General features: G+C 43.9%; 64 protein-coding genes. 21 read left to right on the top strand and 43 right to left on the bottom strand.

Annotation, left to right across the window (positions count from 1 at the left end):
* Window positions 1-16: 16 nt before the first annotated feature.
* A complete protein-coding gene (locus tag A9237_RS15680; RefSeq protein ID WP_005442105.1) occupies window positions 17-514 on the top strand; it encodes a hypothetical protein in 498 nt (165 codons plus the stop codon).
* Between the two features lie 77 nt (window positions 515-591).
* On the top strand, window positions 592-1,950 hold the full coding sequence (locus A9237_RS15675; protein ID WP_227739879.1) for a GGDEF domain-containing protein: 1,359 nt from the start codon (window positions 592-594) through the stop codon (window positions 1,948-1,950).
* A 38-nt stretch (window positions 1,951-1,988) separates the two neighbouring features.
* Here the strand turns inward: A9237_RS15675 and A9237_RS15670 are convergent, their stop codons facing one another.
* On the bottom strand, window positions 1,989-2,621 hold the full coding sequence (locus A9237_RS15670; protein ID WP_078608586.1) for an SDR family oxidoreductase: 633 nt from the start codon (window positions 2,619-2,621) through the stop codon (window positions 1,989-1,991).
* Between the two features lie 293 nt (window positions 2,622-2,914).
* On the opposite strand from A9237_RS15670, the gene A9237_RS15665 reads away from it, so the two are divergent.
* Window positions 2,915-4,180, top strand: a complete 1,266-nt coding sequence (locus A9237_RS15665; RefSeq protein ID WP_078608585.1) for an HD-GYP domain-containing protein — start codon at window positions 2,915-2,917, stop codon at window positions 4,178-4,180.
* Between the two features lie 106 nt (window positions 4,181-4,286).
* Here A9237_RS15665 and A9237_RS15660 read toward each other — a convergent pair whose 3' ends face one another.
* Together A9237_RS15660 and A9237_RS15655 are read right to left on the bottom strand one after the other, a co-directional pair.
* The gene (locus A9237_RS15660; protein WP_005442095.1) at window positions 4,287-4,889 is read right to left on the bottom strand and encodes a 2OG-Fe(II) oxygenase; all 603 of its coding nucleotides are present in this window, start codon (window positions 4,887-4,889) and stop codon (window positions 4,287-4,289) included.
* A gap of 167 nt (window positions 4,890-5,056) precedes the next feature.
* Window positions 5,057-5,824 (bottom strand): TerC family protein, encoded by a 768-nt coding sequence (locus tag A9237_RS15655; protein WP_078608584.1) that lies wholly within the window; start codon window positions 5,822-5,824, stop codon window positions 5,057-5,059.
* A gap of 603 nt (window positions 5,825-6,427) precedes the next feature.
* Between A9237_RS15655 and A9237_RS15650 the strand changes: the two genes are divergently transcribed.
* Window positions 6,428-7,384: a LysR family transcriptional regulator gene (locus A9237_RS15650; RefSeq protein ID WP_078608583.1), complete on the top strand. Its 957-nt coding sequence runs from the start codon at window positions 6,428-6,430 to the stop codon at window positions 7,382-7,384.
* A gap of 20 nt (window positions 7,385-7,404) precedes the next feature.
* On the opposite strand, the gene A9237_RS15645 is transcribed toward A9237_RS15650, so the two are convergent.
* The 4 genes from A9237_RS15645 to A9237_RS15630 all read right to left on the bottom strand — a co-directional run bounded on the left by A9237_RS15645 (window position 7,405) and on the right by A9237_RS15630 (window position 12,243).
* Window positions 7,405-8,286: a YjjW family glycine radical enzyme activase gene (locus A9237_RS15645; protein ID WP_078608582.1), complete on the bottom strand. Its 882-nt coding sequence runs from the start codon at window positions 8,284-8,286 to the stop codon at window positions 7,405-7,407.
* Between the two features lie 21 nt (window positions 8,287-8,307).
* On the bottom strand, window positions 8,308-9,852 hold the full coding sequence (locus A9237_RS15640; RefSeq protein ID WP_078608581.1) for a YjjI family glycine radical enzyme: 1,545 nt from the start codon (window positions 9,850-9,852) through the stop codon (window positions 8,308-8,310).
* Window positions 9,853-10,058: 206 nt separating this feature from the next.
* Window positions 10,059-10,685 carry a LysE family translocator gene (locus A9237_RS15635; RefSeq protein ID WP_078608580.1) on the bottom strand — a complete coding sequence of 209 codons (627 nt, stop codon included), beginning with the start codon at window positions 10,683-10,685 and terminating at the stop codon, window positions 10,059-10,061.
* A 346-nt stretch (window positions 10,686-11,031) separates the two neighbouring features.
* Complete coding sequence (locus A9237_RS15630) at window positions 11,032-12,243, bottom strand: HD-GYP domain-containing protein (RefSeq protein WP_005442074.1); 1,212 nt, start codon at window positions 12,241-12,243, stop codon at window positions 11,032-11,034.
* 460 nt (window positions 12,244-12,703) lie between these two features.
* On the opposite strand from A9237_RS15630, the gene A9237_RS15625 reads away from it, so the two are divergent.
* Window positions 12,704-14,410 carry a putative bifunctional diguanylate cyclase/phosphodiesterase gene (locus A9237_RS15625; protein ID WP_078608579.1) on the top strand — a complete coding sequence of 569 codons (1,707 nt, stop codon included), beginning with the start codon at window positions 12,704-12,706 and terminating at the stop codon, window positions 14,408-14,410.
* Window positions 14,411-14,511: 101 nt separating this feature from the next.
* Here A9237_RS15625 and A9237_RS15620 read toward each other — a convergent pair whose 3' ends face one another.
* The 5 genes from A9237_RS15620 to A9237_RS15600 all read right to left on the bottom strand — a co-directional run bounded on the left by A9237_RS15620 (window position 14,512) and on the right by A9237_RS15600 (window position 18,893).
* Window positions 14,512-14,985 carry a response regulator gene (locus A9237_RS15620; protein ID WP_005442071.1) on the bottom strand — a complete coding sequence of 158 codons (474 nt, stop codon included), beginning with the start codon at window positions 14,983-14,985 and terminating at the stop codon, window positions 14,512-14,514.
* Window positions 14,972-16,309 carry an ATP-binding protein gene (locus tag A9237_RS15615; RefSeq protein WP_078608578.1) on the bottom strand — a complete coding sequence of 446 codons (1,338 nt, stop codon included), beginning with the start codon at window positions 16,307-16,309 and terminating at the stop codon, window positions 14,972-14,974. Before A9237_RS15615 ends, A9237_RS15620 begins: the two co-directional genes overlap by 14 nt.
* Window positions 16,310-16,312: 3 nt before the next feature.
* A complete protein-coding gene (locus tag A9237_RS15610; protein ID WP_005433728.1) occupies window positions 16,313-17,731 on the bottom strand; it encodes an SLC13 family permease in 1,419 nt (472 codons plus the stop codon).
* A gap of 209 nt (window positions 17,732-17,940) precedes the next feature.
* On the bottom strand, window positions 17,941-18,420 hold the full coding sequence (locus A9237_RS15605) for a GNAT family N-acetyltransferase (RefSeq protein ID WP_174574997.1): 480 nt from the start codon (window positions 18,418-18,420) through the stop codon (window positions 17,941-17,943).
* A complete protein-coding gene (locus A9237_RS15600) occupies window positions 18,417-18,893 on the bottom strand; it encodes a GNAT family N-acetyltransferase (RefSeq protein WP_078608576.1) in 477 nt (158 codons plus the stop codon). The genes A9237_RS15605 and A9237_RS15600 overlap by 4 nt, the downstream gene beginning before the upstream one ends.
* Window positions 18,894-19,024: 131 nt before the next feature.
* Here A9237_RS15600 and A9237_RS15595 point away from each other — a divergent pair, with 131 nt between their 5' ends.
* Complete coding sequence (locus A9237_RS15595; protein ID WP_078608575.1) at window positions 19,025-19,486, top strand: DUF417 family protein; 462 nt, start codon at window positions 19,025-19,027, stop codon at window positions 19,484-19,486.
* A 100-nt stretch (window positions 19,487-19,586) separates the two neighbouring features.
* On the opposite strand, the gene A9237_RS15590 is transcribed toward A9237_RS15595, so the two are convergent.
* The 4 genes from A9237_RS15590 to hisD form a co-directional block, all read right to left on the bottom strand.
* Window positions 19,587-20,306 (bottom strand): alpha/beta fold hydrolase, encoded by a 720-nt coding sequence (locus A9237_RS15590; protein ID WP_078608574.1) that lies wholly within the window; start codon window positions 20,304-20,306, stop codon window positions 19,587-19,589.
* 1 nt (window position 20,307) lies between these two features.
* On the bottom strand, window positions 20,308-21,312 hold the full coding sequence (locus A9237_RS15585; RefSeq protein ID WP_054823476.1) for a cupin domain-containing protein: 1,005 nt from the start codon (window positions 21,310-21,312) through the stop codon (window positions 20,308-20,310).
* A gap of 118 nt (window positions 21,313-21,430) precedes the next feature.
* Window positions 21,431-22,165: an SDR family NAD(P)-dependent oxidoreductase gene (locus A9237_RS15580; RefSeq protein WP_078608573.1), complete on the bottom strand. Its 735-nt coding sequence runs from the start codon at window positions 22,163-22,165 to the stop codon at window positions 21,431-21,433.
* A 1-nt stretch (window position 22,166) separates the two neighbouring features.
* A complete protein-coding gene (gene hisD / locus A9237_RS15575; protein ID WP_005374756.1) occupies window positions 22,167-23,459 on the bottom strand; it encodes a histidinol dehydrogenase in 1,293 nt (430 codons plus the stop codon).
* 289 nt (window positions 23,460-23,748) lie between these two features.
* Between hisD and A9237_RS15570 the strand changes: the two genes are divergently transcribed.
* The 8 genes from A9237_RS15570 to A9237_RS15535 all read left to right on the top strand — a co-directional run bounded on the left by A9237_RS15570 (window position 23,749) and on the right by A9237_RS15535 (window position 33,058).
* Window positions 23,749-24,498, top strand: coding sequence for an HpcH/HpaI aldolase family protein (locus A9237_RS15570; protein ID WP_078608572.1), 750 nt, complete (start codon window positions 23,749-23,751; stop codon window positions 24,496-24,498).
* 150 nt (window positions 24,499-24,648) lie between these two features.
* A complete protein-coding gene (locus tag A9237_RS15565; RefSeq protein ID WP_032801961.1) occupies window positions 24,649-25,605 on the top strand; it encodes a LacI family DNA-binding transcriptional regulator in 957 nt (318 codons plus the stop codon).
* A gap of 268 nt (window positions 25,606-25,873) precedes the next feature.
* Complete coding sequence (locus tag A9237_RS15560; protein ID WP_005442051.1) at window positions 25,874-26,869, top strand: TRAP transporter substrate-binding protein; 996 nt, start codon at window positions 25,874-25,876, stop codon at window positions 26,867-26,869.
* A gap of 56 nt (window positions 26,870-26,925) precedes the next feature.
* A complete protein-coding gene (locus A9237_RS15555; protein WP_078608571.1) occupies window positions 26,926-27,489 on the top strand; it encodes a TRAP transporter small permease in 564 nt (187 codons plus the stop codon).
* Window positions 27,486-28,766: a TRAP transporter large permease gene (locus A9237_RS15550; RefSeq protein WP_039842960.1), complete on the top strand. Its 1,281-nt coding sequence runs from the start codon at window positions 27,486-27,488 to the stop codon at window positions 28,764-28,766. Before A9237_RS15555 ends, A9237_RS15550 begins: the two co-directional genes overlap by 4 nt.
* A 534-nt stretch (window positions 28,767-29,300) precedes the next feature.
* Window positions 29,301-30,275, top strand: coding sequence for a nuclear transport factor 2 family protein (locus A9237_RS15545; RefSeq protein WP_078608570.1), 975 nt, complete (start codon window positions 29,301-29,303; stop codon window positions 30,273-30,275).
* A gap of 49 nt (window positions 30,276-30,324) precedes the next feature.
* A complete protein-coding gene (locus A9237_RS15540) occupies window positions 30,325-31,320 on the top strand; it encodes a nuclear transport factor 2 family protein (RefSeq protein ID WP_078608569.1) in 996 nt (331 codons plus the stop codon).
* Window positions 31,313-33,058: a sodium:solute symporter family transporter gene (locus A9237_RS15535; protein WP_078608568.1), complete on the top strand. Its 1,746-nt coding sequence runs from the start codon at window positions 31,313-31,315 to the stop codon at window positions 33,056-33,058. Before A9237_RS15540 ends, A9237_RS15535 begins: the two co-directional genes overlap by 8 nt.
* A gap of 72 nt (window positions 33,059-33,130) precedes the next feature.
* Here A9237_RS15535 and A9237_RS15530 read toward each other — a convergent pair whose 3' ends face one another.
* The 4 genes from A9237_RS15530 to A9237_RS15510 all read right to left on the bottom strand — a co-directional run bounded on the left by A9237_RS15530 (window position 33,131) and on the right by A9237_RS15510 (window position 35,740).
* Window positions 33,131-33,499 (bottom strand): hypothetical protein, encoded by a 369-nt coding sequence (locus A9237_RS15530; RefSeq protein ID WP_078608567.1) that lies wholly within the window; start codon window positions 33,497-33,499, stop codon window positions 33,131-33,133.
* A gap of 485 nt (window positions 33,500-33,984) precedes the next feature.
* Window positions 33,985-34,380 carry a tetratricopeptide repeat protein gene (locus A9237_RS15520; RefSeq protein WP_237358409.1) on the bottom strand — a complete coding sequence of 132 codons (396 nt, stop codon included), beginning with the start codon at window positions 34,378-34,380 and terminating at the stop codon, window positions 33,985-33,987.
* 103 nt (window positions 34,381-34,483) lie between these two features.
* On the bottom strand, window positions 34,484-35,146 hold the full coding sequence (locus A9237_RS15515; protein WP_078608564.1) for a Type 1 glutamine amidotransferase-like domain-containing protein: 663 nt from the start codon (window positions 35,144-35,146) through the stop codon (window positions 34,484-34,486).
* A 114-nt stretch (window positions 35,147-35,260) separates the two neighbouring features.
* Window positions 35,261-35,740 (bottom strand): nuclear transport factor 2 family protein, encoded by a 480-nt coding sequence (locus A9237_RS15510; RefSeq protein WP_078608563.1) that lies wholly within the window; start codon window positions 35,738-35,740, stop codon window positions 35,261-35,263.
* Window positions 35,741-35,949: 209 nt separating this feature from the next.
* On the opposite strand from A9237_RS15510, the gene A9237_RS15505 reads away from it, so the two are divergent.
* Window positions 35,950-36,279, top strand: a complete 330-nt coding sequence (locus A9237_RS15505) for a winged helix-turn-helix transcriptional regulator (RefSeq protein ID WP_237358407.1) — start codon at window positions 35,950-35,952, stop codon at window positions 36,277-36,279.
* Between the two features lie 421 nt (window positions 36,280-36,700).
* A complete protein-coding gene (locus tag A9237_RS15495) occupies window positions 36,701-36,931 on the top strand; it encodes a PAS factor family protein (protein WP_005442035.1) in 231 nt (76 codons plus the stop codon).
* A gap of 77 nt (window positions 36,932-37,008) precedes the next feature.
* On the opposite strand, the gene A9237_RS15490 is transcribed toward A9237_RS15495, so the two are convergent.
* The 8 genes from A9237_RS15490 to A9237_RS15435 all read right to left on the bottom strand — a co-directional run bounded on the left by A9237_RS15490 (window position 37,009) and on the right by A9237_RS15435 (window position 42,472).
* Complete coding sequence (locus A9237_RS15490; protein WP_078608560.1) at window positions 37,009-37,398, bottom strand: MAPEG family protein; 390 nt, start codon at window positions 37,396-37,398, stop codon at window positions 37,009-37,011.
* A 221-nt stretch (window positions 37,399-37,619) separates the two neighbouring features.
* Window positions 37,620-38,093, bottom strand: coding sequence for a GNAT family N-acetyltransferase (locus A9237_RS15485; protein WP_078608559.1), 474 nt, complete (start codon window positions 38,091-38,093; stop codon window positions 37,620-37,622).
* A 487-nt stretch (window positions 38,094-38,580) separates the two neighbouring features.
* The gene (locus A9237_RS27550; RefSeq protein WP_237358405.1) at window positions 38,581-38,727 is read right to left on the bottom strand and encodes a hypothetical protein; all 147 of its coding nucleotides are present in this window, start codon (window positions 38,725-38,727) and stop codon (window positions 38,581-38,583) included.
* Window positions 38,728-38,860: 133 nt separating this feature from the next.
* Window positions 38,861-39,355: a hypothetical protein gene (locus A9237_RS15475; protein ID WP_078608558.1), complete on the bottom strand. Its 495-nt coding sequence runs from the start codon at window positions 39,353-39,355 to the stop codon at window positions 38,861-38,863.
* Window positions 39,355-39,792, bottom strand: a complete 438-nt coding sequence (locus A9237_RS15470; RefSeq protein WP_237358403.1) for a DUF5675 family protein — start codon at window positions 39,790-39,792, stop codon at window positions 39,355-39,357. The genes A9237_RS15475 and A9237_RS15470 overlap by 1 nt, the downstream gene beginning before the upstream one ends.
* Window positions 39,793-40,047: 255 nt before the next feature.
* Window positions 40,048-40,536, bottom strand: a complete 489-nt coding sequence (locus tag A9237_RS15465; RefSeq protein WP_078608557.1) for a hypothetical protein — start codon at window positions 40,534-40,536, stop codon at window positions 40,048-40,050.
* Window positions 40,533-40,985, bottom strand: a complete 453-nt coding sequence (locus tag A9237_RS15460) for a hypothetical protein (protein WP_033006609.1) — start codon at window positions 40,983-40,985, stop codon at window positions 40,533-40,535. The genes A9237_RS15465 and A9237_RS15460 overlap by 4 nt, the downstream gene beginning before the upstream one ends.
* Before the next feature lie 935 nt (window positions 40,986-41,920).
* Complete coding sequence (locus A9237_RS15435; RefSeq protein WP_078608556.1) at window positions 41,921-42,472, bottom strand: GrpB family protein; 552 nt, start codon at window positions 42,470-42,472, stop codon at window positions 41,921-41,923.
* Window positions 42,473-42,678: 206 nt separating this feature from the next.
* Here A9237_RS15435 and A9237_RS15425 point away from each other — a divergent pair, with 206 nt between their 5' ends.
* Together A9237_RS15425 and A9237_RS15420 are read left to right on the top strand one after the other, a co-directional pair.
* On the top strand, window positions 42,679-42,963 hold the full coding sequence (locus tag A9237_RS15425; RefSeq protein ID WP_005398409.1) for a type II toxin-antitoxin system TacA family antitoxin: 285 nt from the start codon (window positions 42,679-42,681) through the stop codon (window positions 42,961-42,963).
* A complete protein-coding gene (locus A9237_RS15420) occupies window positions 42,960-43,238 on the top strand; it encodes a type II toxin-antitoxin system RelE/ParE family toxin (RefSeq protein WP_017035198.1) in 279 nt (92 codons plus the stop codon). Before A9237_RS15425 ends, A9237_RS15420 begins: the two co-directional genes overlap by 4 nt.
* A gap of 156 nt (window positions 43,239-43,394) precedes the next feature.
* On the opposite strand, the gene A9237_RS15410 is transcribed toward A9237_RS15420, so the two are convergent.
* The 7 genes from A9237_RS15410 to A9237_RS15355 all read right to left on the bottom strand — a co-directional run bounded on the left by A9237_RS15410 (window position 43,395) and on the right by A9237_RS15355 (window position 49,759).
* The gene (locus tag A9237_RS15410; protein ID WP_078608553.1) at window positions 43,395-44,354 is read right to left on the bottom strand and encodes a DUF2971 domain-containing protein; all 960 of its coding nucleotides are present in this window, start codon (window positions 44,352-44,354) and stop codon (window positions 43,395-43,397) included.
* Window positions 44,355-45,055: 701 nt separating this feature from the next.
* Window positions 45,056-45,514: a GNAT family N-acetyltransferase gene (locus tag A9237_RS15400; RefSeq protein WP_078608552.1), complete on the bottom strand. Its 459-nt coding sequence runs from the start codon at window positions 45,512-45,514 to the stop codon at window positions 45,056-45,058.
* A gap of 147 nt (window positions 45,515-45,661) precedes the next feature.
* Window positions 45,662-46,021 (bottom strand): hypothetical protein, encoded by a 360-nt coding sequence (locus A9237_RS15390; protein WP_078608551.1) that lies wholly within the window; start codon window positions 46,019-46,021, stop codon window positions 45,662-45,664.
* 148 nt (window positions 46,022-46,169) lie between these two features.
* Complete coding sequence (locus A9237_RS15380; RefSeq protein ID WP_078608550.1) at window positions 46,170-46,631, bottom strand: GNAT family N-acetyltransferase; 462 nt, start codon at window positions 46,629-46,631, stop codon at window positions 46,170-46,172.
* A gap of 162 nt (window positions 46,632-46,793) precedes the next feature.
* Window positions 46,794-48,572 carry a HEPN domain-containing protein gene (locus tag A9237_RS15375; RefSeq protein ID WP_078608549.1) on the bottom strand — a complete coding sequence of 593 codons (1,779 nt, stop codon included), beginning with the start codon at window positions 48,570-48,572 and terminating at the stop codon, window positions 46,794-46,796.
* Between the two features lie 155 nt (window positions 48,573-48,727).
* Window positions 48,728-49,132: a hydrolase gene (locus A9237_RS15365; RefSeq protein WP_237358402.1), complete on the bottom strand. Its 405-nt coding sequence runs from the start codon at window positions 49,130-49,132 to the stop codon at window positions 48,728-48,730.
* A gap of 138 nt (window positions 49,133-49,270) precedes the next feature.
* Window positions 49,271-49,759 carry an HAD-IIIA family hydrolase gene (locus A9237_RS15355; RefSeq protein WP_021448794.1) on the bottom strand — a complete coding sequence of 163 codons (489 nt, stop codon included), beginning with the start codon at window positions 49,757-49,759 and terminating at the stop codon, window positions 49,271-49,273.
* 219 nt (window positions 49,760-49,978) lie between these two features.
* On the opposite strand from A9237_RS15355, the gene A9237_RS15345 reads away from it, so the two are divergent.
* The gene (locus A9237_RS15345; RefSeq protein ID WP_078608545.1) at window positions 49,979-50,326 is read left to right on the top strand and encodes a hypothetical protein; all 348 of its coding nucleotides are present in this window, start codon (window positions 49,979-49,981) and stop codon (window positions 50,324-50,326) included.
* A 171-nt stretch (window positions 50,327-50,497) separates the two neighbouring features.
* Here A9237_RS15345 and A9237_RS15335 read toward each other — a convergent pair whose 3' ends face one another.
* From A9237_RS15335 to A9237_RS15320, 3 genes are all read right to left on the bottom strand, one after another.
* Window positions 50,498-50,782 (bottom strand): MazG nucleotide pyrophosphohydrolase domain-containing protein, encoded by a 285-nt coding sequence (locus A9237_RS15335; RefSeq protein WP_038863851.1) that lies wholly within the window; start codon window positions 50,780-50,782, stop codon window positions 50,498-50,500.
* Between the two features lie 151 nt (window positions 50,783-50,933).
* A complete protein-coding gene (locus A9237_RS15330; RefSeq protein ID WP_153303235.1) occupies window positions 50,934-51,464 on the bottom strand; it encodes a hypothetical protein in 531 nt (176 codons plus the stop codon).
* 226 nt (window positions 51,465-51,690) lie between these two features.
* Window positions 51,691-52,095 carry a P-loop NTPase family protein gene (locus A9237_RS15320; RefSeq protein ID WP_237358399.1) on the bottom strand — a complete coding sequence of 135 codons (405 nt, stop codon included), beginning with the start codon at window positions 52,093-52,095 and terminating at the stop codon, window positions 51,691-51,693.
* Window positions 52,096-52,388: 293 nt separating this feature from the next.
* On the opposite strand from A9237_RS15320, the gene A9237_RS27525 reads away from it, so the two are divergent.
* Entirely contained in the window at window positions 52,389-52,652 is a 264-nt protein-coding gene (locus tag A9237_RS27525; RefSeq protein WP_237358433.1) for a hypothetical protein, read from the top strand.
* Window positions 52,653-52,869: 217 nt separating this feature from the next.
* Here the strand turns inward: A9237_RS27525 and A9237_RS15300 are convergent, their stop codons facing one another.
* From A9237_RS15300 to A9237_RS15280, 4 genes are all read right to left on the bottom strand, one after another.
* On the bottom strand, window positions 52,870-53,214 hold the full coding sequence (locus A9237_RS15300; protein ID WP_009705215.1) for an antibiotic biosynthesis monooxygenase family protein: 345 nt from the start codon (window positions 53,212-53,214) through the stop codon (window positions 52,870-52,872).
* A gap of 231 nt (window positions 53,215-53,445) precedes the next feature.
* Window positions 53,446-54,300 (bottom strand): DUF4365 domain-containing protein, encoded by an 855-nt coding sequence (locus A9237_RS15290; protein WP_078608540.1) that lies wholly within the window; start codon window positions 54,298-54,300, stop codon window positions 53,446-53,448.
* A gap of 154 nt (window positions 54,301-54,454) precedes the next feature.
* A complete protein-coding gene (locus A9237_RS27365) occupies window positions 54,455-54,817 on the bottom strand; it encodes a hypothetical protein (protein ID WP_045465504.1) in 363 nt (120 codons plus the stop codon).
* Window positions 54,818-54,961: 144 nt separating this feature from the next.
* On the bottom strand, window positions 54,962-55,204 hold the full coding sequence (locus A9237_RS15280) for a zinc ribbon domain-containing protein (RefSeq protein ID WP_237358432.1): 243 nt from the start codon (window positions 55,202-55,204) through the stop codon (window positions 54,962-54,964).
* Between the two features lie 352 nt (window positions 55,205-55,556).
* On the opposite strand from A9237_RS15280, the gene A9237_RS15270 reads away from it, so the two are divergent.
* Window positions 55,557-55,787: a DUF2188 domain-containing protein gene (locus A9237_RS15270; RefSeq protein ID WP_078608538.1), complete on the top strand. Its 231-nt coding sequence runs from the start codon at window positions 55,557-55,559 to the stop codon at window positions 55,785-55,787.
* 168 nt (window positions 55,788-55,955) lie between these two features.
* Here A9237_RS15270 and A9237_RS15265 read toward each other — a convergent pair whose 3' ends face one another.
* Window positions 55,956-56,315, bottom strand: a complete 360-nt coding sequence (locus A9237_RS15265; RefSeq protein ID WP_078608537.1) for a MazG nucleotide pyrophosphohydrolase domain-containing protein — start codon at window positions 56,313-56,315, stop codon at window positions 55,956-55,958.
* Between the last annotated feature and the right edge of the window lie 261 nt (window positions 56,316-56,576).

The raw sequence follows: 56,576 nt of genomic DNA, 5'->3' as shown, positions 1-56,576 counted from the left end.
TGGTTGAGGACGAGCCATGGGATACAAGCCATTTGCTTTGTTGGTCTTTTCGGGATCCGTTTTTGCGGGCTCATTGGCGAGCTTCCCAGAAAACCTCGACAAACTTGTGCTTGTTAAACAAAGTGTTATCCCTGGGCGAGACGTGGTATTGCCGCCAGATACGCCCACGTTTGTTCAAGAGACCGTCAAGATGTACAACTGGACGAATCAAGGTAAAGGCACCAACCTGAGTATTTATGTTCCGAAACACAAAGTAGATGCTTATAAAAAGCACGGCCCCTATTCCGATGGCTTAACGGCAGTTGCAGTTTACGAAGAAGAAAACATTATTTTTGTCACCGAGCATCTTGCTGGTGAAGTGCTTTACGGGAGTTATGATCGGCAGGGAAACGACATATCAGATCGTCATCCGTCATTGAGGATTGAAACGTGCTACCGCTGTCATAACGGATATAAGGACATTTGCATCAATGGGACATGTGCCGTACCCATCATTGATGTGTTTAACGAGTAGTTCATTACGTGGGAACATCAATAAGAATAAAGATCTTCCTCTCGCACTTTGTTCTCGTCATTCTCATGATAGGTGGTTTGGGTTATTACAATTTTCATAACTCAATGGATACCATCATCAAAACGACGATCGTGTCTCGCGAGCAAAGCGCAAGCGCACTGGTTCATCATGTCAGTGATGCGGTGCATGGCGGTAACTACGCCAATCTCATGCTGCCCAGCTTTAAAGATGAGCTAGAGATGCACACCGACTTGCGTTATTTGTACGTTAACGGTTATTCCTCCGTGACGAATTCTCCCGTGTCTGTCACTTACAATCGTGACGCAAAAGAAATCTGGCGTTCAGACTACCCTCCGACCTTCGAACAAGACTTAGACCAGCGCATCGCTAGGCTCACCTCGGTCAAGAAAACCGGTTCCCAAGCCAATGTGAAAGTGAAGTATTTATTGGCTCGTCTCAATGACGCACGTGAGCAGTATTATATGAGCAAGGAACTCGAAGAAGACTTCACTCTCGATCTCTATCCTTGCCGGGTAATCGGCAAAAGTCACCTGAGCTTTGAGAAAGACATTCTCTACATCACTTTGCCATTAACTGGTGACATTCAAGGCAACATAGAACTGCTGTACGACATCGAATTGGTGCGTGAAATTCGTGATGAATTTGTGGTGGATTCGATTCGAGAAATCGTCCTCGGCATGGCGATCTCATACCCATTGTTACTTTTGCTGTCTTACCACATCTCATCGCCAATCAATAACCTGTCGACCTTTATGCGCCAGAACTTTGAAACCATTAGCCTGTTTCAAGTCCCTAACACCAAAAGGAAAGACGAAATCGGAGATTTAGCACGCGCCTTTAGCCACCTTGTCGACAAAGTGGTCCGCAAGAATAGAGAGTTAGACGACATGGTGAAGCACGATCCTTTAACTGGTTTGTATAACCGCCGTTCGCTTGAAGCCTCCTTCCGCTCGTTGTGCTATCAATCTAACAAGATGTTCATCGCCTGCTTCTTTATTGATATCGACCATTTTAAAGAGTTCAACGATCACCGAGGGCATTTACAAGGAGACAAAGCGCTACAAAAAGTCGCCAAAACCTTAGAATCATTCGCGGTGCAAACGCATGGCTACGCTTTGCGATTAGGCGGGGAAGAGTTTGTAGTTCTCGCTCCTGTGCATGATGCGAGAGAAGCGTTAGCGCGAGGCAACCAACTGCGCGGGCGGGTTAAACAACTGGAAATCATTCATCATGATGAACCAACCATCAAGTATCTAACCATCTCGATTGGTATTAGCCTTTCAGAGCGCGCGCAAGCCGACATCATAGACCCAAACCGCCTGTTAGATGAATCAGACGAAGCCTTGTATGCCGCAAAAGATCTGGGCCGCGACCAAGTCGTACTCTATTCAAACGAAAGTAGGGACAGCGCCTAAGCTCTGCCCCTGCGGATTATTCAGTTTATCGTGTGAGCTTAGTAAGTCAGCTCTGGGTCGATACAATGGAAGATCTCACCGCTTCCTTGACCATTTTCCAGCATCTCAAACAATAAACGAGCCACTTCTTGACGGTATACCAAACCATGCACTTCTTTAGGCTCAACCAACACACCATTGCCTGTCACTTCGCCATCTTTCAAGCCACCAGGACGAACGATGGTGTAATCCAAATCGCTGGTTTGTAGCCATGCTTCCGCCAATGACTTCTCACGCACAACACCGCCAAAACCCGCTTTAGAACGGTCAGAAAGGTATTTCCAGCTATCACCGCAACCAAGTGACGTCACCAAAACAAAACGCTTGAGTGATGCTTTACAGGCAGCATCGATAAGGTGACGATGACCAAGGTAATCTACCGGAATGTCTGCACGGAAACTGCCCATCGTGCTGATGATAATGTCTTCTTGATTGAGATGCTCAACAACGCGATCAACCTCTTCAGCAATCGTGGCATCACATGCAAACGTTGCCTGACAAATCGCCTTTAATTCTGGGCTTTTGTCTGGATTTCTCGCCACACCGACAACTTCAGCACCTTTCTCTGCAAAATATTGTGCAATTGCCAAACCAAGACCGCTGCTTGCGCCCCACACTACGACTCTTTTCATAACTTACCTTTTACTACAAACATGATAATGAGAATACTTTACATCACTATTTAAGGGGTTTTCAAAAGATGTCAATCGAAGTGAGAAAATTCTTTCCAAATCAATACGTAGTTCAAATAAATGATCGATAGTTCCGAGCTACGGATGAAATTTACGTGCGACAACCAGTATCATTCTCGGCATAACTATAACTAAGCCTTATGCACGTGTTTTTAGGTTCCAGTTCGCTGCCGCATTCCCCTAAAAACAACATAATAATCAACGCATAGGCAGTAGAAACGTCGGTATTAACAATGAAGCAATCTTCCTACTCCCAATCTGCCTCGGGATTTGAAGTCGATCTAAAACAGGCCCTCATCTGGGTGGCACGCGCGTTAGATTACGTAGGTGTGGATGATACGCACCACAGTCATCGAGTCGCGTACATCGCGTATCAATGTGCACTCACTCTAGGTTGGGACATTAAAAAAGCAGAGTTCTGTTACTTTGCAGGCATGGTTCACGACTGTGGCGTCTCAGAAACTCGCGAGCACATGATGTTGCTCGAACAGCTCGTTCCTCAAGACGCCAAAGCGCACTGTATTCGTGGCTACCACACGCTTAAGCAGTGTCGATTACTCACCCAATTTTCAACCCCGATACTTTATCACCACACTCATTGGATCGAGCTCGAGCACATCGATATTCCAGCATTTGAAAAAGACGTCGCAGCTCTACTCTATCTTTCTGATCGTCTCGATTTTATGCGCGCGCATTACGTTTCCAACTGTCATAGCGACTTGGTTACTTTGCACGAAGAGTTGATTGCCGAGTGTGTGATGGCTAACGCAGGCACACTGTTTAACCCACATATGTGCGAAGCCATGGTTAAGCTGATCATGACAGATGCATTTTGGTTTGCGATGGAATCTGAACACATCGAAACCATTGGACTTCAGTTTGAGAACATTGATTGGCTACAGAAGCAACTCACCATCGAAGACATGAACAGTTTAGGGTTGTTCTTAGCGCGTATTGTGGATGCCAAGAGTCCTTTTACTTATCAGCACTCTCAAAAAGTGGCGGAACTGTCTGGTTACTTAGCGAAGAAAATGGGATTGGATGAACACGAGCAAGAGATGATTTTCATTGCGGGCCTAGTTCATGATATTGGCAAGCTCAAAACCCCTGATGAGATCCTTCACAAAGAAGGCCCACTGGACAAGCAAGAATACACACGCATCAAGCGCCATACGATTGATACTGAACTAGCCCTGCACAAAGTGTTCCCCAATGCCAAGATCGCTGAGTGGGCTTCCAACCATCATGAACGGTTAGATGGCTCTGGTTACCCTTATCATAAAACGGCGGAAGCATTGGATGTGCCTTCTCGTATTATTGCCGTTGTCGATGTCTTTCAAGCGCTTTCTCAAGATCGCCCATATCGAGGCCGCATGACGCAGCAAGAGATTGCCGACATCATGGATGAACAGGTTGAAGCAGGCAAACTGTGCTCCGATGTTTATCAGGTTTTATCTGCCGACATGCAGGCGTGCTATCAGCTCTCCACGGAAGTGTAGCGCCAAACAAAGTCAGTAAACAGAATAAACAAAGGGACACCAGTATCGGCGTCCCTTTGTTGTTTTGAAAGCATGTAAACACTGCAAATAAGCACGTGTAGATGGCTTAATGTGCGATGTCTAACTGATTGTCTTTCACACCGTTGATACGGAACCAGCCTGCGATACTGAATCGTTCCGCGTTTGTCGGCAATACTTCGTGTGGGAATTGCTCAGACAAGAATACGAACAATCGACCTGAACGCGGTGGAATCTTCGCGATCTCATTATCATTCAAATCGTACACCACTAACTCACCAGCGTCTTCTTCACTCCACGATTCGTTCATGTAGAACACCGTAGTTAGACGGCGGTTTTCATTGCCTTTGAAGCAATCGAGGTGTTTTTGGTAGAAGTCACCTTTCTCGTATTTCGCAAAGTGCGCTTCGTACTCAAACAAACCTAGGAAAAAGTAGCGGTTTGCTTCTAAACGAATCTCTTCCATCTTGTCTAGGAAAGACGCCACCGGCGCGCCCATGTCACGCTTTAACCATTGGATCTTATCGCTACGAATGGTTTCAATACGAGTCACGTCGTCGTTACGACCAATACGTGCTTTCTTCCAATCGTCAGGAATACAGTCACGCAGCTCAGCCACTTCCTCTTGAGAAATAAAATCATCCCAGATGTAGTATCCGTGCGTCGATAACGCGTCGATCAATTTGTTCATTCTATTTTGTTCACTCGTGTGGGTTTGGGCGGTCTATATAAGAAATCCGTGCTACAACAACAAATTCCGTTTTTTATCGAGACGACAAATCCACTTAAGTAACAAGATTCAGACGTAAAAAAGCCGCTCGTGTGAGCGGCTATTTAGGTCTACTGTTTGCGTTTCAATTAGCGCGTTTGGAGCGCAACAGAACGAGGTTGGATTGGACGAATTCGTTGAATCACTGGGCGTTGCTTTTTCTTAAGTTGGATATGACACATTTCCAACACTAGACCAAACGCCATTGCGAAATACACGTAACCTTTGTTGATGTGAATAGCAAAACCTTCTGCCATCAACAGACCACCTAGCAATACTAGGAATAGTAGAGCAAGGGTCTTAAAGCCCGGGTAGCGCGTCACTAGGTTGTTGATTTTCTCCGCCGTCAACACCATCACAATCGCTGACGAAATGATCGCAGCCACCATGATTGGTACTTCGCTCGTTAGACCAACCGCAGTAATCACCGAGTCCATCGAGAACACAGCATCAACCGCGACGATCTGAAGCAGAACCACAGCCAAACCAGTACGAACATGAGTCGAGTGACCGTGCTCAGTGTGCGTTAACCAACTCCACAACTCTTTCAAGCTTTTCGCCAGTAGGAATGCACCACCCGCAATCATAATCAAATCACGACCAGTAAACGCGTAGTCACTGAAGCTGATTAATGGCTGAGTAAGCTGCATGATCCAAGAGATCGAGAACACCAAAACAATACGCGCCATCACCGCTAGGCCAATACCTAGATTTCGGGCAAGTTTACGCTGGTGTTGTGGCAATCGTTCACACAGAACGGAGATGAATACGACGTTATCAACGCCTAAGACTACTTCAAGAGCAAACAAGGTAGCGAAGATAGCCCACGCTTCTGGTTGCATGAAAAGTTCTAACATGAGTACGCCTCCGGTGATTGGAAGCCATACAGTGAATTGTTCAGTCGACTAAAGGGGTCGTCCATTAAGTTTTTAAAACCTCTGTTACTTAGGAAACGCGAGTAAATCACCTCCTCCCTTTGTACGCAATCCCTTATTTTGTCAGGCTTGTGTAAAGCATCTTTCGTCCTCTAAGGGTTATAAGCCATACTCACCCCATCAAGTGCCGAGTTGAGCCAAACTATTGCATCGAGTACGAATTGAAACGCCTCTTTTTACGTGCTTCAACAATCGTAAAAAAATGTTTCACAATAATATTTTGATATACTGAGAAAAATCACACGAGTTAGGGTCTGTTGACCTTTCGTGATGATTTTTGCAGCAGTTTGTAGATGTTTTATACAAGACAGAGGCTTTGATATGTAGCTATTCTACCTGATAAGCCAATAACGCAGTAGAAAGCACCTACAAACGCTGCCCAAAGGGTTCGGCTAAAAGCGTTTTATTCTTTGTTGAGTCAATTTTACTTAGAGCCACTAGGCTTCAATCGACTCGCCGCGATTAAAACGCTTTTACCTCGAACAAAATTTAACCACGAAAGATAAACAGACCCTAGTCTTACGAATGGATTACATAACACTCTCACGCATTAGCCTTAAACACCTTACTGTATTGCACATGCTGCTCACGACACACAGCGTGACTCAAGCGGCGGAACAGCTCTGCGTGACCCCTTCCAGCGTGAGCAAAACGCTCAGCCAATTGCGAGACATTCTTAAAGACGACCTTTTCTACCGCGATGGCACTCGTTTAGTCCCGACTCCATTTGCTTTGAACATCGGCCCTTCTGTTCATGGCATTCTTTCCAGCATGAACGGTTTGCTTTACCAAGGCTCGTTTAATCCCGCGTATTACGAAGGTCGCTTTTCTTTGGCAATGCGTGAAAGTACCTTCGAGATCTTCGCACCTATGCTGCAAGACTTATCTCAGCAAATGGGGAGTCGCGCACAACTCAACGTGTATGCCAAAGAACAAATGAGTTTTGATTCTCTGATCCGTGGTCAGGTCGATTTTATGATTCTCCCGCACGACATCAGCCAACCACCGACGCACAACAAAGATTTGGTTTGGCAGACGATTCTAGAAGACGAAATGATCTGTTTGATGGGCAGCAATAACCCGTTAGTGAAAGAAGAACTGTCGGTCGAGAACTACTTGTGTGCGAGACACATTGGTATTCATGATAAAGACCTATCCCAGCCTTACTTTGAGCAGAACTTAACTCAGCGTTACGCTAAACGCAGTGTCGCGATGCACGTGGCAGATTTTGGTTCGGCAGCGGTAATGTGCCACCACTCTGATTATCTGTTCACTTGCTCAAAACTTTGGGCACGAATGGCATTGCAAGCCAAGGAGTTGGTAGAGAGACCTTTGCCGTTTGAGTACGGACAAGTGGCGTATAGCTTGGTGTGGAATAAAGCGAGTCTGAACGATCCCGCTTTAAGATGGCTACAACAACAAGTGCTTAAGGCTTGTGAAACCCTCGGTGGATGTCGCAAACCGAGAGTGAATAAACTCTAAACTGGTTTATCTTTACTGCGCTAAACGTAGACCGATGGCATGGTCATTGGTCTGCTGACAAATTGACTTAATTGAGCGTGAAAGCGTTCCATTTCATCTTGGGAGCATTTCTCCCATTCCAGAGCTTCACCCGTTACACCGTGATGCTGAAAGGCATTCAAACGAATGTTGACCGACTCTGGCAACGCTTGCAGATAATGCCCTACCGTTGCAACTTCCGTATCTAAATCGCTTTTACCCGGAATATGAAGCAACCGTACTTCGTACAACTTGCCTGCTTGCGCTAAATACTGAATAGTTTGGAATACTCGGTGGTTATCTCGACCGACCAACCAGTGGTGCGTTTCGCTTTGCCACGATTTAAGGTCAATCATCGCGCCATCCATGTAAGGCAACACTCTTTCCCAACCTGCGATAGATAAAGAACCATTGCTATCGATGAAGCAAGTGAGATGCTGCAATTCAGGATCGTGTTTGATCCCTTTAAACAGCTCAGTAATGAAAGGAAGCTGTAAGGTAGATTCCCCACCGGATACTGTAACACCGCTAATGAAAAAGCGCTGTTTGCGTATCAAATCGAGCATTGCCTCCACAGAGTAGTCAGTAATTTTTGGATTAGATTGGTGCTGACATATCTCTATACAATGGTCGCAGTGGGTGCACTCCTCTTTAAGCCAAACAACGTTGTTGCTTTCGTCGAACTTCAGTGCGCCAGCCGGACACTCACTCACACAATCACCACAATGATTACAGTGATTGATGGTGTGCGGGTTGTGGCAGTTGATGCACTGATAGTTACAACCCTGTAGAAAGATGACTAGACGGTTTCCCGGTCCATCAACACAAGAGAACGGAAGGATACGAGTTACCTTAGCCAAGAGGTGTTCCGATCGTCTAGCCATCTTATTCTTATCCGTCACCAATTACTTAGCGTAAGTCGGTGACATTTCGTGGCTCACCACACGTGGTGAACGCTCTAAAATACCTGTGTTCTTCGCCGCTTCTGCACCGAGGAATGTGGTATTGGTACGTGAACCTTCTGCATCGTATTTCGCGATATCAGACAATTTCACCATGTAACCCGTTACGCGAACCAAGTCGTTTGACGCGACGTTTGCCGTAAACTCACGGTAGCCCGCGTTAAGCGCACCTTTACACAGGTTGAACATCGCTTCTGGGTTTGATTTCACGGTTTCGTCGATGGTCAGAATGTCGCTGATACCAGAACGGTAGTATTGGTGGTGGACTGCGGTCGCTTGCACATAAGACACGGGATCTGGCTCGTTGCCGTAAGGAATACGAACACCCGGCGTTACATCCAAATCTAGGCTGATACCGCCTTGTGCGTGCAGTAGCGCTTTGCCTTCTAGACCAAACTTCACTGGTGTGCTTTCTACCAATTCAGACAGTTTTGCCGAGATAGCATGACCAAGCTCGTTTGCCGTTGCATCTTGGCCGTAACGGCTTGCATTGCCCTCTTTCTCTAGCAATACGTTTACCGCTTCTGCCATACCGTAGATGCCATACATTGGCGCAAAGCGAGATTCTTCAATCAGGCCTTCTTGTGTTAAGAAGCCTTTGAAGAACTCAGACTTTTCATGCAAATGTGAAGCGCGTGCATCCATCAGCTCAACCATCAAGCCGTGATATTCTGGCAGCACGTTATTGAAGAAATCTTCACGATTATCTGCACGGTTCGCTGCTTCTTTTAGGTTCATACGCACTAACGTGTTTGAACCACCAGCCAGTGGCAGAGAGTTGTAGCAGCTCACGATACCAAAACGACCACCTTCGTACGCGTTCGCATGCATTGGGTAATTCGCGATATGTGGCTTGCTGCACTCACAAATGTTTTGTGTTGCTTGCTTTAGCAGATCCTCTGGAGTCACGGTTTCGTCGTACATGAAGGTTAAGTTTGGCGCGATCTGCTTTAGCTCGGCGTCTACTTTCAAAATCGTACGACAGATGATGTTGTCCGTCGGGCCAATGTTCACGTGCATGAACGCATCTGGCAACGTGCGATCAAGCATGATCCAAAAGTGCTTTAACTTTTTGTAGATTTGCTCGTCAGTGAGGTCACCAACGTAAGGCATTAGCACATCATCAAGTTGACCAAGGTAAACCGGAATGTTGGTTACCGAAGGCACATGATGGTAAATGATGGTCAACATGTTGATCGCATCATCGAAATCTTCTGCTGGAGCTAACTCCAAGTATTCAGAACCTTGAGAAAGAAATTTTGCGTAATCGGGCAAAACATAGCGCGGCTTAAACGGCGCGTGACCTTCAAACATGTCACATATGACGCCTTGCTGCATTGCTTGGCTTACCTCGTCAGAGACGGTCATATATGGAATAGTGGCTTCGGCTTCCAAAGCAAGAAAGTTCGATTTCTGTTTTGGAGACAAGTTGCTATCAGTCGCGATAGCAAGGAAACGCTGCTGAAGATCAGAAAGGCTTTGAGTCATCTAAGATGTTCCTGGAGAAAATACAACGAATACGCCCCTTCCAATCGTTTGTTCATTTCAAATCAATCTTGAAGGGACGCGTTGAATTCTACGCGCCAAGAGTCTTTGCCACTAATGAAAAAAACCAAAACGCCGATTTCCATTTTGGAAATAAGGTTTTTCTAATTTAGCTTAAGATTTAATAACTTAGCTTAACCTGCAGTCATTTAGCTTCGATGCGCCGTCGACAGAGCAACACCAGCACTGATGAATACGCCGCCAGTCAGACGGTTGAACAATTTAGCTCTCCCTTTTGCAAATAACCAGTCCGATGTCTTCACACCCAACAAGCTATAAAAGGTTAACCAACTCAGTTCAAACACCACAAACGTGCTAGCAAAAATGATGTATTGAGTGAATAGCGATGCAGAAGGATCAATAAACTGCGGAAACAATGCCGTGAAGAACACGATCGCTTTCGGGTTGCTCGAACCGACAATGAAGCCGCTAGTAAATGCACTCAAATAACCAGACGATGCTTGTTCTGGTTTTGCTTGTGAGAAATCGGTTTGTTTTGAGCGTAATGCTTGGATACCAAGCCAAATAAGATACGCCGCGCCACACCACTTGATGATGTTAAAGACCAGCTCCGAAGAAGCAATCACAACCCCAAGACCGGTGAAAGACAGGGTAAGAATAATAGTAATCGCAGCTAGGCTGCCGAGTGCAGTCATAAAGGCGTGGCGAAACCCGCTGCTCACACCTTTGCTTAAACAAAGTAGCGAACTCGGGCCAGGAGAAGCAGTCAGGACAAGTATTGCGAGGGTGTAATAGATCCAAGTATCGAGTTGCATTGGCGCTCCTTTCCAATGTGCTGATGAATAAGCGAATCACGTGGAATAGCCGTCTTACTCTCGCTTCGATCCATGAAACGCAATAGAGCAAAACACCACATCATTCTAACCACAAACGAACAAGCTCAAAGTTAATCGAGATCCTCAAAAAGCGTTCTGGTTTTGAAGCCAGGGCAGGAAGTCAGGGTCAGAAATCAGAGTAACAAACCTCTTTTTATCTCTCCCTTAACCTACTTTGAGCTGTTTAGTTATGCATTCAACATACTGGGAATATGCAATCATGTAAAGTGATTACTTATTCGACAAGATCATTCACAGATCGCATCAAATAAGCAGTCACTGTACGTTAGTCATAGAAAGGTTTTGGATCTACTTCTAACGATGAAGGTGCGATGGCTTTTTCTATCGAGTGAGAGCTGTTTTTCAAATCCACCATCGCCACATCGATGTAACGCTTGTATTTGCGCGAGTAGAAGCACTTCACGATCGGTTTTAGCGGCTGCGAGTCGCTGGATGTCCAAACAATGCCGACTCGACCATCGCTTAATTGAACAATCGAACCGACTGGGTATACACCGATGCAGTTGATGAATTTGTACACCAAATCTGGATCGAGGTGGAATGGCGTCAAACTCAACAAGATTTTGAATGCTTCAGCCGAACTCATGCCCTTTTTGTAGACGCGGTCTGCGGTCAGCGCATCGTAGATATCCACGATACAGCTCATGCGCCCGTGCATTGGGATCTGGTCGCCAGACAAACCCAATGGATAACCAGTACCGTCGAGCTTCTCATGGTGCATCAAACACACATCTCGGCTGACATCACTCAGGCCTTTTACGCCAAGAATGATTTCACCTGCGAACACTTGGTGCAGTTTCATGTGCTCAAATTCTTCCGGCGTTAAACGCGCTGGCTTATGTAAGATCTCGTCATCGACTTTGATTTTACCCACATCATGAATGATGCCACCAATCGCCAACTGCTTGAGTGTGTCTTTATCGAGGCCCAAATGCTTACCGAAAGAAACCAGCAAACAAGCGACGTTAACTGAGTGCTCAAGCAAATAACTGTCTTTTTGGCGCAGCGCCGACACACACTGAAGCGCGTCTGAGTCAATAAAGACGCTGTCGATCATGTCATCCGCCCACGATTCAATCTCGTTGACTTCAATGACCTTGCCTTCAAAGGTTTGGTTGAGCAGTTTTTGCGCCAAACACTTCGCTTCCGCAATCAGTTTTTTGGCACGTTTATGCTGCGCTTCGCGAGAACGAAACGCGCGTTGAATTTTTGGCGTAGTCATCACCTCAGAGGCTGCTAAGGTGACATCGTGTTCTTCTTCAACAGGTTTGAACACGCACTCTTGAGCAGAAAGTTTCTGGTCGACCCAAACGAACTTCACCCCACTTGCTTGCAGCTTTTGAATGCCCTGCGCAGTGGAAACACGTCCCGCATTGGCGAGGTTAACGCGTTTATTTTGTTCGATTGCAGTCACGAACATACCGATACTTACATCTGCAATGGCTATCTTTATTGAGTCTTCTGGTTTGTACTGCATATCGCGAAACTTTTAACACCTGTTATTTAGCAGACGCATTATAAGAGATCTGACCATTCACTGTTATAAGAATTCGCTATCATTTAAAATTAATGAGCATTCAGTCAATATATGAGACGTTCACCGTTCAATAAACCACTTTTAATTTATGGGCTTAGCTCAAATAATCATCACAAGTGGTAAGAATTTCGATAATTTGGGTGTTGAATCAATAACTACTTAATACAAATAGTATTTACTGTTGACCAAAGTTTTATAAATACCGATTATTAGTCGCATTATTCTAATAATTACTCTATTACACAGAAACTCTTTAAGCTCATTAACACAACAGACTGCCAATCTGATTCGACTAGCTTCGTTTGCAGTGTAAAAGGACAAACTTCAAAAATATGTCATTTGCGTGTAGCCCGACTTATATACTTATCTCCACAGCAATTTGGATTGCGGGGGCAGTATCTTGACCAACAAGGTTGACCAAACCATTTCCGAGCACGATCGCGAGTTTTTGCAGATCGTTGAACAACGCTTCATCCATATCTTCGATGTGTTCAGTGAAGGACTCTTCTACATGGATGAGTTTGGCACCATGGTTTTCTACAACCAGCGCTTCTATGAGCAGTTTGGCATCAATGCGGGCCGTATTAACCTCGATAGATGGTTAGATTTGGTGCATCCGTTAGACAGAGAACGCCTGTCTAAACGCGTTGACGCCCACATCAATACCGACAACACACGCGTAACGACAACCTACCGCCTGCGCAAACCAAATGGCCAATACGTTTGGATTGAAGGCGTCGCAATGACCAAAGAAACTAAGCAGGGTCATTACATGGTTGGCAGCCACAGAGACATTTCTGAGCGAAAACTGATGGAAAGCTACATCCATCAGGTCGCCTTTCATGACAACGCGTCTGGTATGGCAAACCGAGCGCACCTGCTGCTGAATATTAATGAGTTAGTGAAATCGCAAAGCACTCACGCATCGATCTTTTACATTCAGATTGAAGAGATCAAATCCTACCTCAACCAATACGGCAGTGAGCTTGTCGACGGCTTGGTTGAGAAATTGCTGCAAACCTTAAGCCACCTCCCTTCCCCTAACTGCACCGTTTATCGGGTTCACGATGATGACTTTGCCATCCTCGTGCTTGATGATGTGCCGCTGGAAGCGCTTCAAGCCTACGCTCAGACCATCAAGCAAAACTATCATGAAGCAGTGGTGGAAGAAGGCCAGTATCTCGGCAGCAACATCAGCATCGGCTTATACCCTTGTGTTGATCCAGAACACTCTGCCGAAGAGATCGTACGTAAAGCAGCCCGCACGTGCCAATACGCGAACGAGAAGAACAAAGATCGCATCGCGGTGTACAGCCAGAAAACGCAGTATGCCGTGGACCGTTATTTCTTTATTGAGCAAGGTTTGAAAAACGCCCTGGAAGAAAGAACGCTGAGCGTAAAATTTCAGCCAATCGTCAGTGCATACGATCTACAAGTGGTGAGTTTTGAATCTCTGGTACGGTGGCGCAGCAAAGAGTTTGGCGAAATCTACCCGGATGAGTTTATCCCCGTAGCGGAAAACAAAGGCTTGATTGTCGAGCTTGGCTACCAAGTGTTTGAGAAGGCATGTCAGTTCATTAAGAGCTATCGCGAACGCTATCAAAATCAAGTTCGCGTGAATGTGAACGTGTCCGTTTTACAGCTTCTCAATAGCGAGTTCCCGAGCAAAATCAAAGCAATGACAGATGAAGTCGGCATAGAGCCGCAAGCCATTGTGCTTGAGCTGACCGAGACCTTTATTCTCGACAACAACCAAGCCGCCATCGCGCCATTAAATACGTTGCGAGAGCTTGGTTTTTCTCTCTCCCTAGATGATTTTGGTGCGGGCTACAGCTCGTTAAACTGCTTCTTTGATTTGCCAATGACGCAAATTAAGATCGATAAATCGATGGCGTGGAAAACCCTGACCAACCGCTCATCGCATGAATATTTGAAATTCTTGATCACCATGTGTCGTGAACAGAATATCGAAGTGGTGATTGAAGGCATTGAAGACGCGAAGATGTGTGATTTCTTTGCGGAAATGGGCGTGGATTACCTGCAAGGTTATTGGTTCTCGAAACCCCTATCGGTGGCCAGTGCGAGCCGATACACACTAAGCCAGTAATTTCGTTTTAAGCCACTCGTGTTGAGTAAATAGCCTTAAATAACGACAAAATCTGACTGAGCTAGCGAGTTTTCTAGCTCAGTTTTTATCGTTTTCAGCGGTTATCTCAAACGGTCAAACACAACATTCTGATCCAAGTGCTCGTGGTATTCGGTGTAGTCTAAGCCCATATCGAAGATGTACTTCGTCACCAAGTTTCTCACACACTCCACCAATTGCTCTGCCTGCCACGGTTTTTCGAAGTAACGGTCAATACCCGCGGAATTAATCGCATTGATGGTGTCCGTGTGCGTCGCCTGCCCGGTAAGCAGCACTTTGCGCGTACGAATGAATCGACTGTCTTTGGAAATCTCCGTTAGCAGCTCAACACCGGTTTTACCCGGCATCACGTGGTCAGAAATGATCAACGCAATCATCTCGCCTTCCGCGTCTAACTCATCCATTAATTCGAGTACTTCATCGGCAGACTCGCAATCTTCAATGTTGAGCCACTGGCTTAACGACTGTAAGTCTTGCAGAACCGCGCTTAACACCTCTCGCTGGTCATCAACGCAAATTAAATTAAGCTTGTCCATGTTCGTCCTCTACCGGTAGTTTAATTCTAAATATGGTTTTTTCGCTGTCACTTTTCACTGCAATCGAACCGTTATAGCCCGCCACAATGCGCTTCACAATCGACAGCCCTAGCCCTAGGCCAAACGACAAGCCACCTTTCTTGGTCGTGAAGTTTGGTCGGAAAATCTTTCTGCGTGTCGCTTCATTAATCTCAGGACCGTTGTTTGCAATGGTTACTAAGATCTTATTTTTGCTCACGCGCGTTTGTATCTCTATCGCTGGCGAGTCCGTTTCTCTCATCGCATCGCAAGCGTTCTTTAAAATGTTGACCCAAATCTGCACCAACTCGGTTTGTGAGCCTACAAACAGAGGTAAATCAGCCGGACTAAAACGCACACTGACACGTCTTAAATCGCTTTGTAGCAACGCAAGCGCTTGGTTTATCGAGTCGTTGACTCTGAGCCCTTCTTCTTTGTCTATGTCGGTACGTCCTAACTGTTTCACTGATTTCACGATGCCAACGGTGTGTTTTGAGGCAATGCGCAAATCGTGCAAATCACGCCCCATCTGCCAGTAACGAATCGCTTCTTCTGGGCGCTTTAACCAATGCTCGTTAAGGTAATCAGTCGGGACAGCGCGAGCTAACTCACGGGCTAAACCTTTAGGCAGACCGTAATATTTCTCGAAATGTCGCCCTCGTGTTCTTGCTTCACTTGAAGAGATTTTTTGCCCTTGCATCAATCCAAAATCAAAGAACTGGCTCGCCTCAGGATGCACCTCTTCAAGCAACCCCATGATCACCGATTCCAAGCGCTCTGACTTACTGCTCACCACGCCAATGGCATTGTTAAGCTCATGCGCAATGCCTGCAGCCAGTTGGCCAAGTGTCGTCATTTGCTCTGCGGTGTGCAGTTTTTGCAATGCCTTTTCTTTGCCCAACGCTTCTTGCATCGCTCGGCGTTGACGACGAGAAAGCTCGTTAACCATTACGGGCATAAACTGCGCGGTTAAAGGGCCGTACTTACTTGCTTCTACCGCTGGCGTATTGCGCTCAATCCACGCTAACTCAACGTCCGTTTGGGCAATCACCGTTGAAGAGGCGGTCCACGTTCCAGAGAAAAAACTGTGCACACCAATAAACGCGCCCTTAGATGCCGCAAACACCTGAGTCTGCTTTTTACCATCCTCAGAGAAATAACCAGCAAGCTCGCCAGACAATACGTAATAGAGCCGCTCGTTGTAGCCGTCTTGCTCAATCAATACCGAGCCTGCCGACACCGTAATGCGACGCTCGATATGATTGAAGTAACGCTCTACAAGCGTATCTAATTTGCTCTCGTACATGGCTTAACCAATGTGTCCTACGGTGTGAAGGATCCACACCATCAAGAAACTCAACAACACACCAACCACACCCAGTACAACACCAACACGCGCCATTTGATTGCTTTGCACATGGCCTGTAGCGTGAGCCAACGCGTTTGGTGGCGTACTGATTGGCAGAGACATACCAAGCGATGCCGCAAAGGTCACCACAAGAATCAACGTCACTTCACCGCCGAGTGGTGTTAACGATGCCATTGAAGTGCCGAGCGCCGCCATAATTGGCATCAGCAAGTTCGCTGTCGCGGTATGAGACATAAAGTTCGCCATCAGCAAACATAAGAACGCCGCACCGAACAGCACCACATAAGGCGAGAATTCATCGAATGGAATACTGTGAACCACCAGCCTTGCCAAACCTGTCTTGTCTAGTGCAAGGCCCAACGCAATACCGCCAGATACCAACCAAAGCACATCCCAAGAAATCTTCTTCAGATCTTCTTTGTTGATGATGCCCGTCAGTGAAAATACCGCGACCGGAATCAACGCTACCGTGTATGAGTTCATACCGTGCGCCGAGCCCATCAACCAAAGCAGAATCGTGCCCGCAAACGTGATGTACACAATGATGGCTTTCGGTGTTTTCAAGAATTTACTCTTGATGTTAAGGTCAATTTTGGTCGTCTCAGCTTTGTAGAGAAAATCGATCAGGAACCACGCTAGCGCCATCATCACAATGACAAACGGCACACCAAACACCATCCATTCACCGAAGGTAATAAGGTTGTCACCCACTAGGTATTTCAACGCAATCGCGTTTGGTGGTGTACCAATTGGAGTACCAATACCACCGATGTTTGCTGCGACAGGGATACACAACGCAAACGCAATGCGTCCTGGATCTTTCGGGCCAAACACCGCGATAACTGGCGTCAAGATGGACAACATCATCGCCGTGGTTGCTGTGTTCGACATGAACATTGAGAAGATTGCAGTAATCAACATTAAACCCAACATGACGTATTTCGGGTTTTGTCCGAACGGCTTAAGCAGTACGCGCGCTAAGTTGACGTCCAATCGATACTTGGTTGCCGCCATCGCGAGAAAGAATCCGCCTAAGAACAGCATGATGATTGGGCTGGCGAACGTCGCCATGATGTCACTGTATTGCAGCAACTCACCAAAATGAGGTTCTCCCTCATCAAGCCGAAAGAAAATGATGCCCTTGTTGGAAACGAGCAACAACTCAAGCACGATGATCACCACAGAGGTGGCGTAAATTGGGATCGGTTCAAATACCCAACAGAGTGCAGCGAGCAAAAATATCGCGATAACGCGCTGCTGAATGATGGTCATACCTTCGAATGGAAACGCTGACAGTGGCATCAGCAAAATGAGCAAAGGGATCACCGTTGGGATGATGTATTTGAGATAAGGGCGCATAGTACTACTTCTCTTCCTGAGATGGTTTGCCGTGAGATAACTGACGTAAGGAGCTGTTTTAACTGGCTTCCTTTCGCCACTCCGAAGAGAAATTATGCGCGCGCTTTTGAGGAGGAATTCTGGTGTTAGATCAATGAACTCTTATTCACCGCAGAAAACATGCGGTATCTGTGTTCAAGCTCACTAATTGAGCGAGGATTATTTATTGATCACACATCCTTTTTGTCTAAGTGCCTTTCCATTACATAGTTGGTTAACGTAGCACCACGGGCTTCGATTTGCTGCTCGTTCACAACAGTAAAACCCATGTGCTCATAGAAAGGACGAGCGGTAATACTCACTTCTGAATAGATCCTATCCAGCCCTTTTGCTTCTGCTTGCTTGATTACATGAGTCATCAATGCACGTCCTACACCTTGCCCTTGGTATTCATGATGGCAGAAAAAGTGATCGACTAACCCACTTGGCTGAACATCGCTGTAGCCAACGATGACGCCATCTAGTTCAGCGACAAAAGGCTGGATAGTGGTCATTTTCTTTAGCCACAGTTGTGCATCAAATTCGTCCGGCGCCCAAGCTTTCACTTGTTGCTCGGTGTAATCTCTAAGATTAATGTTGCGGATAGTGTTGTAGAAAAGTGCCCACAGTATCGGGGCATCTTGCTCACGAAATTCACGGATAATCATCAAATGCCTCTCAATAAATCAATCTGCATGAGTTGCCCTCGCCCACTCGGCTCTCCCACTGGATACCAGCCATGTTTTCGATAAAAACGTTCGCCGGCATCATTGCCCGGAATGTAGCGCAATCTGGCGTAGGCACAACCACCATCAACAAAACGCTTCAATAAGAAGTCTTGTAACTGCTTCCCTAGCCCTCGATTGCGGAATTCTGGCTTCAAGTAAAACAGGTTGATGTAACCAAATCGCAGCCCTTCATCGTCCAAAACCGGATGTCGGCACTCCAGTTGCCCGATGATTTGACCATCTTTGATGACATGGAAGAATCCCGCTTCGTTGTCATTGACGATCGATTGAAACCAAGAAGTGATTTCTTGAATATCAAACCCATCCTGATGGCCAAAACTGACCTCATAAGCGTCTTTTCGAAACGCGATACACAAATCCAAATGACGTGATAAATCTACAGGAATAAATTCCATCTAAGCCAATCCTTTTTATTCTTTGTCTTTTTGCTATATAGACATTAGTTATTTTATATAACCATAAATTCAAGAATTTTATAATTCAACTGTCGGTCATTTGAAAACATGCTTTTATAGGAGAAGTTATTATGCATGCATCATCTGTTTCCCAAAAACCGACACAATTTGGTTACTACCTTGGCGTATTTGGCGTTGCCCTTGTTCTTATCTGGTTGGGCATTTATAAATTCACCCCAACTGAAGCCAAATTAATTGAACCTTTGGTGGTTAATCACCCTGCCATGTCTTGGCTATATGGCATCATTTCCGTTCAAACCGTGTCTAATATCATTGGCTTAACCGAAATCACCGTCGCACTCGGCCTATTGGTTGGATTGAAAAAACCAACGGTTGCTTACTACTCTGGTATTGCTGCAAGTGTTATCTTCCTCGCGACACTGAGCTTCCTAGTTACGACACCAAATACGTGGAAAGTTTCCGACGGTGTTTTGATTGCGAACTTTTTCCTTGTGAAAGATATTCTGTTCCTTGCGATTTCAATCAGCGTGGTTGAGCGAAACAAACCAAGTTTGACGCCAACTATCGCCTAGTTTTAGGAAAAGTATCGAGAGATAGAAAAGAGAAAGCGCCATGACGATATGGCGCTTTTTGTTTAGAAGAGCTTTGAAGATTTAAGAACAGAGTAAAACACTAGAATTTGGCTCGATTTAGCTCCAGCCAGTTTGAGATAATCTGAGCCACTTTTTCTGGCGCTTCCATCGAAGAGAGGTGCCCGCAATCAGGTATTACGTGCAACGCAACATCATTAATATGGCGCGCCATTTCAAGGTGATTATCGATCGGACAAAGCAGATCTTGTTTACCCGTTATTACCAAAGTCGGTACCTGAATATCCGCCAATAAAGGTCGAGCATCTGGGCGGGTAGCGAGCGATTTGGCATGCGCTTCAAACGCTTCTAAACCCACATTGATCGCCATGCCTTCTATACGCTCAGTTAATGCTTTGTCTTGCAAACGGCTTGGATGAATCAGCACAGGCATTAGAGTGTCAGGCGTAATGCATTCAAACTCACCACTTAACGCTCGACTAACCAGTGCATCACGCTTTTGTGTCACCTCTGGCTTTTCATCCGCCGCATTGGTGTCCATTAGCACCAAACCTTTGACTCTATCTGGCGCTTGGCGGTACACCTCAAAAGCAAGAATCCCCCCCATCGATAAGCCACCGAGCACAAACTCTTGCGGTGCATCTTGCAACACTTTCTGCGCCAACTCTTCCATTGAAGGCATTGACGCCAGTGTCGGGCATTGCGGATCGACCCAACTAGGCATCATTTGATTGATGTCCTCAAACAATGCGCCATCACAAAGTAGTCCGGGCAGCCAAACGAGTGAGGTGGATTGCGTCATCTTATGCTCCTGCCAACGGCTTTGGTTGATCAGAACCAAGAATGCAATACGTCAAACTATTACCACGCAAGTTCGTCAGCGAGTAAGACGCACCTTCTGGAACATTCAGCACATCACCGCGCGTTAAAACAACATTCGCTTGTTCGCCTTGATGCGTGAGAACCACTTCAGTATCACCATCAAAATTGATCAGCACTTGTTTTTCTTCTCGGCAGTGTTGAGGAATCGAGCCTCCTTCAGAAAGCTCATAAGCCATGATGCTCACTTCATCTTCACTCTTAACTTGGAAATCATAGCCCGCTAAAGGGTGACCAGTTACCGCATATTGCTTGACGTTACTAGCGCTGAAGTCGCCTTTGATTGCACGATAATCTTTTTGCAGAGCGACGAACGGCATCATCTCTTCTGCGGTGTAAGTATCGAACTTGGCTAGCTCCTCTTTAGTAAGAAGTGGCATCAGCTCAGACTCATTTGGCACGGCATCGCCATCAATGGTATCCACCAACGTGCCATCCGCTTTCAAGTACAAGCCGTGGCCTTGGCTGTCTTTGATAACGTTTGGATGCCAAATAACACCGCCACCTGAATCGTCACCGCCAAGTACCGAGAACATAAACCCGTAATCACGGCCAACCACTTCAAAACCACGGAAGAGATTGGTTGGAATCGAGATGACGTCACCATGAGATAACACCGCCTCGTGTTCCCCATCGTTCCCCCAATAAAAACGGAATTGGCCTTTGAAAACCAAGAAAAGTTCAGCGGTACGATGAGAGTGCAACGAATTTTTGATGCCCGGTGGTTGGCCTGCTGCACCAATGTTAAAGCCCGCGGTATCGCGAATGTGAACGTGTTGACGACTGCTCTCTGCTACCCCTGCACCGATAATGCAGAAGTTATCTTTCAGATCACTGCCAGGTGTACGCGCATCGATAAACGCACTGGTGCCCGGAATCAGCTCCATATAACGGACCAGATTGTCATTCATTTTTGTTTGTAGAGTCATAGGAAATCCTTGTTGTCCTTGTTTAAACCTAGCCTTGAATTGTTAATTACAAACCGACTGTTAGTTACAAAACGACTGTTAGTTACAAAACGACTGTTAGTGACAAACCGAGCGTTAGTTACAGTCCTAGAGGTCGCCCACCATCAACCGCGATGGTATTGCCTGTCGAGAAGGTCAGAACCTCTGCCGCGGCGTACACGGCTTGAGCAACCTCTTCATCATTGGCTAAACGCTTGAGCGGCGTGGATTGTTCTTGTTGGTTACGCCAAGTATCGTCCAAGCCTTTGACAAATTCGGTGTCGACAAGCCCAGGCGCTACCGCCAAAACGCGAATCTCAGGAGACAAAGCGCGAGCTAAAGAACGGGTCATGTTTTCTGCGGCAGATTTACTTGCACAATAAGCAATGTTGCTGCCCATCGCAGTCTGTGCCGCGATAGAAGTAATGTTCACCACACAACCATTGGCTTGCTTGAGCAAAGGCTCAAACGCTCGAACCATGGCAAAAGGCGCACGGACGTTCACTTGGAAAATTTGATCAAACAGTTGGTCATCCAAACTTTGCAGATCGGCATGCGCGACAAACTTCGTCATCCCCGCACAATTGACCAACAAATCTAGCTTGTCGCTCATTTCACTGACTTGATGTTTAAGCTGTTCAATCTCACCCGAATCTGCCACGTTCAGTTTGAATGCCAAATGCTCGTTACGTGGTAACGAAGAAAGCACATCGTCGGCGGCTTTCTGATTACTGTTGTAAGTCAGAATTACGCGATATCCAGATTGAGCTAGCTTGCGACAAATGGCGGCACCCAGTCCGCCACTGCCGCCTGTGACTAAGGCAAGTTTCGACATATTACGCCTCTTCCACTTTGCCTTTGTAACGGCGTACACGAATATCCGCTTGCTCTTTGTGACCAGCAAAGCCTTCTAGTGCACACAAGCGAGAGCAGTACTCGCCGACTTTCAAGGATGCCGCTTCCGTCACACGCTGGTAAGTACAGGTCTTGATGAACTTCCCTACCCAAAGACCACCGGTATATCGTGCCGCTTTCTTTGTTGGCAGTGTATGGTTGGTACCAATACATTTGTCGCCGTAAGAAACGTTGGTTTCACGACCTAGGAATAAGGCACCGTAATTGGTCATGTTGTCTAGGAAGTATTTAGGATCTTCCGTCATCACTTGAACGTGTTCAGAAGCGATATCGTCTGCCACTTCCACCATTTCTTCGTAGCTATCGCATACGATCACTTGTCCGTAATCTGCCCACGCTTTACCCGCAACTTCCGCCGTTGGGAGAATGGTTAACTGACGTTCAATCTCTTTGATGGTCTCTTGTGCAAATGTTTCGCTGTTGGTCAACAATACAGCGGGAGAGTTGTAACCATGCTCGGCCTGACCAAGCAAGTCCGCCGCTGCCAATTCTGGGTCACAACCTTTCTCATCAGCAATGACTAAGGTTTCCGTTGGGCCTGCAAACAAATCGATACCAACGCGACCAAACAACTGACGTTTCGCCTCTGCCACAAATGCGTTACCCGGCCCTACAATCATATCGACTGGCGCAATCGTCTCCGTACCCAATGCCATTGCACCTACCGCCTGAACACCACCGAAGCAGTAGATTTCATCCGCACCCGCCATTGCCATCGCAGCGACAATCGCGACATTTGGCTGACCATTAAACGGAGGCGCGCAAGCAATAACACGTTTTACGCCGGCGACTTTCGCCGTCAATACACTCATGTGAGCGGATGCAACCAATGGGTATTTACCGCCAGGGATGTAACACCCCACGCTGTTTACTGGAATATTCTTATGCCCCAGTACCACACCTGGCATGGTTTCTACTTCGACGTCTTTCATTGAGTCACGTTGAATTTGAGCAAAGTTTCGAACTTGTTGTTGAGCGAACTCGATATCGTGTCGAGTCGATTCATCAAGCGCATCCACACAGGCTTGGATCTGCTCTTCTGATAAGCGGAATTGCTCCGGCGACCAGTTATCAAATTTTTCAGACAACTCACGTACAGCGCTATCACCTTTCGATTCAATATCAGCAAGAATGTTTTCGACAATCTGACGCACTTTTGCGTCGTTTGATGCTGATGCTTCTTCAGTGATTCCGTTTTTTAAAATGCGTGCCATTGGGTTTCTCCTTGAACATTGAGGCTGACGAACGGTTATTTTTATGCTTTTGGATACGAATGCAAAATCAGATTAAACACTTAATTAACATTTGACAAGTTAAGTCAACAAACAGCAAAAACCACCTTTAAGCCTTTGTATTAACTAATTTAAACAGGAGATAGAAAGTAATTTCGACTTTGGTGATATTTACTTTTTAATCAGAAATGAGTTTTAGATCACATCATTTTTACTCATCATTTACATTTCACCATGTTAGTTTTTGCATACCTTTGCAAAGGAGAGAATCATGAGCAATTTTAAGCAACGTCTGAATCAAGAAACGCTATTAGGTACATTTGTTAAAACCCCTCACCCTCACATTATCGAAGTATTGGCACTGGCAGAGTTGCCTTTTGTAGTACTGGATGCAGAGCACGCACCTTTCGATCGCTCATCGCTCGATTTGTGCATCATGGCGGCCAAAGCGAATGACCTCGCGTGCGTGGTACGAGTACAAGACAGCGCCCCTTCAACCATTTTGAACGCGCTTGACTGTGGTGCGGCGGGTGTACAAATCCCCCATGTTTGTACTGCTGAACAAGCAACACAATTGGCGAAAATCTGCCATTACGGAGAAGGTGGCCGAGGGTATGCAGGTTCAAGTCGAGCAGCGAAATACGCCACCAAATCCATGGTTGAACACTTGAAAGACAGCCGTGCTAATACGATTGTCATTGCCCAAATTGAAGATCCTCAAGGGGTCGAAAATGTTGAAGCGATTGCCAATGTTGAAGGTATTGATGCACTCTTTATTGGCCAAGTCGATCTCACTGTCGCTTATGGGGCAGATAGCGTTCATGACGAGAAAGTCGCGCAAGCAAGTATGCGAGTAATCGAAGCGGCCAAAGCAGCCAATAAACCTGTTGGCATGTTTGTCGCCACAGCTCAACAAGCTCGGGAATGGCGTGAACTCGGTGTTGGCTTCTTTTGCGTTGGGTCTGAACACAAAATGATCATTGATGGCTTTAAACAAGAGAGAAATGTGATGAATTCTTGAGTTTTCTCCGATATTTACGCCTTATCAATGTAATGCTCTAGACACATAAATCCCCTAGCCCATACACTCATCACGTATGGAAAGGTCCAATGACCTTATATAAGGAGTATCACCATTAAAGCGAAAGTAACTTCGATAGACGTCGCGAAGATGCTCGGCGTCTCTCAATCGACGGTATCTCGGGCATTTAGCCCAACCGCGAGTATTAGCGAGAAGAAACGCAAAATGGTGATGGATGCCGCAGCTAAGCTCGGATACACACCGAACGCAATCGCACGAAGCCTGATTTCGAATCGCTCGGGTCTAGTGGCGATTGCGCTTGATAGCGAATCAAACCCAATGTACGACATGCAATCTCGTGCTTTGGCTGTCGAAATTCAAAAGCGTGGCGGACAAGTCGTGCTTTGTCCTATCGACAAGGACGACCTCGATCTCGCCATTTCTCGTGCTATTGAATATCAAGTAGACGGGCTCGTTATCGCCACCAGCCGTTTGACCTCACGCGCGTTTGCCCAATGCGAGAAGTTTGGCGTTCACTTAAGCCTGATCAACCGTTATGCCGAAGGCATTAATGCCAACAGCTCTGGTATTGATAACCGATTAGCGGGCCAACAAGCAGCCGAGTATTTAACACAGAAAGGCGCAAAACAATGCGCTTACATCAGTGGTGATGCAGGTTCAATGACCAGTGAAGAGCGCTGGCTTGGCTTCTCTTCAAAGCTGCAAGAGCTCAGCGCCCCATCCCCGACCTTTATTCAAGCTAAATACAGTTTTGAAGCTGGCCTAGAAGCGGCGAAAGAAATCTTGTCGCATACCAGTAAACCCGACGCGATTTTCTGTGCAAACGACATCCTCGCCATGGGTGTGATGGATGGTTTACGCCAAGCCGGAGCAAAGGTCCCTCAAGACTTCTCAGTGATGGGCGTGGATAACATTCCGATGTCTGCTTGGCCTAGTTATGATCTGACGACAATCGCTCAACCCGTTGACAAAATTGTTCAGCGCGCGGTTGAAGATCTGATGAACCGCATCAATGGCAATCAGGACGCAACGGGTGAGTATCTTCTCGAACAAGGCACCTTGATCGAACGCAGCAGCACCCTTTAATAAATTCATATTTATTCATTCTTAATAAACAAAATGCCCTGCTTTCGAGCGGGGCATTTTTCTGTGAGCGCGATTAAATTTTAGCCAATCATTATTCAATTCTGCTTCAATTTTCTGACCTTGTTATTGACTTGTTACTTGAATGTTTTATTTTGGATTCGTATGCAAAATGGATATGAATTGCTCAATTAATTTATAAAAACATAACAAGTAGTGTGTCTTGCCGACGAATGCCTATGGCAGGTCATACCATAAACAAGGAAGAACGATGAAGAAAGCAATCATAACTTCGCTTACCGCACTGGGATTCGCACTGAGCAGCATGAATACGTTTGCAAGCAACGTTATTCGTCTTGCTCACGACAGCCAAGAAACGTCTCCGGTACACAAAGCAATGCTCTATTTCGAACAAGAAGTGGAAGCACGCTCAAACGGTGAGATAGAGGTCGAAATCTACCCGGCGAGACAACTGGGCGATGTGCGTGAGACCACTGAACTTGTGCAGCAAGGCAACTTACAAATGACGTTTGGAGCGTCTGTTTTACTCTCTCCCTATGTCCCAGAATTTAACGTGCTCGACGTGTTCTACCTTTTTGATAGCGAAGAGCAAGCACACAAAGCGCTCGACAGCGAGAAGATCGGACAACCATTGTTGAATGCTATGGAATCAAAGGGCTTTCACGGCTTGGGCTTCATGGAGGTCGGCTTTCGTAGTGTGACCAACAACAAACAACCGATAGACAGCGTTGAAGATTTGAAAGGGCTGAAGATTCGTTCTGCGTCGAACCCAACTCAGATCAGTGCGTGGAAATCCGTGGGTACTGCACCAACGCCTCTCTCTTGGGGTGAGATATTTACCTCGCTCCAACAAGGTCTGATAAACGCTCAAGAAAGCGGCATCTATTCGATTTATGCCGAACGCTTTTATGAAGCGCAGAAATACCTCTCTTTGACTAACCACATTTACACCAACTACGTGCTGTTCATGAACAAATCGTTTTGGGATTCACTGCCTGCAGAGCAACAGGCGCTGATCAGTGAAGTAAGCAAAGAAACCATCGCTAAGCAGCGCGAGCTCGCCGCTAAGCAAAATCAAGAAGTGATCAAAGATCTCGAAGCGAAAGGCATGACGGTTAACATCGTCCCAGATGACGTACGCAGCATCATGAAAGAAAAAATGAATGCAGCCGTGTACCAAGATCTACGTAGCAAGACAGGTGAAGACTTGTTTGACAACGTGATTGCCGAGATAGAACGCCTATAACTCCCACTCTTTTGCACGATCTGGAAACAGGTCGTGCTTCCGTTTTGGAGGTGAATATGAAGTGGTTTCGCTTACTAGACAAATACCTAGAACCTACCCTCATCGTTATCGCGATCTCGATGATGACAACTTTACTGTGCTTGCAAATCGCATTACGCCTATTTGACGCAACGATCGCGTGGGCTGAAGAGCTGGCTCGTTATTTATTCGTATGGGCGATGTACCTGAGCATCAGCTACTGTATCCGAGATGATCGACACATCCGTATTCGTGTGTTCATCGATAAACTTCCGGGCAATTGGACGCAATTCAGTTTGATTGTCTCTGATCTTATCTACCTTGCCTTTAGTGCCACTGTCGCCTGGTTTGGATTTAAGGTTACCAACCGCAGCCTACAACTCGGTCAGATCGCACCCGCAATGGAAATACCTATTGCTTGCCTATATGCGTCCGTTTTGGTTTGCGCAATCTTAAGCTGCGTGCGCCTGGTAGCCAGCATCTATCAACGCACTAGCGCTCTATCCAATACAAGCGAACGGATACGCTTTTCACGCCAACGCTATCGCCATCTTAAAGCCAAGTATCGTACTTCTAACCGACTATTGGAGCTTAACGCATGACATCTGCACTTTTGTTTGGCAGCTTTGGCCTGCTTCTGCTCATTGGCGTTCCAGTCGGTATTGCTCTGGCGGCAGCCAGTATGGTCGCGATATTAAGCCTGCCATTCCTTAACATCGAGTTTTTAGTACAAGGCTTGGTGACAGGGCTCGACTCCTTCCCTCTCCTTGCCGTCGTTCTTTTTACCTTGGCAGGCAACCTCATGAGCCAAGGAGGGATCTCAAAACGATTATTGCATGTGGCGGAGGTCTTCTTTGGTCACTTTACTGGTGGGCTTGGCATCGTCGCCATTGTGGCGTGCATGTTCTTCGCTTCCATCTCTGGTACAGGGTCTGCCACCGTTGCCGCTATCGGCCTGACGATGATTCCCTCTATGGTGAAGAAAGGATACGACCGCAGCTTTGCCGGTGCCTTGATCGCCTCTTCCGGCGGGATTGGCGTCATTATTCCACCCTCTGTGGTGATGATCGTCTACGCGATCACAGCTGAAGTCTCGGTCACCAAGATGTTCATGGCGGGCATCATTCCTGGCTTGGTCGTCGGTATGGTATTGATCGGCTACTGTCTAATTGTCTCCAAAATGCGGGGCTACACAGGTAACGAGCACAAAGCGACTTGGGCAGAGCGTCTTGATGCGCTAAAAGAAGCAAGTTGGGCAATGCTACTACCCGTTATCATTCTCGGTGGCATCTATTCCGGAATCTTCACGCCTACCGAATCCGCCGCTATTGGTGTGCTCTATGGCTTGTTCTTTGGCATGTTCGTTTATAAAGAACTCAAACCAGCGCAAGTGGTGAAAATCATTCTAGAATCGTCACTGTTAGTTGGCGCTGTGCTCGTCATTGTGGGTGCGTCCGTGACGTTTGGCCGCATATTGACGCTAGAACGTCTACCAACAGAGATCGCTCAGTTCATTCTATCGATTACCGAAAACAAACTGCTGATACTGCTTTGCATCAATGTCCTGTTGTTGCTTGTCGGTACCTTCATGGAAACGCTGGCCGCCATTGTTATTCTCACGCCAATTCTGTTACCCATTACGTCAGCACTCGGCATGGACCCCGTTCATTTTGGTATCGTGATGATCGTGAACTTGGCCATTGGCTTTGTTACGCCTCCTTTAGGTGCCAACCTGTTTATGGCAAGTCAGGTAGGCAAAGTACCGATAGAGGCGCTCTCTAAAGCCATTATGGGCTGGATTGGAGCAATGATAGTGGCCTTGATGTTGATTACCTTCATCCCTGCCATCTCTCTATCGCTGCCTGCGCTTTTATCCTGAACCCAAACTTCATAGGCCCGTAATAATTTCTCCGGCCACTAGGTATGCACCTTTCTAGTGGCTCTTTTTGTTTTTACAGGCGCTAGTGGCCGCTTTATAGCCCATAGCATTCGTATGCAATTCACTCTCACTCCTGTCTCATTTTGGTAATGACTTGCACCAAAACAGAAAAAAATAACTAAGGTTCCCATAGAGCGATAACAAAAAGCATCTTAAGTACTGATTGCTCTAACTATTTCTTTAAAACAAACACAACTATCCTAGTTAAATCATTAAAAACAGATCATTAGAAATAAATTCATACAAGAAATGCATCTTTATCCTGCCTATAAATTCACTCAGCAAAGTTCAGACTTTTCTTACAACACCACATTTGTTGTGTTTATTTTTCGTTCAATTGTTAAAAATCTGATCATCAGCACGCTATTTACACACCACACAAACAATCCATTGACAAGTTTGCAACATGAGTTAGTTTTGGATACGTAATCAATTTTAATCCAATACATAACTATTCAACTCAGGAGGTGATTTATGGCCATGGTTGGCTTCGATGAAAAGTGGCGTGACTTTCCCGACTACATTCTTGGTATCACAAAAGAGATATGGGAAGATCGAGGTTTGAACACCTTGGAACACTACTACTCTCCTGACATTGTTGTTCGCACTCCACTCTCTATCGTCCAAGGAAACGAAGGGGTCATCAGTGCTACGATGGCGACGCTTGCGGAATTTCCGGATCGTACTCTCTATGGCGAAGATGTCATTTGGTCTGGTACGCCAGAACAAGGCATGCTTTCTTCTCATCGAATTATCTCTACCGCAACACACAGCGGAAACGGCTTCTATGGACAAGCTTCGAACCGTAAGCTTCGTTTCCGCATTATCGCGGACTGTCACGCCATCAATAACCAAATCAATGACGAATGGTTGGTTCGCGATCAAGCCGATATCGCAAAGCAATTAAGCATGACATCAGAAGAGTTTGCACGCCAGCAAATCGAATTCGAGGGTGGCGTGGAATCAAGCCCATTTCCATTCACACCTAAAGCCGATATTCCAGGCCCCTATTTGGGCGTAGGCAATGACAATGAATACGGTCAACGCTACGAAGCGATTCTAAGAAGTCTTATGAACGCCGAGTTCTCTACCGTACCAAAAGAATACGATCGCGCTTGTATCGGCGAATACACAGGCGGTCAAACTGCCCTATCACACTCGGAAGTTGACCATTTTTGGATGGCACTTCGCGCGTCCTTTCCTAATGCTCAATTTTCCGTTCACCATCGTATCGGCCGAGATGACGACATGATGTCACCACGCGCTGCAATTCGTTGGTCTTTGCACGGTAAGCATGAAGGGTATGGGATGTTTGGTAAGCCTTCGGGGAAAGAGGTTTACATCATGGGGATCAGCCACGCTGAGTTTGGCCCTTGGGGTCTTCGTCGCGAATTCACTTTGTTTGACGAGACCGCAATCTGGAAGCAAATCCTGCTACAGCAAGGCTAACGGCTGATTAAACACTATTCATTCAAATCACAGACAGTAAGGAAGCAACATGTCACTCAACATCATCGAACAGTTCTACCAGAACTACTTCAACGCCGCAGATAAAGAGCAAAAACAGGCCGCTCTGCAAGCTTTGAACCCTGACGTAAAATGGTGCGTGGCGCACCCTGTGAACGATCTCAATGGCCCAGATGCAACCCACGAATCTTTCCTCTCACCACTTGTTAATGCTTTGCCTGATGCCGAACGCCGACCAATGATTGTGATGCACGGCGAATACGAAGGCCGTACTTGGTACAACTCTACTGGTTACTTTATCGGTACGTTTGAACAGCCACTGTTTGGCATCCCTGCAACAGGGAAAACACTCTACTTACGTTACACCGAAATGGTGTGTGTGGAGAACGACCAAATCACCGAATCATACATGATTCCAGACTTCATCGATGCGATGAATCAAGCGGGAAGCAGCCCTCTTAGAAAAAGCTTAGGCCACGATGGCTTAGTCCCTTCTCCTGCGACGTCAAACGGTATCCAACATTCTGTTGTGTCTCTGAAAGAAAGTGAGAAGAGCGCCCAATTAGTCGAAGATATGTTGTCTTGCTTGGGTCGTTTTGATGGTCAAGATCTCTTCTCGATGGATTTAGAAAACTACTGGCACAGTGACTTTATGTGGTACGGCCCAGCAGGTATTGGCACTACGCGCGGTATCAAAGGTTTCCGTAACCACCATCAAGCACCATTCGTGTTCGCCTTCCCTGATCGAAGTGTCGATATTGAGGTCAATTTTTTGGCCAAAAATGACTACGTATCCACTGGTGGCTGGCCGCATATGCACGGTACTCACACTGGCCACAGTGGCTGGCTCGGTCTTGCACCAACCGGAAAACACATCGAACTTCGCGTTATGGACATTTGGCGACGCGAAGGCGATTTACTGAAGGAAAACTGGGTGGCGATCGACATCGTTCATATCCTGCTGCAACTTGGATACGACGTATTTGCACAAATGAAAGAACAGTTAGAAGGACCTAATTATGCATGAGTTTGGCGCACTTAACTGGAGCATCCTTGGCGGATACATTGCCCTAACGTTAGTACTGGGCGCGGTAATTGGTAAGCGAGTGACTTCTGCGAGCCAATTCGCCTTGGGTGACAAAAACATCCCTTGGTGGGCGATCGGTATTTCTGTCGTTTGTACTTACGTCAGTGCTATGTCGTTTCTTGGTGGGCCGGCTTGGTCATACAAAGAAGGCCTGTCGGTGATCGCGATTCACCTCAATTACCCGCTCGTGATCTTCTTCATCGTGGCTGTATTTATGCCGTTTTTCTACAATAACGGTTTAACCTCTATCTACGAGTATCAAGAGCGACGCTTCGGCAAGGCTTCACGACTGACATTGTCGTTTATCTTCCTTATCAAACAAGCATTGAGCTCGGCAGCGGTACTCTATGCGACAGCAATGATTTTAGAGTTTATTACTGGTATCGACGTGATGTACTGCATCATGATCGTCACTGCAATTGCCCTCATCTATACCGTTATGGGCGGTATCGCGGCCGTTATTTGGACCGATGTGATTCAAGCTGTGATCTTGTTTATTGGCGCATTCATCATCATCGAAGCCGTTTGGAATGGCATGCCTGCCCCGATGACGGAGGTAATGGCAGAACTCAAAGCGAAAGGAATGACAGATGCCCTACAAACAAGTTTTGACCTAAGCCAAGTAACGACGGTGTGGGCCGGCGTTATCGCAATGACCATGTTCCACACCACCGTGTATGGTGGTAACCAAATGATGGTACAGCGCTGTATGGCCGCTAAAAACATGGGCGATGCGAAAAAGGCAATGTTGATGATGGGCTACGTGGCCTTCTTTATTTACTTTGTCTTTATCTTGCTGGGCGTCCTGTTCAACGCTTATTACGACGGTAAAGAGTTTGAAAATGGCAACACCATCATTCTTCATTATGCGAGTGAATATGGAATGCCAGGCTTGATGGGCATCATTGCTGCAGCGATTCTGGCGGCAAGTATGTCGAGTCTCGACTCTGCATTTAACTCAATGGCGACGGTGTCAGTGGCTGACTTCTACAAGCGTTTCTACAAACAAAACGAATCAGAAGAGCACTACTTGAAAGTATCGCGCTTCTTCACGGTTGCGTGGGCGATTTTGGTCATCATCCCAGCGATAATGTTTGCCACCAGCACAGGCTCTGTGTTGGAAGTGCTGAGTAAGGCAGGCTCTTACTTTGTCGGCGCGAGCTTCTGTATGTTTGTCCTTGGTTTCTATTCAAAACACATTACGGAAAAAGGCTTGTTAATTGGCGTCGCTGCTAGCTTCTTGGTGATTTGGTATGTAGCCGTTGCGACAGATATTGCGTGGCCTTGGTACTGTGTAATTGGCGTGATTGTGAATGCCGTTGTCGCTTATGCCGCCAGCCTTCTTCTGACGGGTAAACAAGATGAAATGCACCTTTACACAGTGAAAGGCCAGCAAGCGGAGTACGCTCGTCTAAACAAACCAATCAAGCAAGATGGGTGGTATGTCGTTCCCGGTAAAATCGACGCTCCGTGTTACGGCTTACTTGTTATGTTTGTGTTCTCTCTCGTGATGCTTTGGGGAATCAACGCCTTTACTGACGACGCGCCTATGTTAATTAACTTTATGCGTGGTTGTTCTATCTTCGTCGCAATGGGTGTTGCTGGTTACGCCGTCTACTCTTTGAAGAAAACGAAGAAAGAGAAAGTCGAAAGCATCAAAAGTATCGACCCCTCTTAAGCATGGTTGTCGCTACAGAGCCTCGCACTATTTGCGGGGCTTTCTTTATTTACGAAACTGTTTATTGAGGCGTTAAGCTTCTATCAGTCCTTGCTTTTTTAGCTCCGCGGTTATGGCATTACGGGTTCTACCATGCTCTTCTGCGAGCGAGGTTATTTCTGTACCAGAGGAAAACTGTTCAGATAAACGCTCGCGCTGCTCCGGTGTCCAAGGCAATCCTGCGTTCTTTGGTAAACCATTCGATTCATTTTCTCGCTGTCTTTGCTCAATGGTTCTTTTGGTTTTGTTCACTTTTGGTGATGGCTTTAAATCTTGCAAAACAGCGAACATTGCTCGAATAACGATAGGCTCATTGTAAAGAGATTCACTTGGCAGCGCCTCTCCTGTTATCGGGTTCGTGCCATTCGCTAAGGCTTCTATTACTTTCCAATGTGCTTCCATTACTCTCCTCCCTGAGTCGCCTATGCCCTCATCAAACCACTAGCGATAAGTTAGTCAAAAGGACATATAAAGAGTTTGGAGAGACTAGCAATTAGAAACAGACTGATATTTAGTTCAATTACATCACCTCTTTCTAACCGGTCGCAAATCAGAACTAAAAGCGAAAACCTACCATAAGCTGAACACTAACCAGTGTAGGGATGGACCACGCTAAAACGCTTCGATATGGCAGCATGTGAATGAGGAGAGACGGATGACGTTTCAGTTCCATCATTGGAAAATGAGTAAGCCAATGCTGCTCCGGACTTGTAAAACATGCCCAAAAGCGTCGTGTATAAGGGTGAACACAGATAGCATACACATAGCTGGAACAATTTGACCATATTCCTAGAAAGCCAACGAGCTCAACGAGGAAGAATGCTTCTAGGCTAATAGGTAACACGGTAGGTCCACTTAGCAATACAATGGCAATGAAAAGCCAAATCTTACGGTTCATATACGTTCCTTGTACTGTTCTTCCTTAACTCTTCCAATCCTTGGAGCGCTTTTAACGTCGATGACTCCAGAAGCGGCTTATCGTATTTTCGTCTGATGTTAAGTGCATCATTCAACAGTACTTCCGCCTCTTTCAATCGCCCCAGCTCTACATACAACTTGCCCAAATGCTGATAACTAAAGCTCAAATACAACTCCGTGGCAAACGCCTGACTTTGTATGCACAAGCTTATCGCTTCAACATAGTCGCCCATGTACTGTTTTGATGTTGCCACAACGTGCAAAGCCCAAAAATGATGCTTGTTACTCAAAGCGCTTTTCGAGACACGCTCTCCGATGTTTATTGAGGTTTGGTAGTTGCCCAGCACTCTTAAGCTGTCAGACAACAAGATCTGCTGCCATTGTGACGCCTCTGGCTGCCTTCGAAGCCAAAATAAAAGACATCTACTCCCGCTTTTGCACAGTCGTGTAAGCGCATCTAAGCTAGGCTTATCTCTTTGAAATCTCATCATTGCCGTTTCGGATTGTGATTTGAGCATTCTCATCGCTATATATGGCTTTGCTTGGATTACCATCGACAAAATGCAGTGCGGCGTAATCACTGAGGCCGTAGCAGATTACATCAAGCTGACTATGGGCAAAACGCTCGAACAGGTCGTATTTTTCGTCGTTCTCAACAAAGTGAGCAGATGCTAAACCTTTCAAAAGACCGATCCCTTTGATGATGGAGTAAGCCTCTGGATCGCTATCGGTAATCCCATAATCGAACCAACAAATAGCGCCAGCACTCATCCCGCAAAGTATGATGCCGCGGTTGTAACACTCTTTGAGAATCTCATCGATGCCCCACTCTTTCCATAGAGCCAACATAGAACGGGTATTGCCACCGCCAACGTAAATCACATCTTGCTCGAACAACTTGGTTCGCCAGCCTTTCTCTAACTTGAACAGAGGAAAGTGTGTGAGGTGTTCGCTCAACTTAGCATTGTGGAAACGGGTGATGACCTCTTCCGCATCGCCAGTAGCAGTTGAGAGGTAACAGATTTTTGGGTTCTTCTTTCCCGTCAAAGACAAGATGTATTGGTCGAGTTGGCTTGGGATCTCTCCCATCATCCAACCACCTCCGCCAAGAACGACGCAATGTTTCTCCATACGAATGCTCTTTTAATCCTTTAAAAACATGCTTTGTGATGAACAGAATGGAGAGTTAACGCACGAACTTAAAACCCTTTACACTCCATCTTCGGAAACGGAAATACGGGCGTTTTAAAACACCCCATTTGTATTCCGTACCTTACCACCAGCAAACAGGTTATACAGTCGCATGTCCATGCTGATTCCTTGAACTGCATCCCAATGTTCTACTAATTCACCATCTTCCACTTTCCATGTATCGATGATGTTCATCCCTTTTGAATCATCACCACGATGCGCTGCCTTAAGCGTGGCATGAGAATGCAGAATGACGTGTGCTCCATCTACAAAAACGTGCTTCACGTCGTAACTAAACTCTGGTGCATTTTTCACCAAATCGCTCATGGTTTTGATAACACCCTCGATACCATCTGCCATATTGCGATTGTGCTGTTTATAGTTTTTACCATTGAAGCGTTCTCGGATAGCGTCAAAATTATGATCGTTCATTATCTGTTGTACAAACGTCAACGCCGCTTCTGCATTTGCTTTGTCTTCCAGACTCCAATGAGCCTTGATAAAGGATTCAAACTCAATTTTTGAATTAGTCATAAGTTGCTCCAATTTCGGTTCTCGTCGACCACTTCCTCGTGGCTTTAATTTAGCTTGCATTTTGCAAGTTAAATAATTTGCTTGCAAAATGCAAGTGAATTATCATGACCACAGTTTTATAGATCAAATCGAGGAATATCATGTCTAGACGCTCCGACTGCCCTATTTCCAATGTCCTGGACATCGTTGGTGATAAATGGAGCCTACTTGTGCTGAGAGATCTGATGTTTTTTGGTAAACACTCTTTCTCCGAGCTACAAGGCTCAGAAGAAAAAGTCGCCACAAACATTTTGTCGAGTCGCTTGGAAAATCTTGAAAAAGAAGGATTAGTTCAGAAACAGGTAGACCTTTCTGACAAGCGCAAAAAGGTCTATTCTCTGACACAAAAAGGCAAGGATATGCTGCCTATTCTTTTAGAAATGATGATTTGGAGTAGTAAGTACGCTCCAGAGACAAACGCACCAAAAGACTTTCTCGATAGAGCAATAAATGACAGAGAGAGCCTAATTGACGATGTGTTTAAGCGTCTGGATAGTTAGTACTTTCTCAAATAGAAAAAGGAGCGATTGACCGCTCCTTTTTTCTCACTATACGAAGTTCTCAAAATCAAACTTGAGCATTATTCATCTGTTTTTGTTAAGGCATTCGTCAATAACAAAATACAATCACTGAACCATTTAGACTACAAGAAAGTAAGCTTTTTAGAGTTGAATTACGACCATTCGCCTCGCAAAATTAGTGCTCTTTTTCATAGCATTGTCGTGTATAAGATCAGCAAAACAACCAACACAGAATTTTATTTATACTACTGATTTTATTGAGATTTTATTTCCTGCCATATCGAAGTTACTTCGCTTAGCGAATTTATATCAGACCATTTTTCTGTGATTGGTGCTTCTTAATTTCTGATTGTAATCGAATACAATACATATGCACCCCGTGCAATAAAAAAGGAATTATATGAAAACGCTTATTTACGACACGCTTGTCAACCTTGCTAACCAAGAACCTGAACACCACGCAAAGATCCGCCAAAATCTCTATGAGCAATTGGATTTGCCATTTGATAAACAGCTTGCTCTTTACGCATGCGCACTTGGCCCTGCGAGTTCTGGTAAATTGGAGAGTCGACAAGGTATCGACAATGCGGTAGACAGCGCAGTGAGACTGTTAACGACTCCTGAACGTTAATCAGCTTTACACTTGTAACGGCCCAACTCCCCTGACGGGCCGTTTTTCTTTAATTCAATATGATTCTTCTCGAACGATTAACCAGAAAGACATTGCCCCATAATGCCAAACGCGCAGCCCATCGCTATTGCCCAAGATATCGAACGCAAAATGCCCAAGTTCAATAAATAAAGCACATGGTAGGCAACTCTGAAGACAATATGTGTCAACGCTAAGAACTGAACATTCGCGTTTATAGTGTCGGTCGATATAGCAGCAAGAACCGCCGAGGCAAATACTATTAAAGATTCAAAAGCGTTTTGATGCGCAGCTAATGCCCTAGCACCAAATCCTTTTAATTCAGCCTGTTGCTCGCGAGGATAGTTATTGTCGTAGCCACCAGCTTTGTGCATAGCAACTGCAAGGGGTATTTTTGCAATATAAGGAAGCAGAGCAGCAACGATTAGACAAAAAATCAAAATGTCCATGTGTCATCCTTGTTTGTATCGAAGACATTAATACTCAGATTATCAACGATACTTTTCCATAAGCTCTTCAATGCATTGTTATACATCGAACACAGACGTACTGGCTCTTTCACGATAAGAGTGGAGAACCATTCCGCGACAGGAGTCTCAGAGGTTGTACTTCACAACGAGCATGGGAAATACCCATCTCAAAACGCTCATGACATCATTTATTCATTGAATTATCGGACTAACGCCTTTTGGCCAATTTGGAATTTGGGTTCTATACCGGCTTTGCGATACAAACTCAATGCGGCTTCATTGAAAGAGTAAACTTCTAACCAAAGCTCTTCCCCACCTTTAGAAATCGCCAGCTCCTCAAATGCTTCGATTAACCTCAGCCCGACGCCTTGATTTCTAAAGCTTGAATCCACCGCAATCTGTTCAATACTTGCAATCTTACGCTGCTTTAACGTCCAAGACTTACGATCCCATAACTCACCAAAAATAAAACCCACTAAACGCCCTTCATTTTCAGCAACAAGAAAAATCGAGCTTTCACTTTCGATGATTTTATTTAGATCGATGTTTTGTTCTATTTCATCAGGTGATAAGAAGTCATCTGGTAAATTCGTTTGATGGTATTCATGAAGTTGAAACTGTAACTTCTTTAAGGTGCTTATATCTCCGGTATGAGCTTGCCGAATGTTTAGCATATAAAAATCCTTTTAACGCTTGTCCGTCCATAGCTAGGACGCTCTATTATATTAAGCCACAAGTGGAGTATTCCTTAACGCCTATATTGCATCAATGCGAGAGCGTCACGTATACCGAGCCACTTTTACGTCTTTGTGTTCCTTAACTTGGCTTGCTAAATGTATATATCGGTCCTTCCCACGATTCATCATTGAAAACCTCAATAGAAAAGTTCCCACCTGTGTAATGATCTATTACCTTCTTCCAGAATGATTGACCTTTTACGTTTTCACTTATCACCCTAACAACCCAATCTTGGCTGAACATATCAAAAACTTGACTTGCAACATCACTCCCTACGCCCTTTTGCAGGAACCTCTTCATTATGAAGAACTCTTCAATGAGGTATCTCCCTTGTTCAGCACTAGGGTCTGAATTAACAATGACAAAACCAGCTGGTTGTCCCAAGACTCGCACTAGTAATGGCGTATACTCTTTAATTTCGAATTATTCATCAACGTCCGCAATCTCGAAATAGCCTTTCTCATCAACATCATCTTCTTCATATATTGAGAATTCGTACTCATAAAATTGCAGTAAGCTTTGAATCAATTCCTTTTCATTGGGTGCTATTTCTTGCACCTCAACCTTCATATTTTCTCCTGAGATATAGGGCCTTGTTGAAATATGAGCAACGCGATCACAAAGCCAAACAATTATACTCTAATCCGAAACTTAACCGTGAATGGACGGAAATATGCTTTGTTAGCTGGTTACTAATACTGGGTTAATCTACCACGCTCACTTTTATAACCTCCAACCTTTCAATTAGTGCTTCAACCATTGGTTTAAAATTATCCGGTTGTTTTCTAGAGTAAGACTTCATTGTTGCTAGTACATCAAGTCTTAGCTTTTCTAATCGAATCATCTCCTTGCCTGTGTGATCAGTAAACACCATCCCTTCTAACTCATTTAACCATTTATCAAAAGACTCAGGGCTTCCGGATAGTAAAAGTAGAGTATTCTGAGGCTCTGTTGCTAGCGCAACCAACAGCAAAGGCGAAACCTCTCCAGAAATAGCTCCGTCTCTACGTTTCCAAATTTCTACCAAAGAAAAAAGTATAGGAACCAATTCCGTAGTTTTTCTTTCTGAAAGGTCTAATTCAATAGATTTGTAGTTTTCTATCATCCATTTATGTAAGAGGCTTACTTCTGGGGGTTTAGCATACAGTAATCCTGAGCAAAGAACAGACACCAGAAGTATTGCTATATTCCTCATCATTATTGCTGCTCCAACTGATTAGATATATTTATGGAAACTTTTTTATAGCTAGCGATTTCAGTAAAAATTTCTTTTAGCGCCGACTTGCTATTACCCACGTAGTAATGAGACGTAGCCACACTCCCCCACGTTTTACCAGGCATCAAACACCCGAGAGTGTCTTTGTGATAATTTCCAGCATGGATTAGAATATACGTTCTACCCGGAACATTTCGTAGTTCATATACATTTGGATACTTCGGTGAGCTGTATGGGAGTAATTTATAAGTGCCGGCTTTGATCCTTTTGTCGGATCCTTCAATTATGGAATCTGGTCCAGCAGGCTCCAATACAAACCAACTTTTACTCACGCCCTCAATAGTCAACTTCCCTAAAGTTGTCTCCCCCATTTGCTTTATTCGTTTTAGATTTAATTTAACTTCATCTAGTTTTTTCATTGCTCTTACCTTAGCTATAAAACCAATGAAATTAACAGAATAGTCTTGTTGCAACAGATTCGTCTTAGCGTTAATAGAGGCATCACTAACTAAAATGAAACTGAGAATAACGTTTTTTACACCAACTTTAGGACCGCGTTAAAGAGTGAATGAAGTAATACTGAGGCCAACGAGTACCACCTCAAACACTAGACTCACGCATAGTGAGAATGCCACGTATTGCGAATCACTCTTAAATACTTTGTTATGCAACACTTACATGTCAGCAACCGTTTCGTAAAATGCTAATACGTCAAATGGCTTACTGAAAAAACTGCTGTTTGTTAAAAACGTTTTGATTTCCCCACTTAAAGCATCAAATTTAGCTTGCGACTCTGTATTAAATGGAAATGTCATCTTCTCCGTCGCTTCAACTAATTCCAAAGTGCTCTGACGCTTAGCATTGTTTTTTGCAATAAGCATACTGTACGCCAGTTCTTTTTTCTCGCTAAAACTACAGCGTTCAATCGCTAAATAATTAATATGAGCTAATACTGGAGTAAGTTCGTCAAGTTTTTTCTTTGCAAATTTTAAGGTCTCTTCATCGGGTTTATTTTTCGTTGAGATCTTACTACAAACGGCTATCCGAGAACCCAAAGCATCTATTGAATTATTTAAGTCAGTGAATAGCTTATCTTCAACACTTTGACCTGCATTGGAAATAATTGAAAATACTATCAAAAAAAATGTAAGAGCTATTCTCATAATTTACACCCATCAGATATAGCTTTCCAAAACCTGTACTGCTTTCTGTCTGTTACATGCTCTAAGGCTTGTTCCGTAGCAATGTTTTCAATTTGTCTAAGCTTAATAACGGTAAGAGCGCTGTAGGATTTGAAGTAATACTCCCAGTTTGCTTGGGTTATATTCCACGCAGTTTGTCCTGCATCAGAAGAAACACCTCTACCGACTGCGATACTAACATCTCGTGCTTTATGTATAGTATCGCTTGCTGGAATTGCAGAGATAGCTTTGGTTACACCACTACTCCCTGCTCCTTTGACTACATTTCCACCAAAGATATTAATTAAGTTTCCAAGTGAGATAAAGAATTGCGCACTTTTCTCCAATTCATGTAGCTCATTTATTCTGTCTATCGCGGCTAAGCTTTTATCATCGAAAACAACACCGACGATTGCTGGACACTTTTCCATGTTTAACTTCCTCCATATGAACAATGAAGCACATCTTACAACAGTAGAAAGTCAAAACTTGTAGCATATGTGTGAATAGGGACGAAATTCGAAATGTTCGTGTTGCATAACGCCCTGTTAAGGGGTGAGCAACGCAATACCGAAGCCGCCGCAAACCACCTTAAACACTAAAATCAACGCATAGCAAAAATGCCACGCGTTGCGAATCCCTCTTGAACAGTTTGTTATGTGCCGAGTCCCCTAGAACTCCTTGGTTTTGGCTTTACATACGTCCAGTCATAAACGGTACTGTTGCAGGTATGACAACCCCATATTCCCCTGTCACCGCCCTGAAGACGAATTAATTTATCCGAATTATCATAACGCCCTGCTAAGGGGTGAGCAACGCAATACCGAGGCCGCTGCAAACCACCTTAATCACTAAATTCAACGCGTAGTGAAAATGCCACGCGTTGCGAATCCCTCTTGAGCAGTTTGTTATGTGTTTTCATCCGAAGCTTTTGGAGCAGTGTTCTTTGCTATCTGAATCAATGTATATGATATACCACATATGAAAAATTTGGCTATCCATAGCATTATCCCAGATACGAGAGCGCCAATACCTAGTTGAATTCCATGCAAGACAGTGGAAAAGATACCAACTGCCACTATTAGTACTGCTAGACATGTTATAACCACATCCATGATTCTGATTAGTGACTCAAATCGCTCGACTTTTTTCATTTACACTCCCTGTAATTCATTTAAAAGCGGATATTATCTCATTTTAAGTAGTTGGCTCGACGCAATCCTGACCAAGACACATAACGCCGCATTAAGGTGTGAGCAACGCAATACCGATGCCTCCGCATACCACCTTAAACACTAAAACTAACGCATAATAAAAATGCCACGCGTTGCGAATCACTCTTAAACAGTTTGTTAGGTTTATGATTTCACGATGTAAGTGACAGTATTCTTTGAATATAAGCTGCTTTAGCTTCAGGATAATCTTGTCTACTGACGCCACTTGCAATCAAGCCCTGTTTGAGGACATTGTACTCGATTAGCAACTCTCGGTTTTGAATGTGAGCATCTCTAAAGTGAATATGTTTTCTTAACTTTGAGTCGCCCTGCTTATAAGCATGAACATGGATATAATCGAAGCGCTCGTTGTCGTTGTAATATGTGAAGAAACAACGACCTTCAACTCCCCGTTCTCCTTTGCAAGTAAAGCCTAGAGATTCGAGCGCTAGAATGTTTTGCTGCAAAGTTAAAGTGTCATTATATGCGATACCTATATCTATTATCGGTTTTGCAATTGAGCCTGGGATCGCTGTACTACCAATATGATAGATAGTCACACCACTCAAGCTAGGCGCAATAACGCTGACAATTAGCTCATAGGCTTCAGACCATGTATGGACGTAGTCGGTTATCTGGACTATAAAACGCTCTAGCCCTATACCTAACTCTTCAAGTCGCTTTATCAACTCAGTTTTATCCACTTTAACCTCTCATGTTAACTCGTAAACCTAACGCCCAATTAAGGTGTAAGGCACGCAATACGATGCTCCCGCATACCACCTTAATCACTAAAACCAACGCATAGTAAAAATGCCACGCGTGCCGAATCACTCTTAAATTGTTTGTTAGTTGCCCATCTCAAAGCCTAGTGCTAACATTTGTACACACACCAACAAAGGAATATATCATGGACACTAGAATTCAATTTCGTGTTGATGAAGAAACAAAACGCCTAGCTCAACAAATGGCTGAGAGCCAAGGTCGAACTCTAAGTGATGCTTGCCGAGAACTTACTGAGCAACTCGCTGAACAACAAAGAAAAACATTATCTCACGATGCATGGCTAACTGAACAAGTAAACCTAGCATTTGAGAAGTTTGACTCAGGAAAATCTGTTTTCGTTGAGCACCAAACGGCTAAGTCTCGAATGGAAGAGCGCAAAGCCAGAATCCGTAATCGAGGTAAGCAATGATTTTATGGGAAGAAGAGTCACTTAATGATCGTGAAAAGATCTTCGAGTTTCTCTATGACTTCAACCCTGATGCGGCAGAAAAAACTGACAACCTCATTGAAGCAAAAGTAGAAAACTTGCTTGAACAACCTTTAATGGGTGTGCAACGAGATGGCATCCGCGGACGATTACTCATCATTCCTGAGATTTCGATGATTGTCTCTTACTGGATTGAGGGCGATATCATCCGAGTTATGCGTGTACTACACCAGAAACAAAAATTCCCTACGGATTGATTGCTTCCTCTGGGGAACTAACGCCCTGTTAAGGGGTGAGTAACGCTATACCGAAGCCACCGCACACCACCTTAATCATTAAAATCAACGCATAGTGAAAATGCCACGCGTTGCGAATCCCTCTTGAACAGTTTGTTAGGTCTATTAGTAGAATTGTTATATATATCTCAACGGCACCTGCGAGCATTCAACAGATACAGAATAGCCAAGCTTTCTCGACAAGCTAAGTGTTGATTTTGCGGCTAGCTCTTGACTGTAATGTGGACCCACTATTATTTTCTTAATAGCAGACCTAGGGATATGTATACTTTTCGTAGGTATGAGCAAGCCAGATGAAGCTCGATAAAATACATCGCTTGAATTCTTGCAAATCGGATAGTCGCGGGTGCCGATAAATCTAGGAGACCCCAGCAGGTCTTCTGAAATGTGAGTAGTGACCAATCTAGCTTCTGATTCATGCGAAAAGCTATTATGCTTTACGAAACAAGCATACATATGAACTTTCATTAACACTTCAAGGTAATATTGTGCAGCTTGAATTCTCTCATTTACAGAATGCCTACATTTTCTCTTACTAACAAACGGAGCCACAATTTTGAAGTCTCCGTATGCTTTTAATAATTCAACGACTGCTCTTCGCGCTATAAGATTCTCATTAGACTGGTTATTATAAGACACACTTCGAAACATATTATGGCTATTATTAAACTCACTAAACAATTCTTTTCTCGAAAGCCCTATGCTGTACGCATCATTTGCTTTGGTATACGCCATCCAATGTTTAACACTATCTTTTTCAGACGTAAATGAGGCAGAATAGATTCCAATTTCAGAAGGCATACCGCCTAACATTTTATCAGCTAATAGCGCTATATCTCTGTATTCGATGTAGCCATCTAACCCTTTTAACCTCATCTCTTCATCGGAATAACTCATGAGTTCTTTTCGATTAGAAAAGTAAACAGGGCGAACTAAATCATTAACCATATTTAGTCCTGAAAGATATTCGCTTTTATCGTTTAAATAATCTATCTGTGTAGCCCAATACGACGAACTCTGTAATATCCCAAGAACACCTTCTGCTGTCGTGTAGTGGTATACTAAATCATCTTCCATCTGAAATATCCTTGTTTGATAGACCTAACGCCTTGCTAAGGTGTGAGTAACGCAATACAAAACCTACCGCACAGCGCCTTAATCACCATAAGCCACCGCAAAGTAAAAATGCCACGCGTTACGAATCACTCTTAAGCAATTTGTTAGTACATGCGCTACTTCTATTTATGCGCTCCAAGATATTGAAAAATGGCATGATATGAAAGGCTTTGAACACTGAAGTGAGACGGGCAGCTACAAAACTTTACCCCGATTGAAAGACGAAAGTTGGCTAGAAGAAAAACGCACTGAACTGCCCTATTGTCACTTGCTTTAAATTAAAAAAGGATTCTTTCCTCGTCACTCAACAGCCACACCAAAAGTAATCACGGTTCTCTCAAAAACCACCACGAAAATGAAGAAGCACCAAAGAAATAGGCTCAGAGTTAGAAGCCGTAAACGGTGAAATCAAAGCGAACACTCCGCATATAGTGCCACCGGAAAGAACGTGAAAGGCACTAACTGAAAGGTGTAAAGACGAGCGCCAAAACAGATAAACACCAAAACTTATGACCTTTGATGCCAAACCCGTACTAACGCCCTGTTAAGGGGTGAGCAACGCAATACAAAAGCCGCCGCATACCACCTTAAACACTAAAACCAACGCATAGTGAAAATGCCACGCGTTGCGAATCCCTCTTGAACAGTTTGTTATGTGCGTGCTAATTGAGGTACTTTTGCCAATGTTGTTGCCCTGTCAAAACTACTCTGTAATCTTCGTAGTCCAATGAACTATAGAGCTTTTTAGCTGCAACATTATCATCACCGACCTCTAGTGTGATTTTGAGGTAATCATTATCACGACAATACTGTTCGATACCGTTCAGTTGCGCCTTGCCAACACCTTTACCACGAAAGTTGTCCGACACCATAAAATCATGGATATTCATCACTCTTTGCGCACGATAAGTTGAGAACGATTCAAAGCAAACCGCAAAACCAGCTGGCTTATTGTCGACAAAACTGATAAATCCGTAGAAATAAGGCAACGCAAATAGCTGAGCAATTACTGAGAGATCTAGTTCAACTGAGAATCCAGATAGATACTCCTTGAACAGAGTCTCGAATATACTTCTGTCCTCAACGCTTTCTGTTTCGATACGCCTGATTGTGATTTCCATATTCATTTCCACCAAAGCACATAACGCTCTGTTAAGGGGTGAGCAACGCAATACCGAAGCTACCGCATACCACCTTAAACACTAAAACCAACGCATAGTGAAAATGCCACGCGTTGCGAATCCCTCTTGAACAGTTTGTTAGGTGAATTATCGCGCACCCAACTCCTTTAGTTCCCTTGCACTTTTTAGAACAGGTTGAAGAGAGTTCTCTAACGCTAAAAACCATTGCTGCTCAGACAACTTACCATCAGAGCCAACTTCTAAGGGAGGTACCCAATCTTTGTGCCGATTAAAAAGATCTGGGATTGAATCACTAACATTCGACAATTGATTTTGGTTAAAACCATTGCAAATCAGCTCATCTACGTCAAACAAAGCACGCTCGTATATTGAAATTATCTTGGCATCGTTATGGTTTAGTTGAAGATGAGCAATTAAAAGCTTCAAACGTCCTTTTAAGTCGTTTAGCTGCATCAACCTATCATTATTTGTGTAGTGATATTCCATTAATTCACCTAACGCCCAATTAAGGTGTGAGGCACGCCATACCGATGCTCCCGCATGCCACCTTAATCACTAAAACCACCGCATAGTAAAAATGCCACGCGTGCCGAATCGCTCTTAAATTGTTTGTTATGTTTTGGTGTTCATCAAGCTAATCAAACTTTTTGAATAGATTATGCCCTGTGATCCCATACCCAAGACGAGTGTACAGCCTTAAAGCACCATTATTGCCATTTGCAACATGGAGCTTCAACCTTGTAATACCACTTTGTTTGAGGCGGGATTCAAGGTTTTTTATTACTAATTTGCCATAACCTGAGTTGCGATACTTTTGCTCTATGAAGAAGTCACAAATAAAAGCGGTTGAGTCTTCTACGCTCTCTATGTACCAAAGATGACCTATAGATAGCTCCCCCAATTTAATCGAACAGACATAGTTACCGTCAGTAACAAGCTTATTGGGTAGTCTCATCTCGAAGTCTAGGGAAGCGAACTCAAAAGATTTCCTTTCAGAGTAGCCATAATTGGAGCTGATAGAACCAGCGTATTCTCGTATAAAGTTTTCACGAAACAGCTCAAAACAACCAGGTTCCATTTCAAATAGACTTATCACTTTACCCTCCTAAATCCTTGGAGTTGATTAAAAACATAACGCCCTGTTAAGGTGTGAGCAACGCCACCACGAAACTTAACCAAGTCACCGTAAACACGAAACCCAACGATGGAATGAAAAATGCCATGCGTTGGGAATCACTCTTAAATGCTTTGTTATATTTTAGTTCTGTGGACCAAAAAGAATATTTGCAAATTCGTCTTTGGTAATCTTATTTTTCTGGTCGCCTGACAAGAAGCTGTTGTGACACTCCACATTAATCCTCATTTCTTGTATAAAGTTGTCAATTGTACGAATATCATTAAATGATACCTTTCTTTCAATAATAGCAAAAAGCATCAAATCAAGATAATGATGAATGGTTTCAACCAAGTAATCCTCATGATCATTAACATTACCTTGATGAACTATTTTATTTCTTGAGCGATAAGCTCTGTTGATATCTCTCTTGCATCTAATAGTTTCTTTTTCAATAAATAATTTAACACCTGACCTTGTCTGCATATCTCGCACTAGCAGAAAGAACTTGTATCTAAGAAGAGGTTGATCCCCCATTAAGTCTAGAAGCTCAACAGCCATAGGTTCATACTCCTCTACGCCAACTAATGCCGCCGTTGCCTTTTCATCATCTGAAATGCCTATCTTCTCTTTCGCTTGTTCAAATGCTTCTTTATTCCACTTAACTAGTAGATCGCTTAGAGATGCGATCCTTTTGCGCACAGCATAGAAGGAATTAATGAGAGATACAGTATCTACAACCCTGCCAATATGAGAGTTTGTTTTATTGGTAATTAATAGTGTTTCAAGACATATCCATAAATTCACAATCTGAGATGCAACCTCATCTGTATCCAACGCATGAGAATGCAATTCAACACATCGATTAAATCTCTGAAATGACTCAGTTTGAAGTCCAAATTGGGAAATGAAAATTGGGAATATTTTTTTGGTATAAGAAAACTCTTGCTCGCCAAGGGAATGCATTGCATTCCCTTGCTTGCTAATATTTACGACATTATGCTTATCATGCTTATATACAAGACAGTAATCAGAGACCCAAGGCTTGTTTCTGTGACTGAAAACAACAAATAAATCTAACAAAAATGAAACTCTATCTTTAGCCTTTCTCATTGCGTGTTGATAATCAACTGCACGTATATCTTTGCAGGATATGAATAATTTCTTCTTCTTTGTATTTTTATAAAACTTACCCTCTAGTGCTTCATTGTATAACGACTCTTTCTCTTCGCTGAGTTCTAACTTGAACTTTTTGCATGAATCTTTTATTTCCATAAAAAGATTTGAAGCAGTAAAAACCACTTCAAACTTTTTCTTTTCCAAATCAAAAAGAGATGTAAAAGTATCAATGTCGTCAATTGAACTAATTTTATTGATACCTGAACGATCAAAGAAATGTTTATTTGTCAAAAAATAAACTGTGCCTTTTTGATATCCGTATGATAACAAAAACTGGAAGAAGCTAGTCGTTATATTATGTAGCTCGTCTTTTTTACGAAAATTAATAATACAATCTTTCAGGTCATGCTTAAGTAGAGAATAATAATCACCACTTTTAAGTTTCATTCTCAGAATTTCTAAAACATTCTTAGTGACTTTCTTATCAGCATCTACACTAAGCTTAGATAGATAGTATTCTAGTTTATCACCTAAAACACCTTTAATTGTCTTACTCGAACGAATAGCATCTACCAGCTCAGTAAACAAGGAGTCCAACTCTGAATTAGAGACATTGAACAACCCTCTTTCTTCCAAGTTAATATACTCCAAGCACTCATTAACTATATCAAGTGCAGATACAGAAACCCTTTTCTCAGAAAACTCTGTTTTATCATAGGACAACTCTAAGATACGCTGGGCAAAGAAAAGCAACCCCTCCATGCTATCTTCGTACGTCCAAGTTCTTAAATTTGTAATTATCATTATTACCACCTAAAAAAAATATAACGCCCTGCTAAGGGGTGAGCAACGCAATACCGAAGCCGCCGCATACCACCCTAAACACTAAAACCAACGCATAGTAAAAATGCCACGCGTTGCGAATCCCTCTTGAACAGTTTGTTATGTGCGTGCTTACGTTATGCACCAAACTGTTTTATACGCTTAGCGCCAATAAAAAACTGATACTTACATTGTTGAAGTAAGTCTAAATGGCGCTCAAACATGGGTACGCCATTGGATAAAGAAAGGTGGTAGACGAGTCCATTACCGACATACACCCCAACGTGTGCTCCGTATGAGTCAGCAGAGTCGTTGTACATCATGATATCTAGCGGCTTAAACTCGGTGACCACCTCACTAAACTCTAAGTCACCCCACAGTTCACTAGAACGGTAGTTGGGTGGATTTAGACCGAAGTCTCTAAGCAGGTTATAAGCAAAGACCTGACAGTTAGCTCCAAGCGTTAAGTCTGAATCATCTTTGCAACCTGGAATGCGAGATGAAACGTATCTTACATTTTTGAATCTGTCGGGAATATCCATTTCCATTTCTCCCAAAGCACATAACGCCCTGTTAAGGTGTGAGCAACGCAATACCGATGCTGCCGCATGCCACCTTAATCACTAAATTCAACGCACAGTGAAAATGCCACGCGTTGCGAATCACTCTTGAACAGTTTGTTAGCTTTTGGAGCTTCCGTTTACAAGATCGTGGACCCAGATAAAACCACAACTTGCGCTTTCCGCTGCAATTTTATCTTTAAGGCGATCACCTACGAAAACCGTCGATGCTGGCTCGACACCAAAATGCGCTATTATGCGCTTTAACATTCCGCCTGCTGGCTTTCTACAGTCACATTCACCATCAATGGCATGCGGGCAAAACTGAATGGCTTCTCTATCCGGAAGAAAACCAAAAACGCCTATGACCATATCATTAAGGAGTTGAAGACTTACTTCCTCTGTAAACTCCCCCCTAGATATACCCGGTTGATTTGTCGCGATACCAAATTTTTTGGATGTCCAATCGTATTTGCTGAGGACATCACAAACATCACCTTTTAACACCCACTCCCCTTGTGCAAGCGGATAAAACTGACCTTCAACAGTGCACTCCCGTAGTGTATCGTCAGCATCAAAGATGACCAATTCATATCTATTCAAATCCATTGAATACCTCTTTTGAGTTCTGTAGAAAGCTAACGCCTTGTTAAGGTGTGAGGCACGCAATACCTAAGCTTCCGTATACCACCTTAACCACTAAAACTAACGCATAGTAAAAATGCCACGCGTGCCGAATCGCTCTTGAACAATTTGTTATGATGATTTTTGTTGCATATGACGCAATTTAAATTTAAAGTACGCCACCCTGTTATTTGAGATGTATCAATGAAACACCTTCTACTATTAATTTCGCTTAGTCTGCCTACAAATGCACTTGCAAACTGCTATGGATCTGACTCTTACAAGACTTGTTATGACGACAATGGAAATACGTACAACGTCCAGAAATACGGCAACACTACGTCTGTTCAAGGTTACAACAGCCAAACTGGTTCAAGTTGGAATCAAACTAGCACTTCTGTAGGTAACTCGACTTACACCAACGGTACATCTGCTGATGGTAATTCTTGGAACAGTACAACGAATAAGATTGGCAGCAATACATACACAACAGGCACTGACTCAGAAGGAAACTACTTTTCTTCAACTTGCAACGAGTACGGCTGCTTCTAGCTCTAATTAACTCCAGTCTCTCTGATCTGGAGTTAAATCACCATAACGCCTTGTTAAGGTGTGAGGCACGCAATACCGAAGCTTCCGCATGCCACCTTAACCACTAAAATCAACGCATAGTAAAAATGCCACGCGTGCCGAATCACTCTTAAACAATTTGTTATACGCGTCCTATCGGTTGTACTTAGCTTTATTCAAAACTTCTTTTAGTTCATGCGTTTTCTCAAGGTTTACACCGTGAATATTGGCTAGAGCACAAACATAATACAAAACGTCATATAACTCTTCTGCGACTGAACCTTTGAGCTCATCTAGCGTTGGTTGCCCACTTTTGCCTTTGCGAATAGATTCCGATAACTCGCCAACTTCTTCGATTAGCTTTAAAAAATAGTGTTCAGATTGCTCTGGCGCATAATCGAATTCTTTTATATGACTTTGTAACTCAGATAACTTCATAACGTCCTTTTTGTATCATTTTTCATAAAGCGTATAACGCCCAATTAAGGTGTGAAGCACGCGACCACGACACCTAATTTAACCACCCTAAACACTAAACTCGACTCAAACCAAAAATGCCAAGCGTGCTGAATCACGCTTAAATTGTTTGTTATGTTTGGGCTAAAATAGTACATATTGGTTTATCATCACTGTAAAAGCCTAACCATGAAAACACTTCTATTCGCTCCACACCAAAACAAACAAAAACATACCCAGCATTGACTAAATCCCCAAAAGCAGAAAATTTACTTTTTGGTATAGCAGTAAACCCGTCTCTGTAGTATTTAACACCGTCACTTTTGGGAGCGCCTTTAACACCAATGGCTTGATCACCTGGTATTAGCAACCCAAATACGGCGCTATTATCATAGAGCTTTCTTTTATCATTTTCTTTTCCTTGCTCTTTTAGTAACTGACCAAAAATTTGATGGCGTGTATTTTGAGCATTTGAAGATTTATGGCTTTTTGCTTCCAAAATTAAATACTCACCATTTTTAGCGAGATACTCTACGTCAGCAACTGTATCGGAATCATCACCAAAGTTAACGGCTTCTTTGATCCCAAAAGCATTATCTGAAGTAATCAGTTCTTTGAAACTTTCTATTAGCTCTTTCTCTGGATTTCTTTTTGACATTTTCACCAACTGTACCGAAAACATAACGCCCTGTTAAGGGGTGAGCAACGCCATACCGATGCAGCCGCATACCGCCTTAAACACTAAAACCAACGCATAGTAAAAATGCCACGCGTTGCGAATCCCTCTTGAACAGTTTGTTAACTGGATTTGCAAAGGCGGAGCGCTTGCTCTCCAGATTTTGCGATAATTACACGCTTATTTCTTGTAAGCGTCTTGAGTTTGTCCATTATTAGGGGTTTCGACTTTTTGGATAGTCCCATAAGAATTTGATGAACTCGATATCAAACCTTTCATCGCAACCTTCAGCTAAATCTGGACGCTTACTACTTAATAATGTTCTCTTTAGTGCTCGATAGATACAGGTATATCGGTTTACATCTAAGAATATTACTGTGTCACAAGCTTCAAATCTTATATCAAGGGTGCTCTGATAATTACCATCGATAATCCAACACTCGCTTTCACAAAGACCTTTTTGAATTTTGATCCAGTCATCTTTTGGAGTTTTAACCCAATTTGGTTTCCAATATAGCTGATCGAGATGATGAACAGGCAAATTCAACTCTGTACCTAATAGTGCCGAAAATGTGGATTTACCCGAACCGCCGGAACCAATGACCGCAATTCTTTTCATCGGACTTACCTCGTCATCAATCCAGTTAACGCCCTGCTAAGGGGTGAGCAACGCAATACCTAAGCCGTCGCAAACCACCTTAATCACTAAAATCAACGCATAGTAAAAATGCCACGCGTTGCGAATCCCTCTTGAGCAGTTTGTTAGTCGCGAGGCACCGAGCGACAATTTTAAGCCGAACTAAACTTTGCGAACAACAAACTTTATGTGTTTTGATGCATTTAAGTCAGGCGTAGTTTCAAAGCGCCTACTCAATGAAACCACTTGGAACATAAAACGTCGTAGAAAACGGACTGACAACACCAACAAGCGCTTTTGGAAAACCAATCTCACAGTGCGGACCTTCAACAAAGTCACTGAAACCACGTGGAACTTACCACACCAGAGAAAACGTCATTTCAGCGAGTAAATCGGCTTTTGTACCGACAAACTCACCGAGCGGAGTTGCAACCAAAAACAGACTCTCGATTGCCCTGCTCTGTAAGCACCAAAGAACAAAACAACCGCTACAACAGTTACAAAACTTAGGACTTAAAACAGCTAAAACTAAGTTCTGATGATCGAAGATTAATCGGTGTACCAAGCAAACAGCTGCTAAATATTAAGTTCAGAAACATGATTTTGATTGCTAGCTTTTTCTGGCGACTAACGCCCTGTTAAGGGGTGAGCAACGCAATACAGAAGCCGCCGCAAACCACCTTAAACACCAAAACCAACGCATAGTGAAAATGCCACGCGTTGCGAATCCCTCTTGAACAGTTTGTTATGTGAATTTTAGCCGTGTGCGTCGATACTATCTTTTGGGGCTTCTGAGCGTATGTCCATGCCATAGTCTCTGATGACACCCGCAACTCTGAGTCTGTAGCTTTCAAAAACACCACTACGACCTTTTAATTGAGCAAATCGATGAGATTCTAGGTTGCGCCACTCTTGAATTGCTTCTTCGTCACGCCAAAATGACAAAGATAGAACCTTGCTGTCATTTGTTAGACTTTGGAAACGTTCGATTGAGATAAAACCATCAATATCTGATAGCAGCGGTTTTAGTTCACTTGCAATATCTAGATATTCAGAAGTTTTACCCTCTGCTACCTGTACTTCAAAAATTACTGCGATCATAACTCACCAGACTACGACTAATATATTCGAGCATTTTACCGAATTGGAGCTGCTGTAAATATGAGTTGTAGCAAGAAGTTAGAGATTAGATTCTGTGATTTTTCGCCATTCACATAACGCCCTGTTAAGGTGTGAGCAACGCAAGACCGAAGCTGCCGCATACCACCTTAAACACTAAACGCAACGCATAGTAAAAACGCCAAGCGTTGCGAATCACTCTTAAACAGTTTGTTAAGTGTATGTATGCTCATTGCGATCAAAGCTACGACCAAAATGTTCAAAAAACTCCATGCAATCCATCAATAATGACTGACTAATGTTAAGCTCTGTAACTTCACGAACTCTGTTAATTATCATTAAAGCAACCACCGAACCTCTACTGTCATATTCAGAGTCATCAGGGTGTTCACGTTGCCAATTTATAAGCCCGTTACTAAAGTAAGCTTGGCATGTATCAGTTAACAATATGTGCTTTTCAGAACCAAAATGAGCAATTACACCAACGCTATGCAGATACTCGCTCACTAGTAAGAATTTTCGAGATAAAGGAGAACTTGATTCCTGTTGACCACCACTAACTTCACATTCTACTCTCGACATCGCTATTACTGATTCGTAGTATTCGAGGCGAGCTTGCCAACATATCTTGTTTAAAGCATCCAACGAAACATGGGCATTCCCATCTATACTGACAGTCATAGAATCACAATCCGTTTTATATATATCAAATGGATCTACATCATCTTTAATTATCGAGTAAACACCTTTTGTCTCATTTATATCCCATACAATGAGCACGCAAAGTTCTCTTGAACGAAGCCACTTCCACATATTTCCTTTAGCGACACTCTGAGATATATTTCCATTTTTAGTTCTTTTCGTTTCGAAATCAGTCGTACCCTTGACTTGAATCCATATTTTAAATGGATCCATTCGTTCATGCTCTTTGGTTTGGATTAAGAGATCTTCGCCATAATCATTTTGGACTTTTTCTACTGCCCACCCTAGCCTAGCGCACAGTGCTTTAATATCATTCTCTGTAATATCACCTATGATTGATGATTCATTTCTCATTATATACTTCATCTGCACTCCTATTTACGCCATACACTTAACGCCCTGTTAAGGGGTGAGCAAAGCAATACCGAAGCCGCCGCAAACCACCTTAAACACTAAAATCAACGCATAGTTAAAATGCCACGCGTTGCGAATCCCTCTTGAACAGTTTGTTATGTTTGTTCTACTTTTTAGAATACTGGACTTGCGGTAATACCATAGGAACAGAGAACTGAATTCTCGAAGCAGATGAATTAGCCTGATTTTCTTTACCATTAGCGCCTATAGAAAAACCACCAACTGATACACCTAATTTGCCCCCCGATTCGGAACCCTCAGCAACTGACACACTTACATCAAACTTAACTTCGTGAACTTCTAACCATCCATCTTCTACTTTAATTCCGCCATATCGAGTATCTCTCGAAACATCGAGAACCCCTTGCGGACACACAAGAGCCTGAGAGCCTTTTAACTCTTCATTCGCTTTTTCAATACCTTTCGCTATTTGAGACAATGATTGAGAGATAAAATCTTCTAAATTCATAGCTTTCTCCAAAACATAACGCCCTGTTAAGGGGTGAGCAACGCAATACCAAAGCCGCCGCAAACCACCTTAATCACTTAAACCAACGCATAGTAAAAATGCCACACGTTGCGAATCCCTCTTGAACAGTTTGTTATGCCTATGCTAACCACCTAGAAAATCTAGTATTTTTTGTCCAGTACCTAGACCTCGTTTGTAAAACTCAGTGTGACCGCAACTACTGCATGATAAGAAATAAAAACGGTGTTTGTTGTAATTGAAAAATGTACTCCAAAATCCACCACTGGCTCTTAGCTCACCAACCTCATATGATTCTGAACCACATTTATCACAGCTGTATTCAAACTTCGATTTCACTTTGTCATTCCCTAACAGGTGGTTTGCCATCTGCTTGTTTGCAAGCTCTTTGCCTAAAGACCCGCACTTTTCGCACTTCAATGATGAGTGTTCATTGCTATGGCCACACCCAAAACACTCCCATATACTATCCATATTTCCTCTTATAGGCATAACGCCCTGTTAAGGGGTGAGCAACGCATTACCTAAGCCGCCGCATACCACCTTAAACACTAAACCCAACGCATAGTAAAAATGCCACGCGTTGCGAATCCCTCTTGAACAACTTGTTAGGCATATTCTTGAATATACCACTTGAATTAACCTGTACAAATACCCATGTATCATTTGTGTGGTTGCACACACTGGTGATCCTATAACTTATTCATTTGAGGTAAATTTTATGGCAAAGAATGACTACAACGTTTATCAAGGTTCAGATGGAACTTGGCGTGGCAAGCGTCAGGATGCAGGTCGAGCAAGCATTACAGGCAAAACTCAAAAAGAAGTATTTGAGAAAACTCGTGAGCTAGCAAAAAAAGCGCAATCTGAAGTATCTATACATAGAGGTGACAACAACAAAATCCGAGATAAACATAGTTACGGAAACGACCCAAAAAGCTCTAAAGGTTAAACTCTAAAAGATTGGGAGAAGGAACTCCCATTCAGTTAATTGCCGCTTATATGCCTAACGCCACGTTAAGGCGTGAGTGAACGCGTGCTATGTTTGAGCGAAGCGAGTTCAGCACGCGTTTGCGAATCGCTCTTAAACGTTTTGTTAGTACGGGGTTAGGAAAATTAATCATGTGTAAGATTGCTTATGCTCACTTTCAAAATCACGCCCCATATTTTTATCATGTTTCTTTAAATATGCGCCTGTTAGCTCATCGGCGCTGATATCAAACCTATTCAATACATCAGAGAAATACATTAAAACGTCAGAGAGCTCTTCAACGAGATGGTCACGAGTTAAACCTGTAGCCATTAGATCGTCAACATTCTTTTTCTTGACGATGGATATAACTTCCCCGATTTCCTCAATCATATAAAGGATAAAAGTGTTTGCATGTTCAGGCTCCATAGGAGCCCATTTGTCTTTATTTTTATTCCACAATTCTTGGGACATTCCCAAGGCATCAGAAATTCGAAGATCTTTTTTCATATTATTCCTTACAAAAGTCACCAATACTGGGTAAAACTCAATAGTACTAACGCCTTGCTAAGGTGTGAGTAACGCAATACAAAAGCTACCGCATGGCGCCCTAATCACCCTAAGCCACCGCATAGTAAAAATGCCACGCGTTACGAATCACTCTTAAGCAATTTGTTAGTACATGCGCTACTTCTATTTGTGCGCTCCAAGATATTGAAAAGTAGCATGATATGAAAGGCTTTGAACACTGAAGTGAGACGGGCAGCTACA

It is taken from the genome of Vibrio owensii, from assembly GCF_002021755.1.
Lineage (GTDB): Bacteria > Pseudomonadota > Gammaproteobacteria > Enterobacterales > Vibrionaceae > Vibrio > Vibrio owensii.
The sequence above is the reverse complement of the archived record's forward strand: the minus strand, read 5'-3'. Positions and strand labels throughout refer to the sequence as shown.

Coding starts and splice junctions, on each gene's coding strand:
- A9237_RS15680 (WP_005442105.1), top strand. CDS start 17: ATGGGATACAAGCCATTTGCTTTGTTGGTCTTTTCGGGATCCGTTTTT.
- A9237_RS15670 (WP_078608586.1), bottom strand. CDS start 2,621: ATGAAAAGAGTCGTAGTGTGGGGCGCAAGCAGCGGTCTTGGTTTGGCA.
- A9237_RS15665 (WP_078608585.1), top strand. CDS start 2,915: ATGAAGCAATCTTCCTACTCCCAATCTGCCTCGGGATTTGAAGTCGAT.
- A9237_RS15660 (WP_005442095.1), bottom strand. CDS start 4,889: ATGAACAAATTGATCGACGCGTTATCGACGCACGGATACTACATCTGG.
- A9237_RS15655 (WP_078608584.1), bottom strand. CDS start 5,824: ATGTTAGAACTTTTCATGCAACCAGAAGCGTGGGCTATCTTCGCTACC.
- A9237_RS15650 (WP_078608583.1), top strand. CDS start 6,428: ATGGATTACATAACACTCTCACGCATTAGCCTTAAACACCTTACTGTA.
- A9237_RS15645 (WP_078608582.1), bottom strand. CDS start 8,286: ATGGCTAGACGATCGGAACACCTCTTGGCTAAGGTAACTCGTATCCTT.
- A9237_RS15640 (WP_078608581.1), bottom strand. CDS start 9,852: ATGACTCAAAGCCTTTCTGATCTTCAGCAGCGTTTCCTTGCTATCGCG.
- A9237_RS15635 (WP_078608580.1), bottom strand. CDS start 10,685: ATGCAACTCGATACTTGGATCTATTACACCCTCGCAATACTTGTCCTG.
- A9237_RS15630 (WP_005442074.1), bottom strand. CDS start 12,243: ATGCAGTACAAACCAGAAGACTCAATAAAGATAGCCATTGCAGATGTA.
- A9237_RS15620 (WP_005442071.1), bottom strand. CDS start 14,985: ATGGACAAGCTTAATTTAATTTGCGTTGATGACCAGCGAGAGGTGTTA.
- A9237_RS15615 (WP_078608578.1), bottom strand. CDS start 16,309: ATGTACGAGAGCAAATTAGATACGCTTGTAGAGCGTTACTTCAATCAT.
- A9237_RS15610 (WP_005433728.1), bottom strand. CDS start 17,731: ATGCGCCCTTATCTCAAATACATCATCCCAACGGTGATCCCTTTGCTC.
- A9237_RS15600 (WP_078608576.1), bottom strand. CDS start 18,893: ATGGAATTTATTCCTGTAGATTTATCACGTCATTTGGATTTGTGTATC.
- A9237_RS15595 (WP_078608575.1), top strand. CDS start 19,025: ATGCATGCATCATCTGTTTCCCAAAAACCGACACAATTTGGTTACTAC.
- A9237_RS15590 (WP_078608574.1), bottom strand. CDS start 20,306: ATGACGCAATCCACCTCACTCGTTTGGCTGCCCGGACTACTTTGTGAT.
- A9237_RS15585 (WP_054823476.1), bottom strand. CDS start 21,312: ATGACTCTACAAACAAAAATGAATGACAATCTGGTCCGTTATATGGAG.
- A9237_RS15580 (WP_078608573.1), bottom strand. CDS start 22,165: ATGTCGAAACTTGCCTTAGTCACAGGCGGCAGTGGCGGACTGGGTGCC.
- hisD (WP_005374756.1), bottom strand. CDS start 23,459: ATGGCACGCATTTTAAAAAACGGAATCACTGAAGAAGCATCAGCATCA.
- A9237_RS15570 (WP_078608572.1), top strand. CDS start 23,749: ATGAGCAATTTTAAGCAACGTCTGAATCAAGAAACGCTATTAGGTACA.
- A9237_RS15565 (WP_032801961.1), top strand. CDS start 24,649: ATGCTCGGCGTCTCTCAATCGACGGTATCTCGGGCATTTAGCCCAACC.
- A9237_RS15560 (WP_005442051.1), top strand. CDS start 25,874: ATGAAGAAAGCAATCATAACTTCGCTTACCGCACTGGGATTCGCACTG.
- A9237_RS15555 (WP_078608571.1), top strand. CDS start 26,926: ATGAAGTGGTTTCGCTTACTAGACAAATACCTAGAACCTACCCTCATC.
- A9237_RS15550 (WP_039842960.1), top strand. CDS start 27,486: ATGACATCTGCACTTTTGTTTGGCAGCTTTGGCCTGCTTCTGCTCATT.
- A9237_RS15545 (WP_078608570.1), top strand. CDS start 29,301: ATGGCCATGGTTGGCTTCGATGAAAAGTGGCGTGACTTTCCCGACTAC.
- A9237_RS15540 (WP_078608569.1), top strand. CDS start 30,325: ATGTCACTCAACATCATCGAACAGTTCTACCAGAACTACTTCAACGCC.
- A9237_RS15535 (WP_078608568.1), top strand. CDS start 31,313: ATGCATGAGTTTGGCGCACTTAACTGGAGCATCCTTGGCGGATACATT.
- A9237_RS15530 (WP_078608567.1), bottom strand. CDS start 33,499: ATGGAAGCACATTGGAAAGTAATAGAAGCCTTAGCGAATGGCACGAAC.
- A9237_RS15515 (WP_078608564.1), bottom strand. CDS start 35,146: ATGGAGAAACATTGCGTCGTTCTTGGCGGAGGTGGTTGGATGATGGGA.
- A9237_RS15510 (WP_078608563.1), bottom strand. CDS start 35,740: ATGACTAATTCAAAAATTGAGTTTGAATCCTTTATCAAGGCTCATTGG.
- A9237_RS15495 (WP_005442035.1), top strand. CDS start 36,701: ATGAAAACGCTTATTTACGACACGCTTGTCAACCTTGCTAACCAAGAA.
- A9237_RS15490 (WP_078608560.1), bottom strand. CDS start 37,398: ATGGACATTTTGATTTTTTGTCTAATCGTTGCTGCTCTGCTTCCTTAT.
- A9237_RS15485 (WP_078608559.1), bottom strand. CDS start 38,093: ATGCTAAACATTCGGCAAGCTCATACCGGAGATATAAGCACCTTAAAG.
- A9237_RS27550 (WP_237358405.1), bottom strand. CDS start 38,727: ATGAAGGTTGAGGTGCAAGAAATAGCACCCAATGAAAAGGAATTGATT.
- A9237_RS15475 (WP_078608558.1), bottom strand. CDS start 39,355: ATGATGAGGAATATAGCAATACTTCTGGTGTCTGTTCTTTGCTCAGGA.
- A9237_RS15470 (WP_237358403.1), bottom strand. CDS start 39,792: ATGAAAAAACTAGATGAAGTTAAATTAAATCTAAAACGAATAAAGCAA.
- A9237_RS15465 (WP_078608557.1), bottom strand. CDS start 40,536: ATGAGAATAGCTCTTACATTTTTTTTGATAGTATTTTCAATTATTTCC.
- A9237_RS15460 (WP_033006609.1), bottom strand. CDS start 40,985: ATGGAAAAGTGTCCAGCAATCGTCGGTGTTGTTTTCGATGATAAAAGC.
- A9237_RS15425 (WP_005398409.1), top strand. CDS start 42,679: ATGGACACTAGAATTCAATTTCGTGTTGATGAAGAAACAAAACGCCTA.
- A9237_RS15420 (WP_017035198.1), top strand. CDS start 42,960: ATGATTTTATGGGAAGAAGAGTCACTTAATGATCGTGAAAAGATCTTC.
- A9237_RS15410 (WP_078608553.1), bottom strand. CDS start 44,354: ATGGAAGATGATTTAGTATACCACTACACGACAGCAGAAGGTGTTCTT.
- A9237_RS15400 (WP_078608552.1), bottom strand. CDS start 45,514: ATGGAAATCACAATCAGGCGTATCGAAACAGAAAGCGTTGAGGACAGA.
- A9237_RS15390 (WP_078608551.1), bottom strand. CDS start 46,021: ATGGAATATCACTACACAAATAATGATAGGTTGATGCAGCTAAACGAC.
- A9237_RS15375 (WP_078608549.1), bottom strand. CDS start 48,572: ATGATAATTACAAATTTAAGAACTTGGACGTACGAAGATAGCATGGAG.
- A9237_RS15365 (WP_237358402.1), bottom strand. CDS start 49,132: ATGGATATTCCCGACAGATTCAAAAATGTAAGATACGTTTCATCTCGC.
- A9237_RS15355 (WP_021448794.1), bottom strand. CDS start 49,759: ATGGATTTGAATAGATATGAATTGGTCATCTTTGATGCTGACGATACA.
- A9237_RS15345 (WP_078608545.1), top strand. CDS start 49,979: ATGAAACACCTTCTACTATTAATTTCGCTTAGTCTGCCTACAAATGCA.
- A9237_RS15335 (WP_038863851.1), bottom strand. CDS start 50,782: ATGAAGTTATCTGAGTTACAAAGTCATATAAAAGAATTCGATTATGCG.
- A9237_RS15320 (WP_237358399.1), bottom strand. CDS start 52,095: ATGAAAAGAATTGCGGTCATTGGTTCCGGCGGTTCGGGTAAATCCACA.
- A9237_RS15300 (WP_009705215.1), bottom strand. CDS start 53,214: ATGATCGCAGTAATTTTTGAAGTACAGGTAGCAGAGGGTAAAACTTCT.
- A9237_RS15290 (WP_078608540.1), bottom strand. CDS start 54,300: ATGAAGTATATAATGAGAAATGAATCATCAATCATAGGTGATATTACA.
- A9237_RS27365 (WP_045465504.1), bottom strand. CDS start 54,817: ATGAATTTAGAAGATTTTATCTCTCAATCATTGTCTCAAATAGCGAAA.
- A9237_RS15280 (WP_237358432.1), bottom strand. CDS start 55,204: ATGGCAAACCACCTGTTAGGGAATGACAAAGTGAAATCGAAGTTTGAA.
- A9237_RS15270 (WP_078608538.1), top strand. CDS start 55,557: ATGGCAAAGAATGACTACAACGTTTATCAAGGTTCAGATGGAACTTGG.
- A9237_RS15265 (WP_078608537.1), bottom strand. CDS start 56,315: ATGAAAAAAGATCTTCGAATTTCTGATGCCTTGGGAATGTCCCAAGAA.